We start from the raw sequence: 53157 nt of genomic DNA, 5'->3' as shown, positions 1-53157 counted from the left end.
ATCCAGTACGAAAACGACGACCTAATGCGTCCAGATTTCGACAACGATGACTACGCTATCGCTTGTTGTGTATCGCCAATGGTTATCGGTAAGCACATGCAGTTCTTCGGCGCTCGTGCAAACCTAGCTAAGACTCTACTATACGTTATCAACGGCGGTGTAGATGAGAAGCTTAAGATCCAAGTTGGTCCTAAGACTGAGAAGATGACTGACGAAGTTCTAGACTTCGACAAAGTTTGGGCTGGTCTAGACAACCTAATGGATTGGCTAGCTAAGCAATACGTGACTGCGCTAAACGCAATCCACTACTCTCACGACAAGTACAGCTACGAAGCAGCACTTATGGCTCTTCACGATCGTGACGTGCGTCGTACAATGGCTTGTGGTATCGCTGGTCTATCTGTTGCAGCTGACTCTCTATCTGCAATCAAATACGGCACAGTTAAGCCAATCCGTGACGAAGACGGCATCGCGATCGACTTCGACATCTCTGGCGACTACCCGAAATTTGGTAACAACGATGCACGTGTAGATGACATGGCTTGTGAACTTGTTACTATCTTCATGAACAAGATCCGTAAGCTTAAGACTTACCGTGACGCTATCCCTACTCAGTCTATCCTAACTATCACTTCAAACGTGGTATACGGTAAGAAGACTGGTACTACACCAGATGGTCGTAAAGCAGGTGCTCCATTCGCACCAGGTGCAAACCCAATGCACGGCCGCGATGAGAAAGGTGCGGTAGCATCTCTAACATCTGTAGGTAAACTACCGTTTGCTGATGCGAAAGATGGTATCTCTTACACATTCTCTATCGTTCCTAACGCACTAGGAAAAGAAGAGAACTCACAGCGCGCTAACCTTGCAGGTCTAATGGATGGTTACTTCCACCACGAGACTGGCATCGAAGGTGGTCAGCACCTAAATGTGAACGTTCTTAACCGCGACACTCTAGAAGACGCAGTTAAGCACCCTGAGAAATACCCTCAGCTAACAATCCGTGTATCTGGTTACGCAGTACGCTTCAACTCTCTAACTGCAGAGCAACAAGCTGACGTAATCGCACGTACTTTCACTGAGTCTCTATAATCTCAGCTGAATGAATAAAAAGCCCCGCTGCACAGCGGGGCTTTTTTTTGTCTTATTGATCCCTATCCACGAGTATTTGCGCCAAAAAAACCTCGGCATAATATTTGCTTAAATCGCTTATAACTTTAAGTTTACTTTTCGCTAAGCTTGCCACCTTTTGTATGCCGTAATTATTCATAATGACTATTAAAAAAGCTTCTCTCATTCCATTGCTGATGATCTCTCTGAATACGCTGGCTTCGGAGCGTTCTACATTCAATTTCGCATTGGACAATGATGGGTTATTTGGTGTTGATCAGGACTACACCAATGGTTTATTTCTGACCTATACATCGGGCGCGATTAATCCTCATTGGCTATTCACGCCACTCAGCCTTTCCATGTGGGGCGCAGCCTCGCTCGATAAAGTCGAGTTTTCCCTCGGACACAAGATGTATACCCCCAGTAATATCTCTGCTGATCAACCGCTTGAAAACGAACGACCTTACGCCGGCTACCTCCACACCGAGTTTAACTACATCAGCCTTCATCCCCAGCAGGCTCAACGCTTTAATTTGACCATAGGAACTACGGGGGAAAGCTCCCTAGCCGATAGAGCTCAAAGTATCGTTCACAGCCTTACGGGCTCTAAAGAGCCAAACGGTTGGGCTTATCAAATCGAGGATGCTCGAGTCGGTAGTGTGGGATACCTTGCCCACTTTAATATGATGCGAGCTCGTTCAATTGCTAATACAGACTTTGAACTTTCAAACGTTTCCGAAGGCAATTTTGGTAATTTCCGTTCTGATATTTCGACAGGTGTGATGCTCCGTTGGGGGACAGATCTTGCCGGAAGTATGGGCGCGGCAAACATCGATAATGAATTTACCTTTCGTCCAGGTATGTTAGGTGGCTCAAAAGGGGGGTGGTTCCTATTTGCTGGTATAGAAGGACGCTACCGTTTCAATGATTTCACTGTGGAAGGTTACCGTCCGGGAATTGAAGAGAACCCCGATATCTCTGACCCGAGCATTTACGACGTTACACTCGAAAACTGGCAAGCAACAGCAGTAGCGGGTATCGCATGGTACGGCCGAGGTTTTGGTGCTACATTGAGTAGCGCCGCTAAAACACCAGACTACAAAGAGGCTTCCGACTCTCTTTATGGAAACGGAAGCCTCTCTTTATACGCGTTCTTCTAAACGTTAAAGCGCTGGCAGTCTTGGTTGAGGCTGCCAGCCCTACTCTCAACCTGGCCACTTATCGCTTTAAGCTGCTCGTTGTTCTCTTCAAGCTCCTTCATCGCTCCCGAAATCTGAGTCATGCTGTCAGCCATTGACTGACTCGTTGTGGCCAGCTCTTTGATCGAACTGAAGATCACTTCAGTTTGGTGAGATGCTTCATCGGCTTTATCTGTAATCGTTTTCAAAGCATCCATTGCTTCGTGACCACGTTCGCGACCTGTCGCCATAGAAGATTCCGATTGACCAATATATTGAATAACCTCAGCACTTTCTTTTTTCATCGTATCAATCGTTTCAGAAATTTCAGACACCGCATCTACTGTTCTAACTGCCAAGCTACGAACTTCATCGGCGACTACCGCGAATCCACGACCTTGCTCACCTGCCCTCGCGGCCTCAATGGCAGCATTTAGCGCAAGTAAGTTTGTCTGCTCAGCAATCCCGTTGATGATCTCCATTACCGAGTCAACTTTCGACGACGCTTCTTCTAGCTGCTGGATGTGACTGGCCGCAGATGTCAAAATAGAGCCGACTTCTTCTAATGAACCAATTGCTGCACCAATAATTTTTGCTCCATCTTCTGCTGAGCGCGTAGAAGAACGACTGATTTCCGCAACAAACTCCAACGAATTTGACACTTCTTGAGTGGTGACACTCACCTCTTCTGTCGCAGAAGCAAGTAGCTGAGTTTGCCCTAATACTTCGCTTTGGTGATGAGAGAGCATGTCCAACCCTTGGTTTAACTCCGCGACATTCCCTTTCAAGACCTCACTACTTTCTTGTACCCCTTGCACCAATCCGCCTAAATTTTCGCAACTATCATTGATGCTTTCGGCAAGCTGATTGAACTCATCATTCTTGTTGCTAGTAAGAGACATACGTTGCGATAAATCACCGGCAGACAGGCCGTGTAAAACCTCTCGAGTTTTGCTCAGCGAGCGAGATAGAGAAGAGTTTTGCATGATAAATATGGCGATGGTTAGTACAGCTAGAACAATACAAGCGATGAGTATTGACCACTGAGTCTGAGAAGACGCCTTTTCAGCTGACGATTGATACTGCTCTGAAATCGTACCGAGGTCACTCGTAATCGACGCAATAATTTGTGTTAAGGTTGATTTAGATGCCAACAGTTGTTGTTCCACACTTCCAAGCTGCTGAGATAATTCGCTGACTCGCATGAATGTCGATTTGTATTGCTCTATCTCTTTCTCATACAACTCAAGCATAGCGTATACATTCGACATGCTCTCAAAGCCTGCCATTGCCCGGTTGAACAGCTTTAGGTTTTCTTCGTTTGGTTGTAGTAAATAGTTTTGCTGAGATTTCACCATGGCCTGAAAATCAGAATTCAGAGTAACCATTCCCGTTTCTTCGATCTTTTTCTCGATGGTCGTAGCAAGTTGTTTTAGCTCACCTAACTTGCCTTCGTCGATTGAAAAACCGAGCTCTTGCTTAAGGTTTAGCCATGGATTGGCAGCGGATTCAAACTGAGACACATTTTTTGTTAATGTATCCGCTTGTGAAGATAGGCCAACTTGATTTAGAAATTCAGCGTCAACGCTAACTGCAGACACAATTTCTGAAATATCTTGCTTGGCTTGTGCCACTTGCGAGCCTGAGAGGTTGTCGAGATTACTACTTAGCGTAAGAATCTTACTTTGAGTTTGATAGATTGACATGGAGCCTGAAGCAATATCAGCACTCGAATGATATTGGTTACTCATCTGAGTTAGTCTAGATGACGAGAAACCGGCTAAGGCAACAAACCCAAACGTCAATATGACTAGAAACAGTATCACTTTCTGTTTCTGTGAAAGCGCAAGCATATCCATAAATATTCCTTAAACATCAGTGGGATGTAAAATACTTGCCTAGCCAACTTTGTATTTTATTTATTAATATTATTATGATTTATAACATTTTTATAACATACATTTTAGCCCAAGTATGTTTTTTTTTCTTATTTAGCAAAATGTTGTTTCAAAGCCTCTCTAACCCTATTTAAACCCCACTTTTTGTAATAAAATAACGCACAAATAACCTATTAGAGATGAGCTCATGTCAACAACCGGTCGAATTCATTCTTTCGAGTCTTGTGGTACTGTCGATGGACCTGGAATCCGTTTCATTGTCTTCATGCAAGGCTGTTTGATGCGCTGTATGTACTGCCATAACCGCGACACATGGGATACGCATGGCGGCAAAGAAGTCACCGTTAACGAGATCATCACTGAAGCAAAAAGTTATCGCCATTTCATGAATGCGTCCGGTGGCGGTGTAACCTGTTCAGGCGGAGAAGCAATGCTACAGCCTGAGTTTGTTCGTGATTTTTTCCGAGCTGCTCAAGCCGAAGGTATCCACACTTGCCTAGACACCAATGGTTATATACGCAAGCACACAGATGTAATTGATGAAGTGTTAGAAGCCACCGACCTTGTCATGCTTGACCTAAAGCACATGAAAGATGAGATCCACCACGATTTCATTGGTGTCTCTAACAAACGTACTTTAGATTTTGCTCGATACCTTCATAAGCTTGGTCAGAAAACGTGGATTCGCTATGTTGTCGTTCCTGGCTACACAGACGATGAAGAAGCCGCACACATGCTTGGTGATTTCATCAAAGACATGGACAACATTGAAAAGATTGAGCTTCTGCCGTATCACAAGCTTGGTGCACATAAGTGGGAAGCACTAGGACACGATTACCCCTTAGAAGGCGTTAACCCACCTTCTAAAGAAACAATGGATAAGATCGTTTCGATTCTTGAGCAGTATCACTCAAATGTAAAATATTGATACCAAGCGACCACTTTTTCGTAAAAAATACCAACCTCAATTAGGTTGGTATTATTTGGGGAGTCAGTGTGCTACTTAATCAGTTCTTTGCTTTCGTTGTCATTGTTGGGGTGATCCCACTGGTTTGGCACGATGTGAAAAACGTATTTTGGCCAAAGCTGCAACAAGAACGCGCATTTCAGCACCTTACCTTTGCTGTTGTTGTATCACTTACCTTGCTATGGTCGGCGCAGGCTGGTGTAAAAGAAGGGCTCTTTATCCATTTTCTAGCTCTAACAACGCTGACTTTGATGTATGGCTGGCGCAGCGCTTGCGCGCTGTCTTTTCTCATTGCTTCCCTCCTTACATTTGCAACTGAGCTATCTTGGTATCAACTCCCTGAATATCTACTCTTCTCTTGCCTAATGCCGATTGGAATCAGCCAGTTAGTTTTTCTCTTCAGCTACCATTATTTACCACGCAACATATTCGTATTTATCTTCGTTGCAGGCTTTTTTAATGGTGCTCTTACAGGCTCTTTCCATTTGCTGTCCAGTGGCCTTTACTACTGGTTCTTGGGGTATCATGACTGGACAACAATCGTCGACAACTACCTAGTCTTTATCCCCTTACTTGCCTTCCCCGAAGGTCTGCTTAACGGCATGTCGTTAACCATGTTCACAGTCTTTAAGCCTGAATGGTTACGCGTTTTTTCTGACCGCGACTACATCTACAATCACTACCATAATAAATGAAACAATTTTCTGAGTAATCTTTGTACTTTTCATATTAAATATGTGTTGAGATCATGTTTCAGCAATCAATGAACAGATAACCTAAGCACATTAAAAATGTATTAGATTATTTTAGTGAGGCCCCTAATGGAAATGACTAACGCTCAACGTTTGATCCTTTCGAACCAATACTACCTAATGTCTCAAATGAACCCTGAGAACGCAGAAAAGTACAAGCGCCTGCAAACTATTGTTGAACGCGGATACGAGCTGCAAATGAGTGAGCTTAACAAAGATTTTGGACGCCTAAGCGAAATTGAATGTCGTGAAGTAATCGACACGATGGAGATGTATCACGCGATGCAAGAGTCAAACAAAATGTTGACCGAAGATGAACGAAAAGACGTCGATCAACGTCGCCTAACTTTCTTAGGTTTTGATATCGCAAGTGAAGCTCAACTGGTTAACTATGTACGCTTTTTGACCGATTCTGAAGGTCTATACCCTCAATTTGATAAAGGCGACCACCACTTCAACGCTCAAATGCCGATGCAAGAAAAGTACCGTCGCATGTTGACAACCTGGCGCAACTGTCCACGCCAATATCACCTATGTGCAAATGAACTTAAGCAAATATTTAACGCTTAATCAGATGTATATAAAAAGGGACCACGAAGGTCCCTTTTTTATTACCGAGGGTTTAACTTAGCTTAAACGTCGCAACTTTCGCACTAAGCTGTTCCGCCTGGATTCTAACTTGGTCAGAGCCCTCTGAACTTTGGTTCGCACCCACAACCAGTTGGTCGGCGACGTCTTTGATTGAAGTAATATTTTGCGTAATCTCACTAGTCACGTGAGTCTGCTCCTCCGCCGCTGTAGCAATCTGAGTTGCCATATCACTTATCAAAGTTACAGCTTGATTAATCTCACTTAGAGCTAGTGCGGCCTTGTCCGCATCTTCTACCGACAAATCGGCTAGTTCACCACTGCTCTCCATTATCGACACGGCTTGGCTTGTCGTATCTTGCAGTACAGAAATTGTACTTTTTATCTCTTCGGTAGAAGAGTGTGTACGCTGGGAAAGAACCCTAACCTCATCCGCGACAACAGCGAACCCTCGCCCTTGCTCCCCCGCTCGAGCCGCTTCAATCGCAGCATTTAGAGCAAGCAAATTGGTTTGCTCTGCGATGCCTTGAATTGTCGAAAGGACGGTGGAAATTTCTTGCCCATGACGCTCTAATGCACCCACTACGTGACGCGCATTCTCTAATTCGGTAGCAAGCTTATTAATTGAGCCTTTGGTATTTTCCACAAGAGTATGACCATTTTCAGTACTATGCGTCGAATCTTGTGCCGCTTGTGCAGTACGTTCAGCATGTGAAGCGATTTCTTGGGTTGCGCTCGCTAGTTCTGTTACGGCTGTAGCAACCATTGTAATCTCTTGTTGCTGGTGATGGATTTCATCCACCGTACGAGTCGCCCGTTGAGTACTTAGCTCTGATTGCTCGGTCAATTGATAGGATTGTTCTCGCATATGGCCAATAAGCTGCTGCAGGCTTCCAACAAAGACGTTGAAGTTATGAGCTAGCTTACCAACTTCATCACCAGACTCTACCTCAATACGTTGGGTTAGATCGCCACTACCATTAGCAATTTGCTCTAACGCAGTAGACACATTATTTAGAGGACGGAATAGTATCGTGCACAAGATGTTGAACAAGATGATACAAATAACGACAACAATCGTTGTGACGAGCAGTTGACCCCACACGGCACTAAATAGCGGTGAAACTAACGAGTCGTAATCCACGACAATGACTGTTGTAAGCTCAGTACCATCAATTTTACTGGCATATATCACCGACTCTTTACCCAAAACCTCAACAAAAATGTCATGCCCAGTGCGCACGGCTTTTTCAATGGTCGCGACATCTAACCCCAGTTTTTGTAATGATTCATTAAGAAGCTGAGTGTTTTGATGCACAAACACGTTACCTTGCGCGTTAGCAATGAACATGTAACCTTGTCCTGGAAGGATGACTTTGCCCATGCTGTTCAAAATGTCGGTAATTTCAACATCAGCGCCAAGAACAACTTGTTCACCATGTAGTTTAAGAGCTTTGCCTAATGAAACAACATTAGCCCCTGTTGCTGCAGCAACTGTTGGGTTATCCATAAAAACTTTCGATGGTTGTTTCAACGCATTCTGATACCAACCCCACTTTCTTGGATCATCATTGCCAGCGGGCAAGACGACACCATTAGCGTTGTCTTGTGTACCATCCGGGTAGGCAACAAACACATTATCGAAAGCCGCTGAATGCTTCACCTGTTTGAGGTGAGTAATAATTCCCTCTTTTTTAGATTCTTCTGATAACGAAGATAGTGCGCGCTCTTTGGACGTAATCCAGTCTGCAACATACTGATTATATGAAGAAGCGGTGCTCTCAAGTCTCTGCTCTACCTCAATATTAAGGCGCTCCAAAGACGCTCGAAAAGACAGCCCCTCGACTAATAGTCCCCCGACTATGATGGCAATACTCGCGGATATTGCGAGTTTATTCTTTAGCGATAAATTATTTAGCATGGTTAATTCACTATTGATTTTATTTATTAGTGCGACCTTTATAAGTCATGCACATTATATTTCGAGGCTAAAATTAAATAATGATCCAGCTCGAAACTTTGCAAATCAACAGGTAATTAACCCATACTTTATGTCTGACTAATCTAAACCTTCGCGGTTTCTAAAATACGTACGCTACTCCAACATTCGCACTGGTATATACACCACTTTCTACCAGCGGACTGTACTGTACGTCACCCTCAAGGTTGGTGTAACGAATCCCTCCCGTTAGCCTAATGTTAGGAGTCAAATGCATATAAGCTGACGCGCCGATGAAGTACTGGCCATCCCAACTTGCATCAAACTCTTCAATCGCATAACCATTACTTTGTGCTCTTCGAGCTTCTGTCGAACTCACTCCATAGAGATGGTCATTCAACCTAGAGCTATTGTATGCATAGCCTATCGAAGGTGTTATGGCCCACCCTCTTCGACGAATTGGCAAACGCCACGCAGCTTCGGCATACAGTCCGTTATGAACATTTCTGACATCACTACCAGCGGTAAATTCAAACAAGCCAGCCAAGGTCACAAGTTGATAGCTAATGCCCCCCAATACCGACGCTTTACGCTCATCCATTAACTGAATCGCTGGATCATCCGAGTCTTTGGGCTTCAATGTTCTAGGGTCATAGACGAGTCGAAAGACAATATTCTGAGGAGACCCGACTGGACGCAGACGATAACCCGCACTGAAACCTCGAATAAAAATATGCTCTCCTTCGTAACCAATCATTGGAATGACCGTTTGATTCGATGGAGTATCTTTGTATACCGCAGGTGAATAGGAAGCGGCAGCGCCAAGAGACCACTGAGAAATCTTCGCATGCACAGAAAGACTAACCAACAACGCTGATAAAAACAGCAGTACAAACCAAATTTTGTTCACCTTTATTCACCTTGGGATATATATTGACCACAGGATTATATGGTACGACGTACATTTTATCAAACCGATGTACGGTTTCTTTTTGTTTAAACATAACACCCACGTATAAACGCCAAAAATCATTGATAATATGAATCATTCCTAAAGCACGCGGTTTAAACAAACTGGTCAGTAAATCTCTCACCTAAGCACTTCTTCCTTACTTCCTCTTCGCATTTTGCTTTTCATCACAATTTGCAATTAAACACATATTTTTTAAGCAAAATTCTAAAAACCAACTAGTCTTAAATTAGAAAGGAATTAGCTTTTCTATGCGGGTTTATTGTCATTTTGACAGGTTCAGAGGGGAATTCATTATGAGTATTTTCGACCATTTCCAAGCACGCTACGAAGCCTCCAAGGATGAGGAACTCTCCTTACAAGACTTTCTATCCCTTTGTAAGGATGACAAAAGTGCTTATGCCAACGCGGCAGAGCGCCTATTAATGGCAATTGGGGAGCCACAAATCATCGATACTGCTCAAGATCCCCAACTCAGTCGTATCTTCTCCAATCGAGTCATTTCTCGCTACGACACATTTAAAGATTTCTATGGTATGGAAGATGCCATTGAGCAGATTGTTTCTTACCTAAAACACGCTGCTCAAGGCTTAGAAGAGCGCAAACAAATTCTCTATCTATTGGGTCCTGTTGGTGGGGGTAAGTCGTCACTAGCCGAAAAACTGAAAGCGCTAATGCAGCAAGTTCCGGTGTATGTTCTTTCAGCTAATGGTGAGCGAAGCCCAGTGAATGACCATCCCTTCTGCTTGTTTGACGTTAATGAAGACGGCGAACTTTTGAAGCAAGAGTATGGCATTGAAAAACGCTACATACGTTCAATTATGTCACCATGGGCAGCGAAGCGACTCCACGAATTTGGCGGCGACATTTCTAAATTCAAAGTGGTGAAAGTTCGCCCATCGATCTTAGATCAACTCGCGATTGCGAAAACTGAGCCAGGTGACGAGAATAACCAAGACATTTCATCGTTAGTGGGTAAAGTAGACATTCGCCAATTGGAACATTTCTCACAAGACGATCCAGATGCGTACAGCTACTCTGGTGCATTATGTCGTGCAAACCAAGGCTTAATGGAGTTTGTTGAGATGTTTAAGGCACCAATTAAGGTGCTCCATCCTCTACTAACGGCGACGCAAGAAGGTAACTACAACGGGACAGAAGGGCTATCAGCACTGCCATTTGACGGAATGATATTGGCTCACTCAAACGAATCAGAGTGGCAAACCTTCCGTAATAACAAAAACAACGAAGCTTTCCTTGATCGTGTTTATATTGTCAAAGTGCCATACTGTCTACGTGTATCGGAAGAAGTTAAAATCTACCAGAAATTGCTTGACCACTCAGAGTTATCGAAAGCACCATGCTCACCAAGCACTCTAGAACTGCTTTCTCAATTCAGTATTTTGTCGCGTTTGAAAGATCCGGAGAACTCATCAATTTTCTCTAAAATGCGTGTCTATGATGGTGAAACCCTCAAAGATACCGATCCAAAAGCGAAGAGCTATCAAGAGTATCGAGACTTTGCGGGCGTAGACGAAGGCATGTCCGGGCTTTCAACTCGTTTCGCGTTTAAGATTCTCTCTCGCGTGTTCAACTTCGATCAAACTGAAGTTGCGGCAAACCCTGTGCATCTGTTCTACGTTATCGAACAACAAATTGAACGTGAACAGTTCCCTCAAGAAACGGCTGAGAAATATCTTGAATTCCTTAAAGGCTACTTGGTGCCTCGTTACGTAGAGTTCATCGGCAAAGAAATTCAAACAGCTTACCTAGAGTCATACTCAGAATATGGTCAAAACATCTTTGATCGATACGTAACCTACGCTGATTTCTGGATCCAAGACCAAGAATACCGCGATCCAGAAACTGGCCAACTGTTCGATCGTTCGGCGCTCAATAACGAACTCGAAAAAATCGAGAAAACTGCGGGCATTAGTAATCCAAAAGACTTCCGTAATGAGATCGTTAACTTCGTATTACGTGCGCGTGCAAACAACAACGGTCAAAATCCAATTTGGACCAGCTATGAAAAATTACGTACGGTAATCGAGAAAAAAATGTTCTCGAACACTGAAGAGCTTTTACCTGTTATTTCCTTCAACACCAAAACCTCTTCTGAAGATCAGAAGAAACACGATGACTTTGTCGCTCGTATGATGGAGAAAGGCTATACCGAGAAACAAGTGCGTTTACTATCTGAGTGGTACTTACGCGTTCGTAAGTCCTCTTAAGTAACGATGATGAATTTCCTTCACTTACGAAGGAAAGCCCATGATGTACCTGCCAGAGATTATCTGGCAGGAGTTTGGATGCGAGATAGATACATCGAAACTGTTAGTTTCACGGTGCAGATAAGAGGTGACTCATGGCGCAATTTATTGACCGAAGACTTAACGGCAAAAATAAAAGTGCAGTAAACCGCCAGCGCTTTTTACGCCGACACAAAGATCAGATTAAAGAGTCTGTCGCAGACGCGGTAAATCGCCGTTCCATCACTAATACGGAAACCGGTGAGGATGTCGCAATTCCGCACAAAGATATAAAAGAGCCTGTTTTCCATCAGGGTAAAGGCGGTTTGAAAGAGCGTGTTCATCCCGGCAACGACCAATTTATTACCGGTGATAAAATAGAGCGCCCTAAAGGAGGAGGCCAAGGAGGAGGCTCTGGTGAAGGCGATGCAAGTCCTGATGGAGAAGGCCAAGATGAATTTGTGTTTCAAATCTCCAAAGACGAGTATCTCGATATTTTGTTTGAAGACTTGGAGCTGCCAAATTTAGAAAAGAACCAGATAGCCAAGATTACTGAGTGGAAAACCCATCGTGCGGGATACCAAACCGCTGGGGTTCCTGCCAATATTGCTATCGTAAAATCTCTTCAACAATCGTTAGCTCGCCGCACCGCGATGACAGCGGGCAAAAAACGCATGCTACGTGAACTAGAAGAAGCGCTTGATAAAGTCAAAATGAGCGAACCAGCTCAACTTCTTGAAGAACAGCGTTTACAAGAAGAGATCAAAACACTGCGTAGAAAAATTGACACAGTTCCTTTCATCGATACGTTTGATCTGAGATTTAAAAACTACGAACGCCGACCTATACCTTCTAGCCAAGCTGTAATGTTTTGCCTGATGGACGTTTCAGGCTCTATGGACCAAGCAACCAAAGACATCGCTAAACGCTTCTATGTGTTGCTATACCTTTTCTTGACTCGCACCTATGAAAACGTCGAAGTCGTGTTTATTCGCCACCATACTCAAGCCAAGGAAGTCGATGAACACGAGTTTTTCTATTCTCAAGAAACCGGGGGAACCATTGTTTCAAGTGCGCTTAAATTGATGAACGAAATCGTCGCAGACCGCTTTCCTGTTGGAGAATGGAATATCTATGCGGCACAAGCATCCGACGGTGACAACTGGGCAGATGACTCCCCACGTTGCCGTGAACTACTCACCAAAAATCTTTTACCTAACTGTCAGTACTACTCCTACATCGAAATTACTCGACGCTCGCATCAAACCTTGTGGCACGAGTACGAAAAACTTGCTGGAGACTTCCCCAACTTTGCGATGAAGAATATTCGCAGTGTTGAAGATATCTTCCCAGTGTTCCGAGAGCTTTTCAAAAAAGAGACCGCTTAGGGAGGCACTATGACAACTAAAACCAAAAAGCCAACCAAGAATAAGGCATTGCCTGATGGTCCAGATTGGACATTTGACCTACTAGACCGCTATCACCAAGAGATCAAGCGCGTCGCTGATCACTATCGTCTTGATGCTTACCCAAACCAGATTGAGGTCATTACTTCTGAGCAAATGATGGATGCTTACTCAAGTATTGGTATGCCCATCAACTACAATCACTGGTCCTTTGGTAAAAAGTTCATCCAAACAGAGCAAGGCTATAAACATGGTCAAATGGGCCTCGCTTACGAGATCGTGATTAATTCCAATCCGTGTATCGCTTACCTTATGGAAGAAAACACGGTAACAATGCAAGCTCTAGTTATGGCGCATGCTTGTTATGGTCACAATTCTTTCTTCAAGGGCAACTACCTCTTTCAGACTTGGACTGACGCCAGTTCGATTATCGACTATTTACTATTTGCTAAAAACTACATCGCTGAATGCGAACAGAAATATGGAGAAAAAGAGGTTGAAGAGCTATTGGACTCATGTCACGCCTTAATGAATTTTGGCGTGGATCGATACAAACGCCCTGAAAAAATCTCTATCGCGGAAGAGAAGTCTCGACAAGAAGAGCGTGAAGCTTACCTCCAATCTCAGGTTAATGACCTTTGGAGAACTGTGCCAAAGTCTAACGTTGAGCAAGAGGATCAAAAAGTACGATTCCCAAGTGAACCGCAAGAGAACATCCTTTACTTTATTGAGAAGCACGCCCCACTTCTAGAATCATGGCAACGCGAAATCGTTCGCATCGTACGTAAGATCAGTCAGTACTTCTATCCACAAAAACAAACCCAAGTCATGAATGAGGGTTGGGCAACTTTTTGGCATTACACCATTCTCAATCACCTTTACGACGAAGGCTTAGTGACAGATCGATTCATTTTAGAATTTCTTCACAGCCACACAGGTGTTGTCGCGCAACCTCCATACAACAGCCCCTATTTTAGTGGTATTAACCCTTATGCTTTAGGGTTTGCCATGTTTAGAGATATTCGCCGTATTTGTGAGGAGCCTACCGATGAAGACAAAGAATGGTTCCCTGAACTGGCCGGGTCAGATTGGTTAGAGGCCGTTCATTTTGCGATGCAGAATTTCAAAGATGAGAGCTTTATTAGCCAATACTTATCTCCGAAGTTAATGCGTGACTTTAAGCTCTTCGCCATCGTCGATGACGACCGGAAAAACTACATCGAGGTAAGCGCTATTCACGACGATATGGGTTACCGCTCGATACGTGAAAAGTTAGCTGCACAATATAACCTAAGTAACTTGGAACCCAACATTCAGGTGTTTAACGTCGACGTAAGAGGTGATCGCTCACTTACTTTGCAGTACGTACCCCATGACCGTATTCCACTCGATGACAGTTATGATGAGGTATTGAAACATCTTTATCGCCTGTGGGGTTTTGACATCATTCTCGAAGAAGTAAAAGAAACAGGCAGACGAGAAATACTGAGTACTTGCCCAAAACGCAGCGACTATGATGCGAAAATATAGTGGCTGATGATAAGTTTGCCAAAGTAACGGAAGCCTAGCGATAGGCTTTCGTCTTTATCTTTCTAGAACTTGTTCAATGAATAGCGACTTCTTTTGACGATATGCCTCTTCTGACCACCCTTCACAAGACAATTTTAGTTTGTTGTACTGCTTCACCAACAAGGGAGCCGCCCTAAGTCTATCCCTAAAGACTAAAAAGCATTCAAATTCCGACCCACTCGCGACAACCTGCAACGCGACATCTTCCTTGCCCGTTGATTCGAGCATGCATAATGTGTCTGTACGAAGCGTGTCGATTTTTTCACTGAAGCCTAGCTTTTTAAGCTCGCAAACGCATTGTTCAAGCATAGATGCTTCTACTGCGACAAATATGTCTAAGTCACCTTTTGAAATCGCACCAGGGATTGAAGATGCTCCCACATGTTCAACTCTAGCATCGGGCAACAACCGCGAAATTTGCTCCCGATAAGAATCAAACAGCCGATTACAATTGGGCTGATATTGCTCTGAATTGTAAAACTTCACCCAAACACCTCCTACCTTAAATTGATTATCATGAACTTAGATTGCAAACAGATACATTTCGAACGTCAGACTAACTTCTCACAGCGTACAAAAATAAAGTTCGGATTTTTCTTCAAATACTCGTATGTAGGTAATGACGTTTGCTTCACACTCTCATCCACTTTACCTTCACTAACCCTCGATATATGCAAGCCTGACGATGTGATTGCATCACAAATCTCTGTTAAAGAACGACGATAGAAACTCACTTTAACAGGCTCACCTACTGTGTCCCATTCTTCCTCAACTTCCTCACGCAAAAAATAATTGCCGGAAACTGAGCATTCAAAATCGGCAAATGGGTGGTGCGTTGAAAAGACCATATATCCCCCTGGTTTCAATACTCGGTATACTTCGGCAAAAACGGGCACTAAATCTTCGATATAATGGAGTACAAGTGGACACACGATTAAGTCAGCACTTTCGTTTGGTTCACGCGGAAGCCCAAGAGCGATATCTTGAACATAAGCATTGACTCTTTCTCCGTGTTTCTCCTGAACTAAAGATATCATTTCATGAGACAAATCTGTGCAAGTGAGCTGGTTGACTGAGTGCTCTAAAAACCAACTCACGTACTCCCCAGGCCCGCACCCCATATCAATGACGTCTTTGCCAGCCACATCATCTAGCATTGCTAACGTCGAAGGCCTTTCCAATAAAGCGTTGTAAATGTTGTCTTTTACCACTTCAGCATATTTAGAGGCATGCTTGGTATACATCTCTGACATATCAACTCCAATTCAAACTCGTTGTTGGTACATGTTCTCCAAAACAAAACGCCCGATGAGATTCATCGGGCGTTAAGATTTCGGTCGTACTGCTTATTGATTCGCAATAATTTGTCGCACTACTTCCAAATCTTCGGGCGTGTCTACACCGGCAGCCGGCGCTTGCTTCGCCACTTCGACATGGATTTTCTCTCCATACCAAAGTACACGCAACTGCTCCAAGCATTCGATTTTTTCGAGTGCTGTTGGCTGCCAATTAATGTAGGTATTAATAAAGCCCGCGCGATAAGCGTAGATGCCAATGTGGCGCATTAACGGCTGCTTAATAACCTTCCCACCATTGGCAAAGTTATCACGGTCCCATGGAATCGTTGCTCTGCTAAAGTACATCGCGTAGCCATCTTTGTCAGTGAGCACTTTAACAGCGTTTGGGTTAAAAACTTCTGCTTCATCTTCAATCTCAACTGCCAATGTCGCCATTGGAGCTTGACTGTGTGCAAGATTGTTTGCGACCTGAGTAATAATACTTGGCGGAATAAGAGGTTCATCACCCTGAACATTTACAATGATATGATCATCGGCAATGCCCATTAAGTCCACAACTTCAGCTAAACGCTCAGTCCCTGACTCATGATTTGGAGAGGTCATACATACTTGACCACCAAAGGCTTTAACTGCACTTTCAACGCGTTCATCATCAGTAGCAATAATAACGTTTTCAGCACCTGCTTGAATCGCCTGTTCGTAAACCCACTGAATCATGGGCTTTCCAGCAATATCTGCAAGCGGCTTACCTGGTAATCGGGTCGACTGATAGCGTGCAGGTATAACGACAGTAAATGACATTAACGTCCCTCATCCATACTCATCTGGCGAGCTTCTGGCTCTAGTAAAACAGGAATCCCTTCTTTGATTGGGTACGCCAAACGATCCAACTTACAGATTAGCTCTTGCTTATCTTTATCAAATGTTAGCTTACCTTTACATACTGGACATGCCACGATTTCAAGCAGACGGTGATCCATACGTTTCCTTAACCTCTTTTATCTTGTTCAAAATGCGCTGTTCATCTTCACTCGAAAAACTGGCGGTAACGGGTAAATACCACCAATTGTCCTCTGCATAATCAGCACATTTTACTGCGTCTTTTTCTGTCATGATCAGATGCTTACCGCGCTTAGCTAGCGATTCCAGTTCCGACCGTTCAAAATCTTTATGATCAGCAAACCCTTGTGTAAAGATAGGCTTTGCATCTAATTGTTCCAAGGTCTTAAAGAACCTTGGCGGGTGACCAATGCCCGCCATTGCGACAAGTTGATCCAAATTTGCCACAGACTCCAGTTGCTGACTACGTAAGTTAATCGCGTCACTAGGAATAAGCGCCATCGCGACTTCCCCTGGCTCGGCTTGGCCACCATTAGTAATGACCAAATCGACTTCTCTCAGTCGGTCAGTACTTTCGCGTAGTGGCCCCAAAGGAATCAAAGATTCGTTACCAAAACGGCGCTTACCATCCACCACCACAATTTCAACATCGCGCTGCAAAGCGTAGTGCTGAAGTCCGTCGTCAGTAATAATAATATCAACACCTAGGGGTAATAACGCTTTAACGGCATCACTGCGTGTCGGAGAAACCGCTACAGGCGTACCCGTACGACTAAAAATCAACTTAGGCTCATCACCGCAGTGTTTGGTTGGTGTCGAATCTTCAACAATAAGTGGGTAGTTAGGCGCTTTAGCCCCGTAACCACGAGATACAACACCTGGCTTATATCCCAATGCTTGGAGCCGCTCAACTAGCCAAATGACAACTGGTGTTTTTCCATTGCCACCAGCGGTAATATTGCCAACGACAACAACAGGTACTGGCGCACGATAACTCGGCTTGTTTCCAGACTGAAACTTTTTTCGTCTCGATTGACTGATCAAACAAAACAGTTTGCTCAATGGCCACAATAGCGGCCAAAGCAAATATTTCACCGGATGATTTTCAAACCAGATCTTTTCAATCACTGATTAGCCACCAAACTGAATTCGGTGAAGCTGGGCATATGCGCCATCTTTCGCAATCAGGGACTTATGATCACCGCGTTCAACAATCTCACCTTCATCTACCACTAGAATTTCGTCGGCTTTTTCAATGGTAGAAAGGCGATGTGCAATCACTAGCACGGTTTTGTTTTTCTGCAACTCATCTAATGCTGATTGAATTGCTTTTTCTGACTCCGTATCTAGAGCCGATGTTGCTTCGTCCAAAATCAAGACCGGAGCATCACGTAGAAGTGCACGAGCAATCGCTATTCGCTGACGCTGGCCACCAGACAGGCTTGCGCCATTTTCACCAACAATGGTTTCGAAACCTTCATCCAACTTGTCAATAAAGTCGGTCGCATGTGCAAGCTTAGCCGCATGCTCAATTTGCTCACGACTGTATTCGCCATTCGTCGCGTAAGCGATATTGTTAGCAATCGTGTCATTAAACAAATGTACGTTTTGAGATACTAATGCGAAATGACTGCGCAGGTTGCTGAGTGTATAGTCGTGAATATCATGACCATCTAGGGTAATACTGCCTGAGTCATAGTCATAGAAGCGGGTGAACAAGTTCGCAATGGTACTTTTCCCCGATCCAGAACGTCCGACAAGTGCAACCGTCTTACCCTGAGGAATGTTGAAGCTGACTTGATTAAGTGCCGGTTTCTCTTTTCCTTGATAGGTGAAAGTCACGTCCTTAACTTCTACTTCACCACGAACATTCGCTGATTCATATTGGCCTTTATCAACTTCAGTGTCCAAGTCCATCAAAGCAAACAAGGTTTGACTTGCCGCCATACCACGTTGGAATTGAGACACTACGTTAGTGATCGCTTTTAATGGGCGCATCAAGCCAAACATCGCAGAGAAGATTACTGTAAATGTACCTGGTGTTAACTGATTTCGAATTTCGTCGAAGCTCGCTAAGAAAAGAACGGCTACCAATGCTAAAGAAGCAATCATTTGGGTAACAGGGTTTGCAATAGCATGAGCGGTAACAAACTTCATCGACTGTTGGCGCATTTGATTGCTCACTTTATCGAAGCGCTCTCGCTCTATCTCATGACCACCGTAGCTAAGAACAACCTTATGACCTTTAAGCATTTGCTCGGCGGACGCGGCAACCTGCCCCATGGCAGTTTGCATGTTTTTACTGATACGACGATAACGCTTAGATACGATGCCAATAACCCAAGCGACAATAGGCGCGACTACAAGAAGCACAAGTGATAGCTGCCAGCTGTTCCAAAACATCAGAACCAACAAGCCGATAATACTTGCACCTTCACGTACAATGCTGACCAGAGCTTTACTCGTTGCAGCAGAGACTTGTTCCGAATCATAAGTGATTCGAGACAACAGTGCCCCTGGTGTTTCCTTATCAAAGTAGCTAACAGGCATATGCATAAAATGATTGAATATCATTCGGCGCATTTGCATCACTACGTTACCAGAGACCCAACTCAAGCAGTAGGTCGAAACAAAACTTGTGACACCACGGGCAAACATCACACCAAGTATGATAAGAGGTAAAATCTTTAGAAAGTTGGATTCCGCATTACCAAAACCTTCATCTAATAACGGTTTTAGGAGAGATACCATATAAGTATCAGCAACAGCATTCAGTACTAAAGCAATAACAGCAACAACGAGGCCTTTTTTGTACAAGCGAATATAGGTCCATAAACGCTTAAAAGTGTTCCACGTTGTTTCGTCTCTATCTATTGTCATAAAACTGCTTATTTTTCTTACAATAATCTTCCTATTCTACTCCCTTGCGTAGCATCTGCCTATACCAAGCGGCACCTTTACTCACTCTTAGTTGCTCAATTTGGTAACCCTTAGGATAAAAGTTAATCACGATTTGCCCAGAGTTTCCGGTGTCCAGCCATTTGGAGCCTTTGGAGAGATAGCGATTAACTACATTTGGACTTGGTAAATTCCATCGACCTTGGTAGGCAGTAGAAGCAATTGCTAGTTCAGGTGAAACCGCGTCTACAAAGCGAGGGAGAGAGGAAGTGTTACTTCCATGGTGTGGAACGATTATAATATCAGAGTCTAACAAATCAGGATTGCGCACCAGTAACCACTCAGCAATCTTTTCGATATCACCCGGGAGCAAGATACTTTGTTTAGTTGCCATATGCGTCAATTTCAGTACACAAGAATGTGGGTTATAAGCGCGTTGAACAACTTGCGGTGGCCATAGAGCCTGAATTTGAATATCTCCCCATTGCCACAAAGAGCCTGACACACATTCAATACTGTTTTGTCTTGGCTGACTGGTAATCACTTTAGCTGGACTCCATTGGTTGACAATACTCTGCCACCCGCCGGCATGATCATTATCGAAATGACTAATCACAAGTGTATCAACCAACGAGACCCCTTTGTCTTTCAATAAAGGTCCGATTAACTGATTAGCGTAATTAGAGGTTTGCCAAGAAGCCCCAGTGTCGTAAATCAACACCTGATCTCCGTGAAAGATCACAACAGCGAGTCCGTGGCCAACATCCAAGACATTGATCTGCCACTGAGGTTTATCTTTCCAAGGGAGAAGATAAATGAAAAGCACTAGAGTTAAGGCGAAAACACCTCGGAGCGAGAGGAATATCGCCGCCATCGGCAATAAAATCACCATAGCCAATAATCGTAAGTGGGCTTCAGAAAGCGTAAACCAAGTATCTTCAGCCCATTGGCTCGCATTAACCACCAACGATAAGCTCACATCTAAACAATGCCACAACATGGATTGCTCGATTGGCAATAAGACAGATATCGCAGCGACGAAAGTCAATGGCATTACGACAAAACTAAACCAAGGAACAACCATCAGGTTATAGCCAACAGATGCAAAACTCACTCCACCAAACAATATGGCAATAGGGAGCGACATAGTTACGACAATGAATACTTGCAGTACAAATGTCGAAATCAATGGCATCGAGAAACGTAATCTCAAAGAAATAAACAACAAGATCATTCCGACGGCATACATTGAAAGCCACAAGCTCGGGGCAAGTACTGATGCAGGCCAAACTGTTAATAGAGCCACCAGTATAACTAGCCATTTCCCTAGTAAAGGAACATTGATACGTGTTATTAGCAACAAACACATAAGAATGCACATCAGTAGAGCTCGAAGAGTTGGAATCGAAAATCCTGCAAGGTATGCATAAGTTGAAGCTACGAGCACACCAACTACCAGAGGAGCATATCTTAATTGTGGTTTTAGAGACCCGGCAATTCGTCCTAAAAACCAACCCAACGAAAACATGATGCCGATATGTAAACCCGAGATAGCAATCAAGTGGCTAAGTCCACTGTATTGCATCTGCTCCAAAATCTTAGGTGATATATCATGCCTAACACCAAAGATTAGTGCTTTTATTAAACCGTGATGTTCAAACTCCTGGGTTTGCTTCGAAATAATGTTATACAAGTGTTCTCGATAAGAGCCAGTGTCGACCAAAAAGAAGGATGCCTCACTGCTAATAACCGCTCTTCCTATCACTCCCTGCGTATATGCATACATTTCACCATCGAACCCAACCTCATTAAGCAGACCAATAATAGGCTTTATCGAGACCTCTGACGTTATGGTTTGGCCTAAAGTTAATGGTATCGGGGACCTAAGCCATACCGTCGGCCGTTCATAGACGCCTAGTTTTTGTCCATTGATTGATCTAATCACTACTCTGCCTTGAAAGCCGTGACTTATTTGCTTAAAAAAGCTGTCAACCTCCGCATTTATGGTAATATCCGAACCTGCTTTAAAAAGCTCAATGGTTTGGTGGCGAAGAAGATTTCCGTGTGCCAGTATCACTAAACACGCGAGAGACGCCCCTAGTAAGCAATGAAACTTTTTCACTCTTACTGATAATACAAGAAGCCCTATACAGGGTAATAACCAATACCATTGCGGCATCTTCAGCCATAAAGTGCTAGAGAAGATAACCAAACAGTACGAAGCAAGCGTCCAGTAATTTAAGTAGAGAGTCATAGTTACCTATGCCAAGAAAGTTTATTAAGCGCTTTATGCCAGACCATGAAGTAATCAAGCGCCAAAAGGCGTTACGAATCTTTGGCAACGTGCTTTATAACCCAAACCTTTGGTGTCTAAACCGTCGTTCAGCAGCTGGAGCATTTGCCGTTGGGCTTTTTATGGCTTTCGTACCTCTTCCAAGCCAAATGATCATGTCCGCCGGACTTGCTATCGTCTGTGGCGTGAACTTACCTCTCTCAGTAGCCTTAGTGTGGGTCAGTAACCCGATCACCATGCCAGTTTTGTTCTACTTTGCTTACAAAGTAGGAGCATGGGCCATGCATGTGCCACCCCAGCCGTTTCATTTTGAATTGTCATGGGAATTTATTCTTCACCAAATGAACACTATTGGACCACCGTTCCTTCTGGGCTGCTTAATCTGTGGGGTTTTATCAGCCATTATCGGTTTCTTCGGTATAAAAGCGCTTTGGCGTTACTCTGTAGTGAGAAGTTGGCAAAAACGAAAAATCAGATTAGGCGGGTTACTGAAGAAGTAAAAGTAACAAGTAAACACTTTGCTACCTTCTAAACTGCAATTTGTAACTGATATGAAAGACACATATGAAAAAGGACCTGACAGGTCCTTTTTCATTTTATTCAGTTCTACTTTGAGCTAAGTACCGAAGCAGGATTTAATTTGCTGGCCCTAGATGCCGGATACCAAGTTGCTAACAAGCTGAGCACGATTGCCGTTGTCGATACAAGCAGCACATCTGTCAGTTCAACTTGAGACGGAAGGAAGTCAACAAAATAAATGTCACCCGATAAAAACTGATGGCCGATTGCAGTTTCGAGGCTTTTTATGAGCCCTGTTAAGTTCAGTGCCACCAGCACACCAATAACACTTCCGACAATACTGCCTAGCACACCAGAGAAAACGCCTTGCCATACGAAGATGCGTTTGACCAAGCCATCGCTTGCTCCCATTGTGCGTAATATCGCAATCTCAGACGCTCGATCTTTTACTGCCATCATTAAAGTGGAAACAATATTAAAGCTGGCAACACCAATGACAAGAACCATTACCAAGTACATAATCGTACGGACTAGTTGAATATCGCGATAAAGAAAGCCGTACTTTTGCTGCCAACTGCGAAGGTAAACATACACATCTAAGGTGTTACCTACCTCACGAACAATCTGAGTCGCATTAAGTACATCATCCACTTTAAGGGCAACACCCGACACTCCATTGCCAAGTTTTGCGTACAGTTGGGCATCTTCTAATGGCACTAAAGCAAGATTATGATCAATTTGTCCATTCAGTTTCAATAAACCGACAACTTGTACTCTTACACGTTTTGGTGCTTGAACTTTGGATGTTACGCCAGAACTTGGAATCATGAGAGTAAGAAAGTCTCCGACTTCCACCTTCAGCAAGTTAGCCACCCCCTGCCCTAAAATGACCTGTTTTTCACCGGGAACAAATTTTTGCCAGACAGTATCATCAATATAATGACTTAAGTTTGAGACTTTTGACTCCAACCCAGGTTCAATACCACGCACCTCAATAGCTTTTAATTGCTGCCCTTTTTCTGCCAACGCCGTTAACTTAACAAACGGAGCTGCTGCTTCAATTTTAGGATGCTGCTCAGCCTGAGAAATCACCGATTGCCACTCTTGGATTGGTCCTCGTACACCTTCAAATTCACCGTGAGAAATCACAGATAGCACACGGTCTTTTAGCTCACGTTCAAATCCATTCATCGCAGATAAACCAATGATGATGACAGCAACGCCTACTGTGATACCAATGGTTGAAGACAAGGAGATAAATGACACCATTTTGTTACGCTGTTTCGCGCGACTAAAACGGCCACCAATAAACAATGATAAAGAAGAAAACAAACTATGCCTCCTCTACATTGAGTAGCAAACCATCTTGCATATGCAGTTGGCGATCCATCTTACTTGCCAACTCACCGTCGTGGGTCACTACTAAAAAGGCAGTGCCTGACTCTTGATTCAGCTCACGCATCAAATCGTATATCGACAATGCTGTTTTGTGGTCGAGGTTACCAGTTGGTTCATCGGCTAGTACAAGGTCAGGACTATTGACAAGCGCTCGTGCAATTGCAACACGTTGGCGCTCACCACCAGACAATTCAGCAGGACGGTGATCAATACGGTGGCTCAAACCCACTTTATCGAGTAGAGCATTCGCCTTGGCTTTGGCTTCACTCGTTTGCATGCCGCCAATCAGAAGAGGCATTGCAACGTTTTCTAGTGCGCTAAAGTCCGCAAGTAAATGGTGAAACTGATAAACAAAGCCCAAATGTTGATTACGCAACTTTGCTTGTTTATTTGAGCTTAATTGCGCCAAATCTTGCCCTAGGAAAGTGACATGACCTTCTGTCGCGTCATCTAACGCCCCCAGAATATGCAGTAATGTACTCTTACCTGAACCAGAAGATCCGATAATCGAAGCGAGCTCGCCTTTTTTAAGCTCAAAGCTGACGCCTTTTAGCACTTGAGTATCTAACGTTCCTTCTCGGTACGTTTTGCAAATGTTGTGACACTGAAGAAGGTTACTCATATCTCAAAGCCTCGGCCGGTTTTACTGAAGACGCACGGTAAGAAGGGAACAATGTCGCCAGTAGGCTCAGTGCGATTGCCAACACAACAACAACGACAATTTGTAGTGGATTAATTAAAACAGGTAGCTCGCCACCAACCGAGAACAATGCGATGCCCGCACTTTCCAAAATCCCGTTAAGGTTACTGGCTAATAACACGCCCAAGCCTCCACCAATCACTGCACCAAGCACGCCACTGCTGGCACCTTGAACCATAAAGATGGCTAAGATCTGATTATCTGACATACCTTGAGTTTTTAAGATCGCAACTTCCGATTGCTTCTCCATAACGACCATAATAAGAGCAGAAATGATGTTGAATGCTGCAACGCCAACAATCAAACCGAGCATCAAGCCCATCATATTTTTTTCCATTCTCACCGCTTGGAAAAGCTCGCCACGCTGCTCACGCCAGTCCTGCCATTGCCAACCCTCCGGTAAAGGTTGTTGACTCAGTTCAGAAACGACAAAAGGGTCTTGGAAAAATAATCGCCACCCGGTCATAGTGTCACTTTTCATTCGGTTGAGCCTTGCAGCATCATCAATGTGGGTCAGCATCAACTGCCCATCTACATCGGAGCCCGTGTTATAAATGCCAGCGACAGTAAACATTCGTTGGCTTGGTATACGTCCAAGCGGGGTAAATTGACTTGCACTGGTCACCATTAAACGAACTTTATCTCCTAATGAAACATCCATAGCTCGCGCTAGTGTATGACCAATAAAGAGCTGATATTTGCCCGCTTCCATTGCAGAAAGCCTACCCGCGATCAGGTGCTCTTCAATTGGGTCATGATCACTGGGCTTAATACCAATAAGAAGCCCCGCACTCAATTGTGATGCACTCTGAATGACCGCTTCACTTTGCACAATCGGCTCTGGGTGAGCAGCCGTTGATAGTTGTGTAACAAATTCTGGCGCAATTTCCTGGCGGGATGTCTTGCCATCAACCTCAGAAACAATCGCTTGAGGTAAGACACCAAGAATGCGACCTTTGAGCTGAGCTTCAAAGCCGTTCATTACAGAAAGTACCGTAACCAGCGACATCACACCGATCGTGATCCCCGCTGTCGACATATAAGAGACAAATCGACTAAATCTATCTCCGGAGCGCCCTCGCAAGTAGCGCAAGCCTATAAAGGCCGAAACCGGATGAAACATAAAATAAACCAATAATGTTTGATAGCAGGTAATGTACCGATTTATCACCTTTGGTTGTAGCCCTTAATTGCTAATTAGTCGTCAAAATATGTGATAAACAATGACATACCTTGATTAGTTGCGATGTATGGCGATAATCAAGGTGTTAGTTAAAGGAAACTCAGAATGCCTGATCAAGAATATTTCACCGTCCATCATAGAATGACGGTTAACGTAGAGCCATTAGCGCGTGAGCTCACTCTACCAAGCCATGAACAGTTCGAAAGTGAAATCCCTGCCCCATTTTTGGTGGCGAGTGAATTTAGTCAGCTCGACTTGTTAAATGACAGTGCTCGCTCTGAGTTAAATAACAGCGACTTTAAACACGTTATAGAACTCCTTGATACACAAAACTCTAAGCTCAATCTACTGCTAACATTCATGCTGTCTCAACAAGACAACGAAGTATACCGCCATCAAACTGTTTCCTTTGGTGCTAGTCTATTTCGTTACCTTGCACCTAAGCCTTTAGCAGAGGATCAATTGGTTAGAGCAAAGCTATTCCTCGATCATCCCGCGGCTGCAATATACAGCTACGGGCACGTCGTAGAGTGTGAGCCTCAAGATAACCAATATCTAATCACCATTAAATACGATCTACTACGCGATTTAGATGAAGACCTATTGATCAAAGCAGCACTCTATCAACAACAAAAAATGCTGCGTCAGCGCTCCCTAAATCGAGATAAATAAATTTACCACTATGTCTGATACCACTCTTTTTCATCTGGCTAACGCTACCGGAGCCGGAGACAAAAAACACGTCGGTAATTTGCGAGGCGCTAGCTTAGCGATTGCAATTGCTGAGCTAGCTAACCAGCATCCTAGTCACACTCTTTTAGCTGTACCTGACCCACAAACGGCCTTGAAGCTGTTGCAGGAAATCGAACAGTTTACAAGCCAAGAAGTTGCGCTTTTCCCGGATTGGGAAACGTTGCCTTACGACAACTTTTCCCCGCATCAAGAAATAATTTCAGATCGCATTGCTCGCTTGTATCAACTGCCGACACAAACTCGCGGTATTACTATCGTTCCCGTGAGCACTTTACTGCAAAGGCAATCTCCCCGAGAATACTTGATGCAGCATACATTGATGGTCAAAGTCGGCGATCTATTCTCACTTGAGAAGCTTCGTATACAACTGGAAAAATCCGGCTACCGCAACGTCGACCAAGTGTTTGGGCCAGGAGAATATGCTAGTCGAGGTTCGATTTTGGATCTCTTCCCTATGGGTTCTAGTGATCCTTTCCGCATTGATTTTTTCGATGATGAAATCGACACCATTCGCACCTTTGACCCTGAAAACCAACGTTCCATTGATGACGTCAAAGAGATTCGCTTACTACCAGCACACGAGTTTCCAACTACAGAGAGCGCAATAGAAGATTTTCGCATCCGCTGGCGTCAGCGTTTTGAAGCGAGACGCGAGCCTGAATCTGTTTACATGCAAGTGTCAAAAGGCACTTGGCCGGCCGGCATTGAATATTGGCAACCTCTATTCTTCGAACAAACGGAAAATCTATTCGATTACATTACGGACGATAGTCAACTCATCACAGTGGGCGATATTGAATCGGCAATCGACACTTTCCTCGCGGACGTCGACTATCGTTACGATCAAAGAAAAGTTGACCCGCTGCGTCCACTCCTTCCACCAGAAGAGCTCTGGTTAAAGAAAGACGAGCTGTTTAGCCAGTTTAAACAGTTGCCTCATTTATTACTTTCAACGGATGCAATTGTTGAAAAACAAGGGCGAGTTAACCCAAACATTCAGCCTTTACCCGATCTTGCCGTTCAGCACCAAAACAAAGAGCCGATGGCTTCTCTGCGTCATTTCAGTGAAAATTACTCTGGGAAAATCGTCTTTTCCGTAGAATCAGAAGGTCGCCGTGAAGCTTTACTCGAACTGCTTCAACGTATCAAGCTGCGTCCTATAGAAAGCCCGAGCTTTTGTGAAGCCATTTCAGGTAATGACAAGTTTTCATTGGTACTAGGTGCGGCAGAACATGGTTTCCTTTATGGCGACGAGCAAATCGCGCTAATTTGTGAAAGTGATCTGTTAGGCGACCGCGTGATTCAGCGTCGTCGTAAAGATCGCAAAACCACTAATAGTGACGCCGTCATTCGAAACCTTGCAGAACTGAAACCTGGACAACCCGTTGTTCATATCGACCACGGTATTGGTCGCTATATTGGCCTGCAAACGCTTGAAGCAGGTGGCATGACCACGGAATACGTAACGCTTGAATATCAAAACGATGCAAAGCTCTATGTACCCGTTGCATCACTCAACTTGATAAGCCGCTACTCTGGTGGCGCTGAAGAAAGTGCACCGCTACATAAACTAGGTGGCGAAGCTTGGGCGAAAGCGCGCCGTAAAGCGGCAGAAAAAGTGCGTGATGTCGCAGCAGAATTGCTCGATGTGTACGCAAAACGCGAGCTCAAACCTGGCTACAAGTTTGCACTCGATAGAGGCCAATATGCCACGTTCAAAGCGGGGTTCCCATTTGAAGAGACTGACGATCAGAAAATAGCGATTAACGCCGTTATGTCTGACATGTGTCAAGCAAAAGCCATGGATCGCTTAGTGTGTGGTGATGTTGGCTTTGGTAAAACCGAAGTCGCGATGCGTGCAGCCTTCCTTGCAACAGACAATGGTAAGCAAGTTGCGGTACTCGTGCCAACGACACTCCTGGCCCAACAGCACTTCGAGAACTTCCGTGATCGATTTGCAAACCTACCCATCCGAGTCGAAGTATTGTCTCGATTCAAAACCGCGAAAGAGCAAAAGCAAGTTCTACAGGATATTGAAGAAGGCAAGGTCGACCTAGTAGTGGGAACTCACAAGCTGCTTTCTAACGACATTAAGTTTAAAGATCTAGGTCTTTTAATCGTCGATGAGGAGCACCGTTTCGGTGTTCGTCAGAAAGAAAAGATGAAGGCTATGCGCGCCGATGTGGATATTCTCACATTAACTGCAACGCCAATTCCTCGAACACTAAACATGGCGATGAGTGGTATGCGAGACCTATCTATCATCGCAACCCCACCAGCTCGACGTCTTGCAATAAAAACATTCGTGCGACAAAACGATGATGCCGTTGTCCGAGAGGCAGTTCTACGCGAAATTATGCGTGGTGGTCAGGTATACTTCCTGCACAATCAGGTCGAAACCATTGAAAAAGTGGCCGCTGATCTAGAAAAGTTGATCCCAGAAGCTCGAGTGACGGTCGCTCATGGTCAAATGCGCGAGCGTGAACTTGAACGCATCATGAATGACTTTTATCACCAGCGTTTCAATTTACTGGTATGTACCACTATTATTGAAACGGGTATCGACGTCCCAACCGCCAACACTATCATCATGGATCGGGCAGACAACCTAGGCTTAGCTCAACTGCACCAGCTGCGTGGCCGCGTTGGTCGTTCACATCACCAAGCGTACGCATATTTGCTGACGCCTCATCCCAAAGCGATGACCAAAGACGCCATTAAGAGACTTGATGCTATCGCATCACTAGAAGACCTTGGGGCTGGCTTTACACTTGCCACCCACGATCTAGAAATCCGCGGCGCGGGTGAGTTACTTGGCGATGAACAGAGTGGTCAAATTCAATCGATTGGTTTTACTCTTTATATGGAAATGTTGGAGCAAGCGGTTGAAGCGTTGAAAGAAGGAAAAGAGCCGTCACTTGATGACCTACTTCGTGAACAAACAGAAGTGGAAATGCGTTTGCCCGCTCTTCTTCCTGACGATTATATCCCAGACATTAATACACGCCTTTCTATGTATAAGCAGATCGCGAGTGTGCAAGATAAACAAGAACTTGATGATCTTAAAGTAGAGCTGATTGATCGCTTTGGTTTATTGCCAGACGCCACGAAAAATCTGCTCTCCGTGGCTGAACTAAAACTCATTGCAGCTGAACTCAAAGTGAAGAAAATAGAAGCCCATGACAAGGGTGGCTACATCGAGTTCTATCCTGATGCTGACATTAACCCTATGTATTTGGTTAAACTATTGCAATCTCAGCCTCAAAAATTTGCCATGGAAGGGCCCACTAAGTTTAAGTTTACGGTACCATTAGTGGATAGACGCAAGAGAATCCAATTTGTCGGTGATATGTTGGGTGAATTCCAGCAAAACCTTTTACCCAAAGCCTAGTAGTAAGGCTGATTAATTTTTCCGCGGTGAGTACACCGAATTATGGAGTTGTAATGAAAAAGCTGATTCCACTGTTACTCTTTTTTGTTGCTTTGCCATCATGGGCACAGCGACAATTTGACATTGAAGTGGTCGTTTTCAAACGTTCTGTTAACCCAGAGCAAACTGCAGAATCTTGGCCAAATAACCAACCGGCCATTTCACTGGACGGTACAGGAACCTTTTCCGATACAAGTTTCCGAGCACGTAAAGGCGTTCAGATGCTGCCTTACTCTTCGTACAAGCTAAATAGTGAAGTCACTAAGCTAAAAAAACATGCAGGCTTTGAAGTATTGATGCACAAAGCTTGGAGGCAGGGAGACCGAGGCCGTCTATCTGCGCCTACCTTCCATATCCAAGCAGGTAGAGACTACTCTAACGTTTTCAATAGTGATGGAAGCAAGAAGGGGTCAAACCTCGAGAAAGAGGTACTTGAGGGCGTAACTGAAACAAGTATTCCTAAACCGCTCTACGAACTGGATGGTAAATTACAAATTTATGTTGAACATTATCTATATGCAGATGTTGAGCTAGACTTGAAATCGCCAAGTGTTCGTGAAGTCGTCCTTCAAGCGCCGATAAGCATTGATACCATCGAGGATACAGGTGTGACAGCGCAAAATGACTCGGCAGGAGACAGTGTCGTCGAGGCTGGTTTTATGGAGCAGGTATCGCCTACTATTGAGAAGCAGGAGTTTTTAAAGAGCTACCGCCTAGACCAAAAACGACGTATGCGAAGCTCAGAGACTCATTACCTTGACCACCCGTTAATGGGCATCATTGTACAGGTTCGCCGAGTCAACTAATCGCCTCAGCGCTAGACCTTAAATATTTGAAGCAGCCCGACAGGGCTGTTTTTCTTTATGGATGGATAACATGACTCCAGATTACTGTATTATCACTCCACGACTCGAACTTAAGCTAATCCCAAGTGAAGATGCACAAGTTCTCCAGCGCAGTATCGTACAGTCCCCTAGCCTACATAAATGGATAGACTGGTGTGAGCCTCACTTTTCTCTAGAGCAGGCTGAAAAGTTTCTTTTGGCGACACGCCTCAATTGGGTCAAATCTGAAGCGTACGGCTTTGGTATATACCGACGAGGTGATAACTGCCTAATGGGTATGGTAGCGATAAACGAGCTTTACCATACTTTCAACATGGTCAGTTTAGGGTATTGGATTAGTGATAAATTTCAGCGAAATGGGTATGCACGAGAAGCTTTAAATGGGCTAATCACATTCTGTTTTGAGCAATTGAAAGTCACCCGAATTGAAATTGTTTGTGACCCTGACAATCGACCAAGCCAGGAACTCGCGTTAGCTTGTGGAGCAATATTTGAGACCAGAGCACGAAACCGGTATCTGTTCGCAGGCAAACCCAAAGAAGGACTCGTCTATTCGGTCGTACCATAAAAAAGAGCGCCGATTAGGCGCTCTTTTTGTATCCACTTTCTTCTTAGTGCAGCTTCAAGTTTGGACGAAGTACTCGGTTGATACGTCCCATCAAGATGATAAGACCTGTCTTAAACATACCGTGTAACGCCATTTGATGCAGGCGATAAAGTGAAATATACACCACTCGTGCAATTCGACCTTCAACCATCATTGAGCCTTTCGTTAGGTTCCCCATTAAACTGCCCACCGTTGAGAAGCGGCTAAGTGATACTAATGAGCCTTTGTCTTTATATACGTAGGCTTTCAAGTCACGGCCATTTAACTTAGCAACAATATTAGAGAAAGCACAGCTTGCCATCTGATGAGCAGCTTGAGCACGTGGAGGAACAAAAGATCCATCCGCTTGAGTGCATTGCGCAAGGTCACCAATAACAAAGATATTGTCATCACGAGTGGTTTGTAGCGTGTCTTTCACAACTAACTGATTGATACGGTTGGTCTCAAGCCCTGCAATATCTTTAATGAAGTCAGGTGCTTTAATCCCTGCCGCCCACACCATAATTTGTGCTGGGATCTTCTCACCATCTTTCGTCGTCAAGCCATCTTTGTCAGCTTGAGTCACCATAGTTGCGGTACGGACATTTACACCAAGTTTAGTTAACTCTTGATGTGCTGCGCTTGAGATACGAGGTGGCAACGCTGGAAGAATTCGCTCACCTGCTTCAACTAAGTTTACATTTAACTTACTTGAATCTAAGTCCCCAAAGCCGTATGTACGAAGCTCTTTAACTGCATTATGAAGCTCAGCGGATAGCTCGACACCAGTAGCACCGGCACCTACGATTGCAATATCAACAGTCCCGTTACCATTTTTCGCATGCAGCTTTAAGAACTCATTGTTCATCTCAGTACGAAAACGGTGCGCTTGCTCTGGGCTATCAAGGAAAATACAGTTATCACGAACACCTGGGGTGTTAAAGTCGTTTGAGGTTGAACCGATCGCCATGACTAGAAGGTCATATTCAAGTTCGCGACTTGGCATGAGCAGTTCGCCATTGTCATCTTTTAGCTCACGCAATGTTATCGTTTTGCGTTCACGATCGATGTCTTCAAGGCTACCCATTTGGAAATCAAAGTGGTGGTTTTTAGCATGCGCGCGGTAACTAAGAGCATCTACGCCTTCATCTAGCGATCCAGTTGCTACTTCGTGCAATAAAGGCTTCCAAAGGTGGCTCGCTTTACGGTCCACCAGCGTTACTTTAGCTCTGCCTTTGCGGCCCAGCGTACGGCCCAATTTAGTCGCAAGCTCCAAACCGCCTGCTCCGCCGCCTACAACGATAATTCGTGTCACAGCTACATTCCTCAAAAAAGTAAAATAATATGTGTCGGCATAAAGGCTTATACCGAGTAAATTCTGTTCTTTTTGGGGCCAATTGCTGAGTTATCCCAGTCTTACATCTCGGGGCCCGTAGAGGCTTCGTATTTATACGACACGCTAATTGGATAAAAGAGTCTGATGACTCAAAACGGCTCGATAACATCCGCCGCATTCTTTGGGTAAGTTTTTCACTTACTCTCAATTTTTTTTGATATTTATCAAATAATTTGTAGTAAAGCCATTATATAGGCCAAAATTCGCTTCGCAACTAAAGATTGCGTTTATACCACCTGAATTTGTAAGGAATAGAATCAATTGAACAATAAAAAAGCGACAGGGAGTACCTGTCGCTTTTTAGCCATTCTATTGAAGAGTTTCTAATTAGCTTCTTTAAACGCTTTCATTGTTTGTAAATGCTGAGAAATCTTCTTAAATTTGTGAGTCTGAGTCTCATCCCAAATAATGTCGTAGTAGTCTTCAAGCTCAGCCGCGGTTTTAGAGTTATCGTGGATTTCATCTTCCTTCGACAACACTACTAGGCAACGTGAGTTGTTTTTCATACGAAACTTTTCGACGCACTTGGTTGCAATGTCTTCGTATTCTTCTGGACGATCAATACGCCCTTGCATATTCACTTCTGGGTGTAAATTGGGATTGAATATAACCTGTTTAATACCACACAAAAAACCAATGCGTTCCGACCAGTATCCCCCTAACCCTACACCGCAAATGATCGGATGTGGGTCATCCGATTGCTCGATGACCTTATGTACTTCTTTCAACAAATGCTGCATATCGTGTTTCGGATGCAATGTACTGTAATTAATGAAACGCACATCTTCATCGATAAACTGCAGTTGCAGTACCTTTTCGTGGTTACCCGGACTCGTCGAGTCGAAACCATGTAAATAGATAATCATTATACTTCCCCCGCTCCTTGTCGCTTAAATCTACCATGAAAACTAGGGTTTAAAAGTACGCAAACTGAGATTAAATAAGCGGAACAACTAAACAGTGATCTTAACTGCAAAAAGTACTGCGTATTTTTTGCGCTTGGGTTAAATATTGTTCATCTCCCCAAAGCTGATAGGCCAATAGGTACCACAGCATCGCCATCATAGTCGCACGAGGCTTCCAAGCGAGCACACCTTCGACCCAATCATCGACGCCTTCAATTTCACGTAATTGACAATAACGATAGATGGTTTCTAGAGGTTTTGCATCCATCACATCGATACTTAGCGTAAGATCTAATCGCGGGTCAGCAATGGCTGCATACTCCCAATCAATAACTTTATTTCCATCAGCTGTATGCACCATGTTGTAGCCCGCAAGATCAAAGTGACACAGCGTTGATCCCACGTCTGCGAGACTTGGAGCGTTACGCCATTGCTGATACACATCATGGTATTGTTGCGTCTTAAACTCTTCACGTAGCAGCATCCAATAATGGTCAACTCGAGCGGTGAAGTTAAAAGGAGCGACGGGAATTCGCGCAGTATCTAACTCGTGAATCTTAGCCATAGTTTTAAGAAGTGAGTCGACATCAAGTTGATCAGTCAGAGAACTTCCTTCAATCCAATCCACTAGTAGCCCTTGATCATTAATATGAACGGCACTTGGCGCCAGATGGGAACCTTCGATTGCACTTAGGATCTGGTATTCTTGAAAACGAGAGATAGAGAAAGCTTTGGTAATGGTGGTATTCGGCCGCCACACATAAGCAGCACCGTCCGCTGCGACAACTTTCCAGCAACGGTTAGTCAAGCCTCCAGTCAATGTTTGAGCATAATCTGGAGGCAAGTCAAAGAAGTGATCTAGGCTAAGTAATGATGAATCTAACTGACATGCTTCTTGCCAAGACATCCTTGCCATAAATCACCTCATATTCTAGTTAAAAGCCTAATAGGCTCTTAGATTCTTGCTTACGAATCTCTGTTTCATCGGCCCATTCAATTAAGCCGGTTTCTAGGTCCATTAAACGCATCGTCATCTTGTAGTAGACGTCTTTGTCGCTACCCGCATTTTTTGCAATGCTTGAGAGATTGCCATACAGCATGTACTGAGCACCTACCATTTTACCAAACTGAATCGCTGTACTTTGATTCACCAACTCATCATTATTTTGGAAGTTAAGTTGCTCACGTACTGATTCAACACGGTCCATATCAACAAAACGGAACTTACCCGAGTTCAACATCTTAGTGCTAATACTGTCTGTGATCGACTCAGTATCAATATGCTCACTGGTTTTGTTTTTGATTCGTTCTACAAAAACAATTGGACGAGCGTCACGTGTAATTGCAGCTACCGAACCAGACATCATCATGCTGTCGACCATTTCTCCAGCGATCTTTTGTAGGTCCGTCGAACCAAAATCGATGGTTGTCGTTTCAACGGCCTGCGCATCACCGTAACTTACTTTGTTAGAACAACCGCCCAGGATGACAGCTAAGCCAAGCAATGCGATAACACTTTTTTTCATTCTTGGTTCCTCAAATTTCCTTGAAGTTTATTGTTTATGACTAAAAACCTTAGGTTTTAGTTCGATTTAGTTATTATTTTCGCGAATTTGAACTCGGAATTGAGTTCCATTCGGATTCAGTGATACTTCTGAAATCGCGATCGATTCCATGCCTCTAACAATGGCTTGTCGCCAAGGGCCAAGCTTGGTATTGACTTCTAAACCTTCATCATCGTACCAATAGAAACGGTACTGAATCGCTTGATCGCCTTGGAATTGACTCGCTAAACGAACCACGCCTCGTGCACGGCCATCAACTTGTGCAGTAGAAATGTCTTCAACCTTTAATCGACCCGCTAGTACGTTGTCACCGAATAAAACCGTTTGAGACGCTCCATCGATACGTAACCCAGCCGTATTATTCGCGCATCCAGCTAACATTAGTGCAGCAATGGCTGCGATAAACCATTTTCTCATCGGATATTCCCTAACTGTTTATGCCAAATTGTAGCATTGCCACTTTGGCGTGAAACCCAAACCAATACCGTTCTACCGGCATCAGCCTCAAATTGGTACGACTTACCATCTACTAAAATCTGTTGCTCCCCCGGTTTAACCACAGCGCCACCGGTACGTATTTCAGCAGGCAACGTCTGCCAACTGCGCGTATCAGGCTGCTCTGTGAGAGTATTCCACACGTTAAGGAGTAGATTACCTACATCATCTTCTTTCTTTGCGGCTTCACGGCGTAATTGATCTTTCGCCCATACTCTTAGTGCCTGGCGGATAATAATAGCGGGCATTCTCTCAGACAAATCTCTTTGTGCCATTACGTTTACATCAGTTAGTAGGTCACTGTTTAGAGATTGGTTATTCAAACTAAGAGGGGGATATTGTTGTTTGGCTATCGATGGATAGTATGGCAATGCAACACTATACCAAACTCCGTTTCCACGACTGTCAAACAATGGCAATGATTGACGCCACTCATTCATTGCTTCAACTACACCCTGTTCTTCAATAACGATGACTCGCGCACTCTTTTCGTCGAGTAACTCCGCTTTGCCATAACGTTTTTCTAATTTGGATAAATCTGAGCGCATCCCCAAACGCTTGGCAACACGTTTTGTACCATCAATAACCTGTTCATTATCAGGCATCACGGCTAACGCTCTACGATAGTCAACATATGCACTGTTTAGATCCTTATCTGCTTCATACAAAAGTGCAGACAAGTAGAACAAATAACCATTTTGTACCGCTTGAAGTGTTTTACCTGCATCGGGATAGTTAGAGAGGACACTACCCAAGTTTGGTGTTAAGCCTTGAGCTTGTAGGTCATTTTGAGCTGATTCCAGTTCTTTCTCACGCTCTTTACGAGCCTTCTCTTGAACCTGATTTGCTCGACGCATTTCTACTAAAGCGCCTTCTAAACTGTTTTCCTTCAGATAATTGACCCCTAGATATAAATGGAGAAAACCTAGTTCATAGTCCGCTGGCTGATATATGTTTAAGTTATCATTAACGGCGAGAGAGCTAATACTGGTCGCTGTATCTGATACCGAAATAGTCGCTTTGTCTTGCTGTTCTCGAACCGCAGCATCACTAAGCCCTAAGGCAGTTTTGCTTAGCTCAAACTGCTCATTAAGCAGATACACTCGCCCTTTTTCAAAGTTATCTAGTATATCTCCAGCAACATAGTCAGGAAGTGCCTCTTCAGCTTGTTGGTACTGCCCAGCTTTAACAGCTTGGTACACCTGCTGATTCTGGGCGCTGTAATGGCTAAACAAATTTCCCGCGGAAAGGTTGGCGCATGCAGAAAGAAGTGTGGTACTAACTACAATGAATGCGAGTTGAACGTGTCTACGCACCTCGTACTCCAGTAATTTTATTGATTATTAGTAATGAGAGTCAGACGGTGGGCAACTAAAAAAGTTCCAGCCACACCGTCACATAGAATTAGGCAGTTAGCTCATTAACATTGGGCCTAAAGGACGACCGCCAACCAAATGCATGTGGATATGGTAAACCTCCTGGCCGCCGTGCGAGTTACAATTCACGATCAAACGATAACCATCTTCAGCAATGCCCTCTTCTTTCGCGAGTTTCTTTGCCACAATAAACATGCGCCCCATAAGAACTTCGTCTTCATCAGCAACATCATTCACTGTCGGGATCAGTTTGTTTGGAATGATCAGAATGTGACTTGGCGCACGAGGGTTAATATCGCGGAAAGCCGTCACCAAATCATCTTGATACACAACGTCAGCAGGGATTTCCTTGCGAATGATCTTACTAAAAATGGTTTCTTCAGCCATGAAGCTCTCCATCATCTGCATTTGAGAATAATTGTATTTGTCGAGTATGCGCCAAGCTGCTTTAAATCACAATAAAAAACATTGTTCATTAAATATAAAGTGCAATTAGTCACCTGCAACAAACTAATTTTGTATTGTGCGTCATAAAATGCGCGTCTCAGTATCAATAAAATAACACTCTTTTTGTTAGATTTTTAAGACAACTATAATTTAGGGAGAGGTCTATGAAAGGCTCAGTCATTAGACGTATGTATGTGGGCTTTGCATTGATCATTATCACTTTCGTTATCACCACTGTGATGACGATGCGAGGAATGCAACAAATCCATACCAATTTCGAGAGTGTTTCCAACACCTCACTTCCGCTGGTATCTCAATCCAACAACACCAGTGTTTCATTGCTTTCTGCGGACAAACTTTTTAAGGACTTTTTAACTACGCAAAGCTTCGAACGCATGGCCGAGATCTCAGCTCAATTTAACGAAGCAAAACAAAATTACACTTCAACTCTTCTCGATTTAGAGCAAGCCAGCTTAAATCAACCTCAACTCGAAGAGCGCATCGCTCAGCTAAAAGAGATGGAAGTTCGCTACTTCACCGAAGCTGAAGAAGCAATGACCAACTATCGAGACATGTTTGAAGCTCAAGCCAAAGTCCAAAAATCGACTCGCCAGTTCCAGCGCCTCCACTCAGAGTTGAGCGTCGGAATGAAAGAGTATGTAGATGAACAAAGCAGTATCTCAGTTAAAGTGATGGCAAAAAGCTATTTCATAAAACTTAAAGATGCTGAGGTCATCACTTCCGATGCGTTGGCAAGCAGCGATACCGAGTTAGTGGCAAAAGCTGTGGCTAAAAACAAAAAAGCGGTAACGCACCTCAACTATGCCTACCGCGGGCTTACAACTCAAATGCCGGAAATAAAGAAAGTGTTTGATGAGTCTGTGCAGCAATTTACGATTGATGTGGGTAAAAAAGGTGGCGTGCTAGATCAACACGCTTCTTACCTAGTCGCGAAAGACGCCCTGTATGCCAACATCGCAAATTTGACTCAAGAGATCGATGCGACAATGGCGGTTCTGAACTCCTTCAACCAAGTCGCACAAGAAGGATTACATGCGTCTCTACTTGAAGCAGGAGAAGTATATGAGCAAGGCGTCATTCGCTCTATTAGCATTGGTGCATTTGTCATTCTTTTAGCGATTGGTGTGGGTTACCATATCGCTCAAAGTGTACGTGAGCCACTAACTCGCATTCTAAAAACACTTGAGCACCTAACTAACGGTGACATGACGCAACGTATCGATATTCGCTACAACAATGAATTTAGTCGCGTTAGCGGACACATCAATACACTGGCTGATAGCTTGCACAATATTCTGGTTAAGCTAAATGACGCCTCAGACAACCTTACAGAAACCGCGAACACTAACCAAACAACCTCTTCTCAAGCTCAACACCAGTTAAGCCAACAAAGAGAGCAAACTGCCACAGTAGCAACTGCAATGACTGAAATGTCTCACTCGGTTCAAGAAGTGGCGCAAAGTGCACAAAGCTCTCAGCAAATGGTAGAAAGAGTTGAAACAGCTTCTGAGTCAGGTCGTCAGATTATGAGTAGTAACATTACGACCATCAACCAACTAGAGACGCGTTTGACTAAGTCGGTTGATGCCGTGAAAGACCTACAAAGTATGAGTAGCCAGATTGGGTCCATTTTGGATGTGATTCGCAATATTGCCGAACAAACGAATCTACTTGCGCTTAACGCTGCTATTGAAGCGGCTCGAGCAGGTGAGCAAGGACGAGGATTTGCCGTAGTTGCGGATGAGGTACGAGTGCTCGCACAGCGCACTACCGAGTCCACTTCTGAAATCGAAAACATGATTAGTAACCTACAATCGAGCTCGACGTCGGCAAGTAAAGTCATCCAAAGCTGTATGGATGACATGGAACAATCAGTAGAGCAGGCTTCAAATGCCAATAGTGCGATGGAAGAAATTCAAGCGCTCATTCTGGAAATCAGTCAAATGAGCGGTCAGATATCTCAAGCCGCAGCGGAGCAAAGTGAAACATCTACAGATATTGCGCGTAATATTGAAGAAATCAATTTGATCGCAGAGCAGAGCTATCAAGCGATGGCTCAAATTGCCCGAACCAGCAGCGACCTTACCCAGCTCGCTAACCAGCAAGGCGATTTAGTCCATCAATTTAAACTTTAACAACCTTATCTGTCTTAAAGGGCGACTAATTTTATTAGTCGCCCTTGTTTTTTATACCCTGTGTCATCATATGGTTTATAGGCTTGCTTCTTTTTCTTACTCATTTTCGCAAGCCATACATGAGGAATATATATGGCAGTTCATGTTGGCATCATCGACCAAGACCCAATCAGGTTAGTCACTCCTTTGCTCGACAATCGCACCATCAGTAATCATATAGTGTTCATCGGTGTTAAAGCACAAGAAGAAATGTATCTACGCTTACACAGTGTTCTCGCCAAACGAGAGATTACATCTGAGTTTTTTGAAATCCCCAACGTTGCCAACCCCTCTTTGATCAAGCAAGCTGTTACTGTACTAGCTGAGGATCTAAAAGCTCGCTCAGAAGAAGTAAAACTTAATGCGAGCTGCGGATTACGTCATCGCCTTCTTTCTGTTTATGAAATCTTTCGTACTTATCATTGGCCAATTTTTGTCGTTGAACCAAACAGCGACCGTCTATGCTGGCTCTACCCTGACGGTAAAGACGATACCCAAGTACAAGATAGAATCACCATCGACGATTATCTGACCATCTTCGGTGCACGTGGCGAGTTCAATGAGCATGAGCTTCCCCCACAACTCGATCAAAAGCTTTATGAATTGGGTGAACGCTGGGCAAGTAACGCCTTGGAACTTGGCCCCGGTCTTGCGACATTGAACTATCTAGCAACAACCTGCAGAAAAGAGCAAAGATTGGACGTGGAGCTATCTGAAAAGCAACAAGGCTACCGCGAACTGAATATGCTACTAACGGACCTTGTAGAAGCAGACATTGCCACTTATGACAATGGAGTGCTCACTTTCGCAAACGAAGACGCAAGACGTTTTTCTAACGGAGAGTGGCTAGAAACCTTAGTACACAGCACGGTACGTCAAATCCAGCAGGACATGCCTACAATACAAGACCACTCATTGAACGTGCAGGTATATCGTCAACTAGGTGAACGTGAAGTTCGTAACGAGTTAGATGTCGCCTCAGTAGTAAACAATAAGCTCCATATCATTGAATGTAAGACCAAAGGCATGCGCGACGATGGTGATGACACTCTCTATAAGCTTGAGTCTTTGCGTGACTTACTTGGCGGCTTACAAGCAAGAGCAATGCTGGTAAGCTTCCGTCCACTTCGCCATAACGATATTACTCGTGCTGAGGACTTGGGTTTAGCACTGATTGGCCCAGATGAGTTAAAAGATCTCAAGGCACACCTAACTAGCTGGTTTAGAGACGCTGGTGGCAATGAAGACGAATGTGCTGATTGTTAGCATTTTCTCAATAAAAAAACCGCCATTAGGCGGTTTTTTTCTTTATCGGTGAAGCTCTAAAGCTAGCAATCGTCTTCTGTAAAGTTAGTCGGTAAAGTCAATTTCATCTGATTCCAGATTTGGGCACTTTCTAAACCGTAATTTCTAACAACAATCAAAATACGATCTCGGTCTCCAGATTCACATACATCAAGAAGATCACGATAGAAAGTCAACGCGAGGCTACGAGCCTGAGGGCTAGAGAAGTAATAGCTACCCACTCGATCGTATAGCTTCTTCAAGCCATTAAAAATCAAACCATAAATCTGATTACCAGAGTGGAATGCTAAGCGTTGGAAAAGCATGTAGTCGTAAAAATTAAAAGTCTTCGCTACCAAGATTGCCTGGCGCTTAGCTTCATCTTTTTCGCCATCATCTTTAATATGCTGTTGAATCTTTTCTGCATAAGGTGAAGATTCCATAAACGCATCCCAAGAATCTGCAGCAAGTAACGCCTCACACGACTCAATAACTGTGGTTATCGTTTTCTCTGCATTTTCTTTGTTTGCTTTGAAAGCATAACGCATAAAGATTGGGCTGATATTAGTGCGTGCTGCAAGCAAATCTTCCACAATAGATGTTGCGTTATCAGCGTCTAACGTCATGAGCGTATCTAAAATGTGCAGACCCGATGTTTCCATAAATTGGTTTACACGTGTCGGCTTGCCATGCTGAATGGTCAACCAACCGTCACGAGCCAGTCTTTGTAACACTTCACGTAATGTTGTTCGGGTAACACCGATCAGTTCAGAGAGCTCACGTTCTGCAGGTAAAATGGAACCAGGAGGGAAGCGCCCTTTCCAAATACTTTCAATAATGTATTTCTCTGCGAATCCTGCTGGGCTTTTAGCCTTTATGACCATCTATGTCTTATCCAGTTTGTATTTTTATGGGTCTATTAGGAACTCATCATACCACTAGTTTTTACATATCGGAAACCAGACACCACTAAACTTGAGCTAAAACCCACATAGAGCAATAACTCTAATTGATGTAGGCGCATTTTGCATATTCCCAAATCGCGCAATCGATATAATTACTAAGTTTAATAAAATTGTAACATTGCGGAAGACCCGCCATTACTGACCTCAGAATCACAAACTTAGTTTGTAAAATTATATAAATAACCCTTCATTTTCATTCAATATAATCACATATTCTTTCTTATTCTCGCACTTCCCCCTCTGACTGCCACTAACGATTGTTTTTCACAACTCTCGTGGTATGTTTACGCCACTTTGATCGCGTTTTTAAACAAAAGTCTCATAATATAAAAGTCAGTAATGAGTTATTCATTGACTAATGAATCTTGAGGAGTAGAGTGGCGGCCAAAGTATGGAGTGCTTGTTTTTCTCAGGGAGTGACTTGGCAAGATCGCATCTTAAAAGTGTTGATGTTGTTTTTCTAAGTCACTGTTGGATCGGGTTTGTTTCCCCAAAATTCAAAATAGGTCGTTCTTAGGCAAGGAACAGTGCCGACATTGGGTTTACGCCGATTTATGGATACAAGCACGCGCAGTGTCTATTCATAACAACATTTAAGAGTATTACGATCATGCCGATGTCACTCGGAAATGCGTTTATCAAGAACTTTCTTGGTAAAGCCCCAGATTGGTACAAAGTTGCCATCATTTCTTTTCTTATCATCAACCCAATAGTTTTCTTCTTCGTTGATCCCTTCGTAGCCGGTTGGTTACTTGTTGCAGAGTTCATTTTTACTCTTGCAATGGCGTTGAAATGTTACCCTTTGCAACCTGGTGGTTTACTGGCTATTGAAGCAATCGCCATCGGAATGACAAGCCCAGAGCAAGTTAAACACGAACTTGTCGCGAACATAGAAGTGCTTCTACTGTTAGTGTTTATGGTCGCTGGCATCTACTTCATGAAGCAGCTTCTGCTCTATATCTTCACCAAAATACTTCTGGGCATTAAATCGAAATCAATGCTATCGGTTGCATTCTGTTTCGCAGCTGCATTCCTTTCTGCGTTCCTTGATGCATTAACCGTTATTGCTGTTGTCATTAGCGTTGCCGTTGGTTTCTATGCTATCTACCATAAGGTTGCGTCAGGCCAAGGCCCTCATGCATCACATGACCATACACAAGACGATCATCTATCAGAGCTTACCCGCGATGATTTAGAAAACTACCGAGCTTTCTTGCGCTCACTGCTTATGCATGCGGGTGTTGGTACAGCCCTTGGTGGCGTAATGACTATGGTAGGCGAACCACAAAACTTGATCATCGCAGACCAAGCTGGTTGGAACTTTGGTGAATTCATCATTCGTATGTTGCCAGTGACGGCGCCTGTATTCGTATGTGGTTTGATTACATGTGTACTTGTTGAGAAACTAAAAGTATTTGGCTACGGCGCTCGTCTACCAGAAAACGTTCGTCAAATTCTGGTTGATTTCGACCGTGAAGAGAAGAAAAACAGAACTAAGCAAGACGTTGCAAAACTTTGGGTTCAAGGTTTTATCGCAGTTTGGCTGATTGTTGGTTTAGCACTTCACTTAGCGGCTGTTGGCTTAATCGGCCTTTCAGTAATCATCCTAGCCACCGCCTTTACTGGTGTTATTGAAGAGCACTCAATGGGCAAGGCATTCGAAGAAGCTCTCCCATTTACCGCTCTGCTTGCTGTATTTTTTGCAGTGGTTGCAGTAATTATTGACCAAGAACTATTTAAGCCGGTCATTGATGCCGTATTGCATGTAGAAGATAAAGGCACTCAGTTGGCACTATTTTATGTAGCTAACGGTGTCCTATCTATGGTGTCAGACAACGTGTTCGTCGGTACTGTTTATATTAATGAAGTAAAAACAGCCTTGATTGAAGGTGTCATTACTCGCGACCAATTTGACTTGCTTGCTGTTGCCATCAACACTGGTACTAACCTACCATCTGTCGCAACACCAAACGGTCAAGCTGCATTCCTGTTCTTATTGACATCAGCATTGGCGCCACTTATCCGCCTATCATATGGACGCATGGTTATTATGGCGTTACCTTACACCGTTGTGCTTGCACTGGTCGGGCTTGCTGGTATCGTCTTCTTTGTTGAACCAATGACTGCATGGTTTTACGATGCAGGCTGGATCAGCCATCATACGGGCGATGTGATCCAAGCTGTATCTGGCGGTCACTAATAACGGTTATTAAAAAGTTTTTGTTGATACTGAAACTTTTCCACGATAAAAAGCTCTGATAAGTCAGAGCTTTTTTATTATTTCAAGGTATCTCTGTGAACATTCTTTCCGCGATTAAAACATTTTCTCAAGGGCGTCTTTCTTGGTTACTGCTTCTACTGTTCGTAATCTTTTTCGAAGCTTGTGCTCTATTCTTTCAACATGTGATGATGCTTTCCCCGTGTGTCATGTGTATCTACGAACGTGTAGCTATGCTCGGTGTCGGGGGGGCGGCACTGTTTGGACTTATCGCACCAAACAACCCTATTATTCGCTGGTTGGGACTGGCAGCATGGGGAGCAAGTGCTTATAAAGGTCTAGCGCTTTCGCTACAGCACGTTGACTATCAATTTAACCCATCTCCTTTTGCGACCTGTGACCTATTCGTTACCTTCCCCGATTGGGCTCCTCTAAACCAATGGGCACCATGGATGTTTGAAGCCTACGGAGACTGCAGTAAAGTCGTATGGCAATTCTTGACTCTATCAATGCCTCAATGGCTAGTGGTTATTTTTGCAGGTAACTTACTTGCACTTGGTGTGATTGTGATTGCCCAATTCGCCAAAAGTAATAAGTAAGAATAAACAACGTAACCAGAAGGGTTGGCCTAGTAAGCCAACCCTTTTTTATGACTAACTTAAGTCATCTAGTTGACAGAGCGTTAGTAGAGCGGCCACTTGTTCTCTCGATGCGTCTAAATGGAGCTCAACAACGTTCAAGTATTGTCACACCTACGAAAGCCATAAAAAGTGCAAACAAAAAAGGGTTAGCACAAACTAACCCTTTTATTTCCTCTGTCCAAAACGCTTCTAGTTCATGTCGCGGCCAGGCGCAGGAGCAAGGACCTCACGGTTGCCATTATGTCCCGGCGCGCTCACAATACCCTGCGCTTCGAGCTGTTCCACAATACGCGCCGCGCGGTTGTATCCTATCTTAAATCGACGTTGAACTCCTGAGACCGAACCACGGCGAGACTGGACAACATGTTCGACAACTTGATCGAACAATGGATCCATATCTTCTTCACCTTCTGGTTTCTCTCCTGGCAATAACGCTTCAGGGCCTTGATCACCATTGGTGATCTCTTCAATATAGTTTGGCTTTCCTCGCGCCTTCCAGTTGTTCACCACGGCATGTACGTCGTCATCTGAGGCAAACGCACCATGTACGCGGACTGTATGGCTTGAACCAGGAGGTAAATAGAGCATATCACCCATCCCAAGTAGTGATTCTGCACCGCCCTGGTCGAGGATAGTACGCGAATCCGTCTTGGTTGAAACGGTAAACGCGACACGTGTTGGAATGTTGGCTTTAATCAAACCTGTAATAACATCTACTGAAGGACGCTGCGTCGCTAAGATTAGGTGAATACCCGCTGCTCGGGCTTTTTGAGCAAGACGAGCGATCAACTCTTCGACTTTCTTGCCTACCACCATCATCAAATCAGCAAACTCGTCGACGATGACAACTATATAAGGTAGTTTGTCAAGCAACGGTGCAGTCTCGTCCATGCTGTCGCCCGGTTGCCACAATGGATCATGAATTGGGTGCCCTGCTTCAGCAGCCATCTTAAGCTTGTCGTTAAAGCCTTTAATGTTACGCACACCTAATGCAGACATGAGCTTGTAACGACGTTCCATTTCCCCCACACACCAGCGCAGCGCATTAGAGGCATCTTTCATATCGGTCACAACTTCAGACAGTAAGTGAGGAATACCCTCATAAACTGATAGCTCGAGCATTTTCGGGTCAATCATGATGAAACGAACTTCTTCAGGCGTTGCTTTGTACAGCATACTCAGAATCATCACGTTAACACCGACCGACTTACCTGAACCAGTGGTACCTGCTACTAGCACATGAGGCATCTTAGATAGATCGGCAACCACCGCTTCGCCGGCGATATCCTGTCCAAGTACAACAGTAGTAGGAGATTTAGCTTCGATAAATTGCTGGCTGCCTACCACATCAGAAAAGAATACGGTCTGACGACTCATATTTGGCAATTCAAGACCAACGTATGGCTTACCAGGAATGACTTCGACTACACGTACCGCCATCGCCGATAACGAACGGGCTAAGTCCATAGACAAGCCAGATATGCGGCTTACCTTCACTCCAGGTGCCAAATCGAGTTCAAATCGCGTAATTACTGGACCTGGGAAAATATCAACAACCGTTGCCTGAATTTTGTAATCTGCCAGTTTGGCTTCAACCAAGCGGGCAATATTCTCTAACGCTTCACGATCGATAAAATTTTCACGTTTCTCTGGATGGTAAAGCAACTCCAATGTCGGCATCGGCTCAGCAGGCTTAGGCAAATTAGGCTCATGCTGAACTAAGAATGGGTTTTGCTGAGCGGCCACTTTGGCTTGTGCGTCTGCGACAATATTCTGAAATGCCACAGCGTCTTGATCATCAACTTCAACCTCTTCAGCCATTATCTCCGAATGAGCGATTTCCTCTACAACAGGTTCAAAGTGCTGTGCTAAAGGCTCTTCGTCTGCGACGTCAAAACTGGAGATCGTCGGCTCTTGATGTTCCGGCTCAGGTTCAACAAAGTGAGTAATTTGCTCCAATTCGACGTCATCAATAACGGGGTGAGTAATATCACGCGTATCAACTTTTTGCTCAAGTTCGCTCCATGGGAGTGAGCTTTCAGCATGTTGAGTAGCTGGCTGCATTTGCTGTTCAGTTGCACTCTGCTCGTAAACGTCAGGGCTATAATGCTCTGCCCCTTGCGCAAAATCATCATCCTTTTGAGCAGCGGCCTCAAGCTCTTCAATCGTTGAACCCAATTGTCGGGTGCGTTCCACTTTAGGCTCTTCAACGAAAGGAGAAAGATCTTCTTTATTCACTTCAGGTTGCGATACATATTCTGGTTCGCTTATCTCTATCTCTGAGTATGATGGCTGTGGCTCTACCACTGCTTCAGGCTCAGTATAAGTGGGCTCTTGGCGAACATCTGGCATGTGAATATTGAAACGACGTTGTGCTTCTGGAACGACTTCTTCGTCGCTTTTTGCAGACACGTCGAGTTCCTGAGCTTGGTTTTCAAAAATAGGAGCCGACGCTTGAGGCATCGCAAGCTGAGGTTCCAATACCTCTTCTCTTTCACCTCGTAGTCGATTGATCAATTTCGTGACACCAGAGATCGCTGTTTCACCTAGCCAATCGACAATCGTTAACCACGAAATGCCAGTAAGTAGTGTTAAACCGGCTCCCCATAGGAACAAAAGCACTAATGTTGTGCCGAGGATATTGAGAGTCGGCAGCGCTAAACTGGATAAAACATCGCCAATAACACCACCAGAAGAAAAATACCAAATATCGTCAAAGTTAATATCGGCCAATCCACAGCTGGTTAAGATCAGAATTGTCAGGCCTAATAATCGTGTCCCCCACAGCATCAGATCAATAGGGTCATCTTCATCACGCTTTCGCAGCAGAATCCACGACGTTACTGTGACAATAAATGGGATTGAGTATGCTAGAGAGCCAAAAGTAAAAAATAAGGTGTCCGCAAACCAAGCGCCAACTAACCCACCAGCATTGTTAACATCCCCTCCCCAAGCGGTCTGAGACCATGAAGGATCTGCAGGACTAAATGTTAATAATGCGACAGACAGCAAAATGGAAAGCAATACAATCACAATGAGACTGCACTCTTTAAGGCGTTGAGGCCCATTGAGACGAGAGGGCTGACTCTCTTCACCTGTTTTGATTATCGTTTCGACTTTATTTTTGTTCTCTTTGAACATAACCAACTTATTCTATTGAAGAGACCGTTCAGGAAGCCTAAACGGTAAGAAAAAAATAGTCCGAGCAGCAATGCTACTCGGACTATCGATTTAACCATATCAGGGCTTAAAACCCAATTACCTAAAGTCAGAATATCGAAAGGTATTTCGCTAATTAGCGAGTTTTGATAACCAACTGGTTAGTTTGCTTCACCTCTTCCATAACAACGTAGGTACGAGTGTCGTTTACACCAGGAAGACGTAGCAGTGTATCACCTAGAAGCTTACGGTAAGCACTCATGTCCGATACACGGGTTTTTAGTAGGTAATCGAAATCACCTGATACTAAGTGACACTCTTGAATGTCATCTAGTTTCTGAACTGCCGTATTGAACTGCTCAAACACGTCAGGTGCGCCACGGTTTAACGTAATTTCAACAAATACCAATAGAGATGCATCTAGGTATTGTGGGTTGAGTAACGCAGTATAACCAGTGATATACCCTTGTCGCTCCAAGCGACGCACACGCTCTAAACATGGTGTTGGAGAAAGGCCAACACGCTTAGAGAGCTCTACATTCGAAATACGACCGTCTTTTTGCAACTCATTAAGAATGTTGCGGTCAATGCGATCTAGATCCTTGGACGGCTTTTTATTGTTGTCTGCCATTTTTTATTCCACCTTATTACTTCCTTGCAAAAAAATATACTACAACTTTTTAATATTCAGTATCAAATTTTATCCAATCATATCTATACTAGATATTAATTCGACAGAATTACCCTACAAATAGTTAATACAACCATTATAGTTTACACAACCAAAATAAAATGAGGAGTCAGGATGATCATTGGCGTACCTAAGGAAATCAAAAACCACGAGTACCGTGTGGGCATGATCCCAGCAAGCGTTCGCGAGCTAGTGTCTCAGGGTCACCAAGTTTTTGTTGAAACCAATGCCGGTTCAGGTATCGGTTTTTCAGACGATGATTACATCGCTGTAGGCGCATCCATTCTTCCTACTGCTGCCGACGTTTTCGCGCAAGCAGAAATGATTGTAAAGGTTAAAGAACCTCAAGCTGTCGAGCGCGCAATGCTTCGAGAAGGGCAAATTTTATTTACATATTTGCACCTAGCACCAGATTTTCCACAAACTGAAGAGCTAATCAAGAGCAAAGCTGTCTGCATAGCATACGAGACTGTAACAGATAATATGGGTCGCTTGCCACTACTTGCGCCAATGTCTGAGGTTGCAGGTCGCATGTCTATTCAAGCAGGTGCACAAACTTTAGAGAAATCTCACGGTGGTCGCGGCCTTCTTCTAGGCGGTGTACCAGGCGTTGAACCAGCAAAAGTTGTCGTTGTTGGCGGCGGTGTTGTTGGTGCTAATGCAGCACGTATGGCTGTCGGTCTACGCGCAGACGTAACAATCTTGGACCGTAATGTTGATACACTACGTCGTCTAGACGAAGAGTTCCAAGGTCGTGCAAAAGTAGTTTACTCTACAGAAGATGCTATTGAGAAGCACGTTCTAGAAGCTGACCTAGTAATCGGTGCCGTGCTAATCCCCGGCGCTGCCGCACCTAAACTAGTAACTAAAGAGCACATCGCTAAGATGAAGCCAGGCGCAGCAGTGGTTGACGTAGCTATCGATCAAGGCGGCTGTTTCGAGACATCTCACGCAACAACTCACGCAGACCCAACATACATTGTTGACGATGTCGTTCACTACTGTGTTGCAAACATGCCTGGTGCTGTTGCTCGCACGTCTACATTCGCTCTAAACAATGCTACGCTGCCTTACATTGTTAAACTAGCAAACAAAGGCTACCGCGAAGCGCTTCTTGACGACAAAGGCTTCCTAGAAGGTCTAAATGTTATCCACGGCAAAGTAACCTGTAAAGAAGTAGCAGAAAGCTTCGATCTAGAATACGTAGATCCAGCTGATGCGATTGCAATGTTCAACTAATGTTGAATAGATTCAGATAAGAAAACGCTCACTTCGGTGAGCGTTTTTTAGTTTGAGCTGGAGATTTTTTAAAGCTCATCGAAAAATTTTTTGAGATTCCCTACTCGTTTCTTCATCCCTCTATGGAATGACAGGCGCACGTCATCTTCGAAGAATGAGTGTGAGCAAATTGAGGAACTCTTAAAAGACCGCCGCTCCCTACTACGCACCGACTGCGTCATAGGGACTGACCATAATTAAGTGGTGAAGCAGGTAAGAAGTTAAAACCAACGCTCCAATGCGCTTTTATCCAACTGACGAAAAGCTCGATTGAGGATTTGAGCCAGCTCTTTATAACGAGGGCGAGATTTCATTGGTTCAAGTGCAAAGCCACTTTCGCTGATTTTCTGATGTATTTCGCGATACCAACCCGCTAACGCAGGAGGCAACTGAGTGTTCGCTCGGTTACCTAACCACCACATACCCTGAATGGGCATGCTAATAGCAAACAAAGCAATGATGACAGCTTGAGGCATAGCGTTGTAGTTATTGAATGCCATTTGCGTTAGTACACTGATGGCAGCAATTGCAGGCATAACCTTTACACCGAAACGGGTTGCCTTGATGATGCGCTGTTCCGGAAAGAGCAAATTCAACTCTTTGCGCATTGGCCAAGTATCCATGTACTTTTGTCCATCGCGTAGGCTATGGACTAGTCCAGCTTTATTACTCATACGACTCTCTCACTTCATTACCAGGCCCGAAAACTAAAATTAAGTTGAAAGTTTCAACTATTAACGCAAAAAATTGATGAAAGTTAATATTCTTTCAAATTTTTTTTGTTATCATTGCTTATTATCGTTATCCTTTGCGGACCCACAATCTCATTGTTGCTGTTATTTACAATTTAAGCAACTCTTGAGACCTTTCTGCAGCGGATGCAAGGGTGATGATTTGGATCATCACTGTCTTTTATACGGAATTCGAAGTTTTTTTGACCAAGATTAGTACGCAGCTTTTTACGCATCGTCTATTCTTGTGATTAATTTTTATCCTAACTGATTATTACAGGTAGTCACTCATGTCAAAGCTAGTTTTAGTTTTAAACTGCGGTAGTTCTTCTCTTAAATTTGCTGTTGTTGATGCAGAAAGCGGTGATGAGCATCTAACAGGTCTTGCAGAATGTCTGCACCTTCCTGAAGCTCGTATCAAGTGGAAACTTGACGGTAAACACGAAGCTCAACTAGGCAACGGCGCAGCTCACGAAGAAGCTCTAGCGTTCATGGTAGAAACTATTCTTGCTTCTAAGCCAGAGCTTTCTGAGAACCTAGCAGCAATCGGTCACCGTGTTGTACACGGCGGCGAGAAGTTCACTCAGTCTGCACTAATTACTGACGACGTGCTTAAAGGCATCGAAGACTGTGCGACACTTGCACCTCTTCACAACCCTGCTCACATCATCGGCATCAAAGCAGCACAAAAATCTTTCCCAGCACTGAAAAACGTTGCTGTGTTTGACACTGCTTTCCACCAAACAATGCCTGAAGAGTCTTACCTATACGCTCTTCCATACAACCTATACAAAGAGCACGGTATCCGTCGTTACGGCATGCACGGTACTTCTCACCTATTCATCACTCGTGAAGTTGCTAACATCCTTGGCAAGCCAGTTGAAGAAGTTAACATCATCAACTGTCACCTAGGTAACGGTGCGTCTGTTTGTGCAGTTAAGAACGGTAAATCTGTCGATACTTCAATGGGTCTGACTCCTCTAGAAGGTCTAGTAATGGGTACTCGTTGTGGCGATATCGACCCTGCGATCATTTTCCACCTATACGACACACTTGGTTACTCAGTTGAGAAAATCAACAACATGCTAACTAAAGAGTCTGGTCTTGCTGGTCTTACAGAAGTAACTTCTGACTGTCGTTTCGTTGAAGACAACTACGGTGAGAAAGAAGAAGCAACTCGCGCGATGGACGTATTCTGTCACCGCCTAGCTAAGTACGTTGCTGGTTACACTGCATCTCTAGAAGGTCGTCTGGACGCTATCGTATTCACTGGTGGTATCGGTGAAAACTCTGGCCCAATCCGTGAAATGGTTCTTAACCGTCTAGGTATCTTCGGTATCGAAGTTGATGGTGAAGCTAACCTTAAAGCTCGTTTCGGTGGTGAAGGTACTATCACAACTGAAAACAGCCGTATCCCAGCAATGGTTATCTCTACTAACGAAGAGCTAGTTATCGCTGAAGACACTGCACGTCTAGCAGGTCTTTAATTGACTTAACCGGCTGACACAACGTCAGCCGGTTTTCTTACTAAGGGGCTTAACTCCTATTCCAATTTAATTAAGGAATACGCAGTTAAGCTTTTATCCCAATAGCTAAAGGTACTCTACGAATGTCTCGTACTATTATGCTTATCCCTGCAAGTGCTGGTGTTGGTCTTACTAGCGTAAGCATGGGTGTTCTTCGCGCTATGGAGCGCAAAGGCGTTAAAGTTTCTTTCTACAAGCCAATCTGTCAACCTCGCTCTGGTGGTGATCAGCCAGACCTAACATCAACAATCGTTGGTGCTAACAGCGATGTTAAAATTGGTACGCCAATGATGATGTCTGTTGCTGAAAGCCTAATCGGTAACGACAACATGGACGAGCTGCTAGAAACAGTTGTTGAGCGTTACAACCAAATCAACAAAGATGCCGACGTAACGCTTATTGAAGGTCTAGTACCTACTCGTAAACACCCATTCGCTAACCAAGTTAACGCTGAGATTGCAGCAACACTTGGTGCAGAGATTGTTCTTGTAGCAACTCCAGGTACTGATAACCCTGCACAGCTTAAAGAGCGTATCGAAGTAGCATGTTCTAACTTCGGCGGTACTAAGAATAAAAACATCTCTGGCGTTATCATCAACAAGCTAAATGCGCCTGTTGACGAAGCGGGCCGTACTCGCCCTGACCTATCTGAAATCTTTGACGATGCGGATAGCGCGAAGCAAAACGAAATGAAAGTGATGGAAATCTTCAACACTTCTCCAATTCGTGTACTAGGTTGTGTGCCATGGAGCATCGACCTAATCGCTACGCGTGCAATCGACATGGCTGAGCACCTAAACGCTGATATTATCAACGCTGGTGACATCAACACACGTCGTATTAAGAGCATCACATTCTGTGCACGTTCTCTGCCAAACATGATTGAGCACTTCAAACCAGGCTCTCTACTTGT

The 53157-nt window shown here is 44.1% G+C and carries 44 protein-coding genes; 20 read left to right on the top strand and 24 right to left on the bottom strand.

Features of this window, described 5'->3' with window-relative positions; genetic code table 11:
- Positions 1-1092, top strand: a 1092-nt coding sequence (locus tag AC4MRV_RS13535) for a pyruvate formate lyase family protein (RefSeq protein ID WP_491187857.1), incomplete at its 5' end; no start/stop codon positions are given.
- A gap of 185 nt (positions 1093-1277) precedes the next feature.
- A complete protein-coding gene (locus AC4MRV_RS13530; protein WP_491187859.1) occupies positions 1278-2273 on the top strand; it encodes a lipid A deacylase LpxR family protein in 996 nt (331 codons plus the stop codon).
- Here AC4MRV_RS13530 and AC4MRV_RS13525 read toward each other — a convergent pair.
- Positions 2270-4150: a methyl-accepting chemotaxis protein gene (locus AC4MRV_RS13525; RefSeq protein WP_491187856.1), complete on the bottom strand. Its 1881-nt coding sequence runs from the start codon at positions 4148-4150 to the stop codon at positions 2270-2272. The two genes, AC4MRV_RS13530 and AC4MRV_RS13525, sit on opposite strands and share 4 nt — an antisense overlap.
- Before the next feature lie 226 nt (positions 4151-4376).
- Here AC4MRV_RS13525 and pflA point away from each other — a divergent pair, with 226 nt between their 5' ends.
- From pflA to AC4MRV_RS13510, 3 genes are all read left to right on the top strand, one after another.
- Positions 4377-5117, top strand: a complete 741-nt coding sequence (pflA, locus tag AC4MRV_RS13520; protein ID WP_491187855.1) for a pyruvate formate lyase 1-activating protein — start codon at positions 4377-4379, stop codon at positions 5115-5117.
- A 68-nt stretch (positions 5118-5185) separates the two neighbouring features.
- Positions 5186-5851, top strand: a complete 666-nt coding sequence (locus tag AC4MRV_RS13515; protein WP_491187854.1) for a hypothetical protein — start codon at positions 5186-5188, stop codon at positions 5849-5851.
- 126 nt (positions 5852-5977) lie between these two features.
- Entirely contained in the window at positions 5978-6478 is a 501-nt protein-coding gene (locus AC4MRV_RS13510) for a YfbU family protein (RefSeq protein ID WP_491187853.1), read from the top strand.
- Between the two features lie 52 nt (positions 6479-6530).
- Here the strand turns inward: AC4MRV_RS13510 and AC4MRV_RS13505 are convergent, their stop codons facing one another.
- Together AC4MRV_RS13505 and AC4MRV_RS13500 are read right to left on the bottom strand one after the other, a co-directional pair.
- The gene (locus tag AC4MRV_RS13505; RefSeq protein ID WP_491187852.1) at positions 6531-8417 is read right to left on the bottom strand and encodes a methyl-accepting chemotaxis protein; all 1887 of its coding nucleotides are present in this window, start codon (positions 8415-8417) and stop codon (positions 6531-6533) included.
- Between the two features lie 160 nt (positions 8418-8577).
- On the bottom strand, positions 8578-9336 hold the full coding sequence (locus AC4MRV_RS13500; protein ID WP_491187858.1) for a MipA/OmpV family protein: 759 nt from the start codon (positions 9334-9336) through the stop codon (positions 8578-8580).
- 365 nt (positions 9337-9701) lie between these two features.
- On the opposite strand from AC4MRV_RS13500, the gene AC4MRV_RS13495 reads away from it, so the two are divergent.
- From AC4MRV_RS13495 to AC4MRV_RS13485, 3 genes are all read left to right on the top strand, one after another.
- Positions 9702-11636 (top strand): PrkA family serine protein kinase, encoded by a 1935-nt coding sequence (locus tag AC4MRV_RS13495; RefSeq protein ID WP_491187851.1) that lies wholly within the window; start codon positions 9702-9704, stop codon positions 11634-11636.
- A gap of 134 nt (positions 11637-11770) precedes the next feature.
- Positions 11771-13042 (top strand): YeaH/YhbH family protein, encoded by a 1272-nt coding sequence (locus tag AC4MRV_RS13490; RefSeq protein ID WP_491187850.1) that lies wholly within the window; start codon positions 11771-11773, stop codon positions 13040-13042.
- 9 nt (positions 13043-13051) lie between these two features.
- A complete protein-coding gene (locus AC4MRV_RS13485) occupies positions 13052-14590 on the top strand; it encodes a SpoVR family protein (RefSeq protein ID WP_491187849.1) in 1539 nt (512 codons plus the stop codon).
- Positions 14591-14644: 54 nt separating this feature from the next.
- Here AC4MRV_RS13485 and AC4MRV_RS13480 read toward each other — a convergent pair whose 3' ends face one another.
- The 7 genes from AC4MRV_RS13480 to AC4MRV_RS13450 form a co-directional block, all read right to left on the bottom strand.
- Positions 14645-15115 carry a GrpB family protein gene (locus AC4MRV_RS13480; RefSeq protein ID WP_491187848.1) on the bottom strand — a complete coding sequence of 157 codons (471 nt, stop codon included), beginning with the start codon at positions 15113-15115 and terminating at the stop codon, positions 14645-14647.
- Positions 15116-15180: 65 nt separating this feature from the next.
- A complete protein-coding gene (locus AC4MRV_RS13475; RefSeq protein ID WP_491187847.1) occupies positions 15181-15882 on the bottom strand; it encodes a class I SAM-dependent methyltransferase in 702 nt (233 codons plus the stop codon).
- A gap of 93 nt (positions 15883-15975) precedes the next feature.
- Positions 15976-16728 (bottom strand): 3-deoxy-manno-octulosonate cytidylyltransferase, encoded by a 753-nt coding sequence (gene kdsB / locus AC4MRV_RS13470; RefSeq protein ID WP_491187846.1) that lies wholly within the window; start codon positions 16726-16728, stop codon positions 15976-15978.
- Positions 16728-16907 carry a Trm112 family protein gene (locus tag AC4MRV_RS13465; RefSeq protein ID WP_005474972.1) on the bottom strand — a complete coding sequence of 60 codons (180 nt, stop codon included), beginning with the start codon at positions 16905-16907 and terminating at the stop codon, positions 16728-16730. The genes kdsB and AC4MRV_RS13465 overlap by 1 nt, the downstream gene beginning before the upstream one ends.
- Positions 16888-17895 (bottom strand): tetraacyldisaccharide 4'-kinase, encoded by a 1008-nt coding sequence (gene lpxK / locus AC4MRV_RS13460; protein ID WP_491187845.1) that lies wholly within the window; start codon positions 17893-17895, stop codon positions 16888-16890. Before lpxK ends, AC4MRV_RS13465 begins: the two co-directional genes overlap by 20 nt.
- Before the next feature lie 3 nt (positions 17896-17898).
- Positions 17899-19647 carry a lipid A ABC transporter ATP-binding protein/permease MsbA gene (msbA, locus tag AC4MRV_RS13455; protein WP_491187844.1) on the bottom strand — a complete coding sequence of 583 codons (1749 nt, stop codon included), beginning with the start codon at positions 19645-19647 and terminating at the stop codon, positions 17899-17901.
- A 31-nt stretch (positions 19648-19678) separates the two neighbouring features.
- The gene (locus tag AC4MRV_RS13450; protein WP_491187843.1) at positions 19679-21610 is read right to left on the bottom strand and encodes a DNA internalization-related competence protein ComEC/Rec2; all 1932 of its coding nucleotides are present in this window, start codon (positions 21608-21610) and stop codon (positions 19679-19681) included.
- Between the two features lie 317 nt (positions 21611-21927).
- On the opposite strand from AC4MRV_RS13450, the gene AC4MRV_RS13445 reads away from it, so the two are divergent.
- Positions 21928-22458 (top strand): DUF2062 domain-containing protein, encoded by a 531-nt coding sequence (locus AC4MRV_RS13445; RefSeq protein ID WP_491187842.1) that lies wholly within the window; start codon positions 21928-21930, stop codon positions 22456-22458.
- Between the two features lie 106 nt (positions 22459-22564).
- On the opposite strand, the gene lolE is transcribed toward AC4MRV_RS13445, so the two are convergent.
- From lolE to lolC, 3 genes are read right to left on the bottom strand one after another with little or no spacing between them, the layout of a single operon-like run.
- Positions 22565-23809 carry a lipoprotein-releasing ABC transporter permease subunit LolE gene (lolE, locus tag AC4MRV_RS13440; protein WP_491187841.1) on the bottom strand — a complete coding sequence of 415 codons (1245 nt, stop codon included), beginning with the start codon at positions 23807-23809 and terminating at the stop codon, positions 22565-22567.
- A 1-nt stretch (position 23810) separates the two neighbouring features.
- Positions 23811-24497: a lipoprotein-releasing ABC transporter ATP-binding protein LolD gene (lolD, locus tag AC4MRV_RS13435; protein ID WP_491187840.1), complete on the bottom strand. Its 687-nt coding sequence runs from the start codon at positions 24495-24497 to the stop codon at positions 23811-23813.
- A complete protein-coding gene (lolC, locus tag AC4MRV_RS13430; RefSeq protein ID WP_491187839.1) occupies positions 24490-25698 on the bottom strand; it encodes a lipoprotein-releasing ABC transporter permease subunit LolC in 1209 nt (402 codons plus the stop codon). The genes lolD and lolC overlap by 8 nt, the downstream gene beginning before the upstream one ends.
- A gap of 165 nt (positions 25699-25863) precedes the next feature.
- Between lolC and AC4MRV_RS13425 the strand changes: the two genes are divergently transcribed.
- From AC4MRV_RS13425 to AC4MRV_RS13410, 4 genes are all read left to right on the top strand, one after another.
- Complete coding sequence (locus AC4MRV_RS13425) at positions 25864-26430, top strand: PilZ domain-containing protein (protein ID WP_491187838.1); 567 nt, start codon at positions 25864-25866, stop codon at positions 26428-26430.
- 10 nt (positions 26431-26440) lie between these two features.
- Positions 26441-29902, top strand: coding sequence for a transcription-repair coupling factor (gene mfd / locus AC4MRV_RS13420; RefSeq protein ID WP_491187837.1), 3462 nt, complete (start codon positions 26441-26443; stop codon positions 29900-29902).
- Between the two features lie 53 nt (positions 29903-29955).
- Positions 29956-30747, top strand: coding sequence for a peptidoglycan binding protein CsiV (locus tag AC4MRV_RS13415; protein WP_491187836.1), 792 nt, complete (start codon positions 29956-29958; stop codon positions 30745-30747).
- A 70-nt stretch (positions 30748-30817) separates the two neighbouring features.
- A complete protein-coding gene (locus AC4MRV_RS13410) occupies positions 30818-31354 on the top strand; it encodes a GNAT family N-acetyltransferase (protein ID WP_491187835.1) in 537 nt (178 codons plus the stop codon).
- 43 nt (positions 31355-31397) lie between these two features.
- On the opposite strand, the gene AC4MRV_RS13405 is transcribed toward AC4MRV_RS13410, so the two are convergent.
- The 7 genes from AC4MRV_RS13405 to hinT form a co-directional block, all read right to left on the bottom strand.
- Positions 31398-32687, bottom strand: a complete 1290-nt coding sequence (locus AC4MRV_RS13405; protein WP_491187834.1) for an NAD(P)/FAD-dependent oxidoreductase — start codon at positions 32685-32687, stop codon at positions 31398-31400.
- A gap of 404 nt (positions 32688-33091) precedes the next feature.
- A complete protein-coding gene (gene ycfP / locus AC4MRV_RS13400) occupies positions 33092-33634 on the bottom strand; it encodes an alpha/beta hydrolase YcfP (protein ID WP_491187833.1) in 543 nt (180 codons plus the stop codon).
- Between the two features lie 100 nt (positions 33635-33734).
- Positions 33735-34589, bottom strand: coding sequence for a phosphotransferase (locus AC4MRV_RS13395; protein ID WP_491187832.1), 855 nt, complete (start codon positions 34587-34589; stop codon positions 33735-33737).
- A 19-nt stretch (positions 34590-34608) separates the two neighbouring features.
- Positions 34609-35199, bottom strand: coding sequence for a penicillin-binding protein activator LpoB (gene lpoB, locus AC4MRV_RS13390; RefSeq protein WP_491187831.1), 591 nt, complete (start codon positions 35197-35199; stop codon positions 34609-34611).
- Between the two features lie 66 nt (positions 35200-35265).
- A complete protein-coding gene (locus AC4MRV_RS13385; protein ID WP_491187830.1) occupies positions 35266-35655 on the bottom strand; it encodes a YcfL family putative periplasmic lipoprotein in 390 nt (129 codons plus the stop codon).
- Entirely contained in the window at positions 35652-37049 is a 1398-nt protein-coding gene (locus AC4MRV_RS13380; protein ID WP_491187829.1) for a COG3014 family protein, read from the bottom strand. The genes AC4MRV_RS13385 and AC4MRV_RS13380 overlap by 4 nt, the downstream gene beginning before the upstream one ends.
- Before the next feature lie 96 nt (positions 37050-37145).
- Complete coding sequence (hinT, locus tag AC4MRV_RS13375) at positions 37146-37496, bottom strand: purine nucleoside phosphoramidase (RefSeq protein WP_491187828.1); 351 nt, start codon at positions 37494-37496, stop codon at positions 37146-37148.
- A gap of 224 nt (positions 37497-37720) precedes the next feature.
- Between hinT and AC4MRV_RS13370 the strand changes: the two genes are divergently transcribed.
- Positions 37721-39712, top strand: a complete 1992-nt coding sequence (locus AC4MRV_RS13370; RefSeq protein ID WP_491187827.1) for a methyl-accepting chemotaxis protein — start codon at positions 37721-37723, stop codon at positions 39710-39712.
- A gap of 132 nt (positions 39713-39844) precedes the next feature.
- A complete protein-coding gene (locus AC4MRV_RS13365; protein WP_491187826.1) occupies positions 39845-41017 on the top strand; it encodes a DUF1887 family protein in 1173 nt (390 codons plus the stop codon).
- Between the two features lie 62 nt (positions 41018-41079).
- Here the strand turns inward: AC4MRV_RS13365 and fadR are convergent, their stop codons facing one another.
- Positions 41080-41919, bottom strand: coding sequence for a fatty acid metabolism transcriptional regulator FadR (gene fadR, locus AC4MRV_RS13360; RefSeq protein WP_491187825.1), 840 nt, complete (start codon positions 41917-41919; stop codon positions 41080-41082).
- A 691-nt stretch (positions 41920-42610) separates the two neighbouring features.
- On the opposite strand from fadR, the gene nhaB reads away from it, so the two are divergent.
- On the top strand, positions 42611-44200 hold the full coding sequence (nhaB, locus tag AC4MRV_RS13355; RefSeq protein WP_491187824.1) for a Na(+)/H(+) antiporter NhaB: 1590 nt from the start codon (positions 42611-42613) through the stop codon (positions 44198-44200).
- 95 nt (positions 44201-44295) lie between these two features.
- On the top strand, positions 44296-44817 hold the full coding sequence (dsbB, locus tag AC4MRV_RS13350; protein WP_491187823.1) for a disulfide bond formation protein DsbB: 522 nt from the start codon (positions 44296-44298) through the stop codon (positions 44815-44817).
- 231 nt (positions 44818-45048) lie between these two features.
- On the opposite strand, the gene AC4MRV_RS13345 is transcribed toward dsbB, so the two are convergent.
- Together AC4MRV_RS13345 and lrp are read right to left on the bottom strand one after the other, a co-directional pair.
- The gene (locus AC4MRV_RS13345) at positions 45049-48000 is read right to left on the bottom strand and encodes a DNA translocase FtsK (RefSeq protein WP_491187822.1); all 2952 of its coding nucleotides are present in this window, start codon (positions 47998-48000) and stop codon (positions 45049-45051) included.
- Positions 48001-48154: 154 nt separating this feature from the next.
- Positions 48155-48649: a leucine-responsive transcriptional regulator Lrp gene (gene lrp, locus AC4MRV_RS13340; RefSeq protein WP_004414493.1), complete on the bottom strand. Its 495-nt coding sequence runs from the start codon at positions 48647-48649 to the stop codon at positions 48155-48157.
- Positions 48650-48823: 174 nt separating this feature from the next.
- On the opposite strand from lrp, the gene ald reads away from it, so the two are divergent.
- On the top strand, positions 48824-49948 hold the full coding sequence (gene ald / locus AC4MRV_RS13335; protein ID WP_491187821.1) for an alanine dehydrogenase: 1125 nt from the start codon (positions 48824-48826) through the stop codon (positions 49946-49948).
- 260 nt (positions 49949-50208) lie between these two features.
- Here the strand turns inward: ald and yfbV are convergent, their stop codons facing one another.
- On the bottom strand, positions 50209-50661 hold the full coding sequence (gene yfbV, locus AC4MRV_RS13330; protein ID WP_491187820.1) for a terminus macrodomain insulation protein YfbV: 453 nt from the start codon (positions 50659-50661) through the stop codon (positions 50209-50211).
- A 347-nt stretch (positions 50662-51008) separates the two neighbouring features.
- On the opposite strand from yfbV, the gene AC4MRV_RS13325 reads away from it, so the two are divergent.
- Together AC4MRV_RS13325 and AC4MRV_RS13320 are read left to right on the top strand one after the other, a co-directional pair.
- Entirely contained in the window at positions 51009-52205 is a 1197-nt protein-coding gene (locus tag AC4MRV_RS13325; RefSeq protein WP_491187819.1) for an acetate kinase, read from the top strand.
- A 122-nt stretch (positions 52206-52327) separates the two neighbouring features.
- The coding region (locus AC4MRV_RS13320) for an AAA family ATPase (protein ID WP_491187818.1) at positions 52328-53157 on the top strand (830 nt) is incomplete at its 3' end.

The sequence above is a fragment of the Vibrio sp. genome (genome assembly GCF_984391705.1).
This window is presented reverse-complemented; position numbering and strand designations above follow the sequence as displayed.

What these genes read in the sequence shown, in the direction of transcription:
- AC4MRV_RS13525 (WP_491187856.1), bottom strand. Translation starts at nt 4,150, where the DNA reads ATGGATATGCTTGCGCTTTCACAGAAACAGAAAGTGATACTGTTTCTA.
- pflA (WP_491187855.1), top strand. Translation starts at nt 4,377, where the DNA reads ATGTCAACAACCGGTCGAATTCATTCTTTCGAGTCTTGTGGTACTGTC.
- AC4MRV_RS13510 (WP_491187853.1), top strand. Translation starts at nt 5,978, where the DNA reads ATGGAAATGACTAACGCTCAACGTTTGATCCTTTCGAACCAATACTAC.
- AC4MRV_RS13505 (WP_491187852.1), bottom strand. Translation starts at nt 8,417, where the DNA reads ATGCTAAATAATTTATCGCTAAAGAATAAACTCGCAATATCCGCGAGT.
- AC4MRV_RS13495 (WP_491187851.1), top strand. Translation starts at nt 9,702, where the DNA reads ATGAGTATTTTCGACCATTTCCAAGCACGCTACGAAGCCTCCAAGGAT.
- AC4MRV_RS13490 (WP_491187850.1), top strand. Translation starts at nt 11,771, where the DNA reads ATGGCGCAATTTATTGACCGAAGACTTAACGGCAAAAATAAAAGTGCA.
- AC4MRV_RS13485 (WP_491187849.1), top strand. Translation starts at nt 13,052, where the DNA reads ATGACAACTAAAACCAAAAAGCCAACCAAGAATAAGGCATTGCCTGAT.
- AC4MRV_RS13475 (WP_491187847.1), bottom strand. Translation starts at nt 15,882, where the DNA reads ATGTCAGAGATGTATACCAAGCATGCCTCTAAATATGCTGAAGTGGTA.
- kdsB (WP_491187846.1), bottom strand. Translation starts at nt 16,728, where the DNA reads ATGTCATTTACTGTCGTTATACCTGCACGCTATCAGTCGACCCGATTA.
- AC4MRV_RS13465 (WP_005474972.1), bottom strand. Translation starts at nt 16,907, where the DNA reads ATGGATCACCGTCTGCTTGAAATCGTGGCATGTCCAGTATGTAAAGGT.
- msbA (WP_491187844.1), bottom strand. Translation starts at nt 19,647, where the DNA reads ATGACAATAGATAGAGACGAAACAACGTGGAACACTTTTAAGCGTTTA.
- AC4MRV_RS13445 (WP_491187842.1), top strand. Translation starts at nt 21,928, where the DNA reads ATGCCAAGAAAGTTTATTAAGCGCTTTATGCCAGACCATGAAGTAATC.
- lolD (WP_491187840.1), bottom strand. Translation starts at nt 24,497, where the DNA reads ATGAGTAACCTTCTTCAGTGTCACAACATTTGCAAAACGTACCGAGAA.
- lolC (WP_491187839.1), bottom strand. Translation starts at nt 25,698, where the DNA reads ATGTTTCATCCGGTTTCGGCCTTTATAGGCTTGCGCTACTTGCGAGGG.
- AC4MRV_RS13425 (WP_491187838.1), top strand. Translation starts at nt 25,864, where the DNA reads ATGCCTGATCAAGAATATTTCACCGTCCATCATAGAATGACGGTTAAC.
- mfd (WP_491187837.1), top strand. Translation starts at nt 26,441, where the DNA reads ATGTCTGATACCACTCTTTTTCATCTGGCTAACGCTACCGGAGCCGGA.
- AC4MRV_RS13415 (WP_491187836.1), top strand. Translation starts at nt 29,956, where the DNA reads ATGAAAAAGCTGATTCCACTGTTACTCTTTTTTGTTGCTTTGCCATCA.
- AC4MRV_RS13410 (WP_491187835.1), top strand. Translation starts at nt 30,818, where the DNA reads ATGACTCCAGATTACTGTATTATCACTCCACGACTCGAACTTAAGCTA.
- ycfP (WP_491187833.1), bottom strand. Translation starts at nt 33,634, where the DNA reads ATGATTATCTATTTACATGGTTTCGACTCGACGAGTCCGGGTAACCAC.
- AC4MRV_RS13395 (WP_491187832.1), bottom strand. Translation starts at nt 34,589, where the DNA reads ATGGCAAGGATGTCTTGGCAAGAAGCATGTCAGTTAGATTCATCATTA.
- lpoB (WP_491187831.1), bottom strand. Translation starts at nt 35,199, where the DNA reads ATGAAAAAAAGTGTTATCGCATTGCTTGGCTTAGCTGTCATCCTGGGC.
- AC4MRV_RS13385 (WP_491187830.1), bottom strand. Translation starts at nt 35,655, where the DNA reads ATGAGAAAATGGTTTATCGCAGCCATTGCTGCACTAATGTTAGCTGGA.
- hinT (WP_491187828.1), bottom strand. Translation starts at nt 37,496, where the DNA reads ATGGCTGAAGAAACCATTTTTAGTAAGATCATTCGCAAGGAAATCCCT.
- AC4MRV_RS13370 (WP_491187827.1), top strand. Translation starts at nt 37,721, where the DNA reads ATGAAAGGCTCAGTCATTAGACGTATGTATGTGGGCTTTGCATTGATC.
- AC4MRV_RS13365 (WP_491187826.1), top strand. Translation starts at nt 39,845, where the DNA reads ATGGCAGTTCATGTTGGCATCATCGACCAAGACCCAATCAGGTTAGTC.
- fadR (WP_491187825.1), bottom strand. Translation starts at nt 41,919, where the DNA reads ATGGTCATAAAGGCTAAAAGCCCAGCAGGATTCGCAGAGAAATACATT.
- nhaB (WP_491187824.1), top strand. Translation starts at nt 42,611, where the DNA reads ATGCCGATGTCACTCGGAAATGCGTTTATCAAGAACTTTCTTGGTAAA.
- AC4MRV_RS13345 (WP_491187822.1), bottom strand. Translation starts at nt 48,000, where the DNA reads ATGTTCAAAGAGAACAAAAATAAAGTCGAAACGATAATCAAAACAGGT.
- lrp (WP_004414493.1), bottom strand. Translation starts at nt 48,649, where the DNA reads ATGGCAGACAACAATAAAAAGCCGTCCAAGGATCTAGATCGCATTGAC.
- ald (WP_491187821.1), top strand. Translation starts at nt 48,824, where the DNA reads ATGATCATTGGCGTACCTAAGGAAATCAAAAACCACGAGTACCGTGTG.
- yfbV (WP_491187820.1), bottom strand. Translation starts at nt 50,661, where the DNA reads ATGAGTAATAAAGCTGGACTAGTCCATAGCCTACGCGATGGACAAAAG.
- AC4MRV_RS13325 (WP_491187819.1), top strand. Translation starts at nt 51,009, where the DNA reads ATGTCAAAGCTAGTTTTAGTTTTAAACTGCGGTAGTTCTTCTCTTAAA.